We start from the raw sequence: 56972 nt of genomic DNA, 5'->3' as shown, positions 1-56972 counted from the left end.
CGAACGCGGCGGGCTTCGCGCAGATATTCGGCGACGACGTCGCGATCCGCGCCGCAATGCTCGCGAGCCAGCCCGGCATGGCAGAAGCGATCGGCGGCGCGGGTGCCGCGCTGATCCCGCTCGCGCAAATCCATTGCGAAGTCTCGGGCGAAGTTGCTCGAATACTCGGTCTGTCCCGCGCGACGGAAACCGCGCTACGGCACATTTTCGAAACCTGGGACGGCAACGGGCTGCCTGCGCGGCTCGTGCGCGAACAGGTGCCGCCCGCCGTGTCGATCGTCGCGCTGGCGGGCGACCTCGACGTGTTCAGCCGCACGTACGGTATCGAACGGGCCGTCGAATTGATCGGCCAACGCGCGGAGTCGCGCTATCCGGCCGTGCTCGTCGAGATGGCTGCGCGCGACGCACCGCGCTGGCTCGCGGCGCTCGAGCACATGGCGCCCGCCGACGTGGACGCCGCATTGGCCACCCCGGACATGCAGGGCGCGACGTCCGCCGAATTGATTGCGGACGTCATCGATCTGAAATTGCCGTGGATGACGGGTTTTTCGCGTTCGGTCGCCGCGACGGCCGCCGCGTGTTACGGCCGTCTGTCGCCGGACGAGGCCGCGCGCGAACGCGTGTACCGCGCCGGGCTGATTCATGGCATCGGCAGGGCCGCGGTGCCGAACGACGTGTGGAATCTGCCGACGCGGCTGCCTGCGAGCGCGTGGGAGAAGGTGCGACTCGTGCCGTACTGGACCGAGCGCGCCGGCAGGCAGACCGGCGCGCTCGGCGAAGCCGCGGTGCTTGCGTCGTATGCGTACGAGCGGCAGGACGGCTCGGGCTACTTCCGCGGCGCGCGCGATGCGGCGCTGACGCTGGAAGCGCGCGTGCTGGCGGCGTCGCTGGCGTGGGTCGCGTTGCGCTCGGCGCGTCCGTGGCGCGCGGCGCTGAGCGATGCGGCCGCCGCCGGCCAGTTGCAGGAAGAAGCGGCGTGCGGCCGGCTATGCGGCGAAGTGGTGGCCGCGCTCGTGACGGGCGGAGCGCCGCCCGTGCTCCGGCGCATCGCAACCGGCGCGTCGGCCGCTGGCCCGCGCCTGTCCGCGCGGGAAATCGACGTCCTGCGGGCAATCTCACGCGGCGCGAGCAACAAGCAGGTCGCACAGGCGCTCGCGATGAGTCCGAGCACGGTGCGCACCCATGTCGAGAAAGCGTTCCGCAAGCTCGAATGTTCGACACGCGCTGCGGCGACCCTCAAGGCATCGACGCTCGGGCTGCTCTGATGCGCTCCGCGACGCGGATTCGCTTTCGTGTGTACGCGGACGCTCACGGCCGTTTGCGTTCCGGGCCGAAGCCCGGACGGCCGGCAGCCCGCATCGACGTGTGCGCGGCGGGCGCGCGTGCCAGCGAGATGCCCAGCGCGGCGCCGACAGCGAGGAACACCGAGATCGACAGCAGTGCGACGATGAACGCGTGCGCGATGGCCGCCGGCTCCTGGTGCGTGCCGAGCGTCGTATAGAAAATGCCGCCGATGATCGCCACGCTGAGCGACGTGCTGACCTGCAGCGTCGAGCTGGCAATGCCGGCGATCATGCCCGACAGCGCCGGTGCGACGCGCCCCGTCACCATGCGCATCAGCGTCGGCAGCGCGAGCCCTTGTCCGAAACCGATGACGAAGAGAGCGGCGGCGAGCGGCACGGCAGCGAGCGGCATCCCGACCGGCGTGGCAGCGATCAACCACGCGAGGCCGACGAGCCCGACGATCTCCAGCCCCATGCCGAACGGATTGACGTAAGCGCCGATGACACGCGAGCAGAGGGGAGTCGACAACGGGCCGAGCAGGAACCCGACGCCGAACGGCAAGAACACGAGGCCCGCGCTCAGCGCGTCGACGTGCAACGCATTCTGCAGATACACCGAGAACAGCAGGAAGAACGCGCCGATCGAGTACAGCAGCAGCGCGATCAGCAACGCGCGGCCCAGCCCCGGTGCGCGCAGCGCGGCCGGATCGAGCAGCGGTGCGCCGTCGCGGCGGCCGAGCCGGCGCTCGTAGCGCCAGAAGAACGCGGCGAGGGCCGGCACCGCGAGCAGCGACACCCATGCCCAGACGGGCCAGCCTGCTTCGCGCCCCTCGATCAGCGGCACGATCAGCGCGCCCAGCGTCAGCATCGACAGCGCGGTGCCGCCGAGGTCGAGTTTGCGCGCATGCTGCGCACGCGTTTCCTTCAACAGCGGAATCCCGAACAGCACGACCAGAATCGCCAGCGGCAAGTTGACGAGGAAGATCGTGCGCCAACCCAGGTTCAACAGGTTCAGCGAGATCAGGATCCCGCCCAGCGCCTGCCCGACCACGGCGGCGAGGCCGAATACCGCGCCGTACAAGCTGAGCGCGAGCGGCTTTTCCGCTTCGGGAAAGATTGCCTGGATCGAAGCGAGCGCCTGCGGCGCCATGATCGCGGCCGTCACGCCCTGCAACGCGCGACCGACGATGAGCGTCCACGGCGAACTCGCGAGGCCGCACAGCGTCGAGGCGATCGCAAAGCCGATCAACCCGAGGAAAAATACGCGGCCGCGGCCGAACAGGTCGCCCAATCGCCCGCCGGTGATCAGCGTCACCGCGTACAGCCCCGCATACGATGAAATGACGAGTTGCTCGGCGGATGACGACGCGCCCAGTTCCGCGCGGATCGACGGCAGCGCGACATTGACGATGAAGAAATCCAGCGGCGGCAGAAACGCGCCGACGAGCAGGACCGCAAACATCGCCCAGCGGCGCGGGTCGGGTGAGACGGGGTCATTCCGTGACATGGACGGCTCTCCATACGGAACCATTCGGTTCCAAATTGGGTAAAAAAATATCAGTCGAGGATGCGCATCGTGCGGTCGACCAGCGCGAGCATGTCGTGCTCGGACACACCGGTTTTCCCCAGCACGCGCATGCCCTCGATCTGGCAGACGAGCAAACGCGCCAGCACCTGTTCGTCCTGCTCAGGGATCTCGCCGCTCGCCTGGCCGCGGACGATCGCACCGGCATAGAGCTGTTGCAGGCGTCGGAACAGGCGCCCGGTGCGTTCCGCGACGTCCGCGTCGCGCGCGGCCAGTTCGGTGGTCATCGCGACCGCGAGACATCCGCGCCGGCCCGCGTCGCCGACGGACAGGCGCGCGTAGCGCAGCAGCGAATCGCGAATCGCATCCTTCACGGCACCGGGTTGCGACAGGATGTCGGCGGTCGCCTTGAGCCCGTCGGCCATGTACAGGTCGAGCGCCGCCAGCAGCAGCGCCTTCTTGTCGCCGAACGCCTTGTACAGGCTGCCGCGCGACAGGCCGGTGCCGGCCATCAGGTCGGGCAGGGACGCGCCCTCGTATCCGCGGTCCCAGAAAACGTCCATCGCGTCGCGCGCGGCATCGCCAAGTTCGAATTCGCGCGGACGGCCCACGCCAGCCGGATGTGCCATTGATCGGTTTCGCAAACGATGCGGTGCCTGAAGTTGGATTCATTATATGGACCGATCGGTTCCGATGTCAACGCGTGGATGTCGACGGGCGGGGCGATGGCCGCCCCCGGGTGCCGCGCACCCGTCGCCGGCCACCGGACCGTTCACGCGCCCGACAGCCCGACGCACACCGGCGGCGCACGATCGGCCCACGGCGCGGCGCGTTCGAGCTGGGCGGCGAGCGAGAACAGCAGCGATTCCGCGCCGAATGCCGCCGCGAACTGGCTGCCGATCGGCAAACCTTGTTCGTCCCAATAAAGCGGCACCGACATCGCGGGCTGGCCGGTCGCGTTGAACCACGCGGTGAACGGCGAAAACCGATGCGACCGATCGATGACGTCGCTCAACGATTGCGCGTCGTCCACCGTCGCGAGTGCGGCCGGTGCGAGCGGCGGCATCGCGAGCGTCGGCGTCAGCAACACGTCGTAGCGCTCCATCAACCTGCCGAACGTCCTGCCCAACGCATGGATCCAGTCGACCGCGCCCGCGTACTCGGCGCCGCTCACGTTGCCTTTTTCGCGCACGATGATGCGGGTACGCGCCTCGATTTCGTCATCGCGTACCGGCGCGTGTCGCTGAGCGCCGATCGTGTCGAGCAGCGCGCGCGTTTGCGCGCCGATGATCGTGAACACGTGGCCATAGAAAGCGGCCGAATCGACGGGACTGTCGAGCGGCTCGACGTCATGTCCGAGCGAGCGCAGCAACGCGACCGTATGGTCCAGTGAGGCCCGGCATGCCGGATGAAGCGGCCAGGGCGGCGCGTGCTCGATCACCGCGATTCTCAGCGGCCCGGGATCGCGCTGCGTGGCCGCGAGAAACGTGTCGGCCTGGTGCGGCGACGCATAGGGCGCGCCGATATCGGCGCCGGCGGTCAGGTCCAGCAGCGCGGCGCTGTCGCGCACCGAGCGCGTGATCGCGTGGTTGATGCCCATGCCGGCCCATCCCTCGCCGATCATCGGGCCATTCGGCGTTCGGCCGCGCGTCGGCTTCAACCCGAATACGCCGCAACAGGAAGCGGGCACCCGCAACGAGCCGCCGCCGTCGTTGCCGTGCGCGAACGGCAGCACGCGGGCGGCGACGAGCGCCGCCGCGGCGCCGCTCGAACCGCCGGCGCTCACGTGCGGATGCCACGGATTGCGCGTGACGCCGAAACGCGCGGACGACGTGCAATAAGACGTGCCCAGTTCCGGCGACAACGAGGTTCCCGCGATCGGTATGCCGGCCCGCCGCAGCCGCGCCACGAGTTCGCCGTCGAAGTCCGGCCGGTAGTCGCCGAACAAAAACGATCCGTTCGACATCCGCGCGCCGCGCACGGGCATGAACAGGTCCTTGATCAGCGTCGGGACGCCGGCGAGTATGCTTTCGCGCCCGGTCACGGACGACGCGGCCTGTCTCGCCGAGTCGTCGAGTCGTTCCGCCACGGCATTCAGCGCGGGGTTGAGCGTATCGAGACTGGCGAGCACGGCGTCCAGCAATTCGGTCGGCCGGACTTCTTTTGCACGGACGAGCGCTGCGAGCGCGATGCCGTCGTGCGTGGCGATGAGCGTCTGAAAATCTTTCATGGGTCTAGGGTTCGGGAACGGGAAAACGTGAATGGGTCATGCGTCGTCGCGACGGCGAAGCGCCGGCAACAACCACGACAACGCGGTGACGGCCGTGCCCGCCGCAATCGCGAACACCGCTGCGCGCAATCCGCCGAATGCCTGCGCACAGCCGAGCACGACGAGCGGGCTGACGAACTGGCCCAGATAGAGCGCGGCCGTGAAACCGCCGAGGCCGCGGCCGCGCATCGCGAGCGACAGCGTGCGCATCAGCGGCAGGATCGCATTGGGCACCAGCATGCCGCCGCCGAAGCCGTGAATCACGACCGCCACGACGATGGCCGGCACCGTATGCGCGCGGGCCAGCGAGAACAGGCCCGCCGCGAGCAGCGCCAGGAGCACGACGTTGACGAAGCGGCGGCCGAGCGCGTCGCGCAACCATGGCCACGCGATCGAACCGGCCAGCGTCGACAGCAGGCCGACGCCCGCGACCGCACCGATCATCGTCGACGAGCGCTGGCCGATGTCGACCATCAGCTGCGGCATCTGCACCGGCACCACGAACGAACTGACCATGCCGATGCAGATCAACCCGTAGCCGACCGCGAGCGTCGGCGCGAGCCGGTTGCCGGCCGGCGGCGTGTCGCTGTCGGCCGGCCCGGCGGGCTGACCGTCGCGCAGCGGTTCCCATAGCACGGTCGCAATCGCCGGCACGAGCAGGATCGGCAACAGGTAGAGATAGAACGGGTAGCGCCACGCGTGCTCGCCGGCCGCACCGCCGAGCACGAAAAACACCGTGCCGACGATACCTATCGTGACGACCTGCCGGTTCACGTAGCGCACCCGTTGTTCACCATGCCAGTAATCGCCGATCAGCGTCGTGCAGCAGGTCATCACGCACGCTTCCGCCGCGCCGAGCGCGAGCCGGCACACGAGGATCGCGGCGAGGCTGTCGAGCCACGCCGGCGCCGCGCCGACGAGCCCGTACACGAGCGTCGCGAGCAACAGCAACATCTTGCGTCCGACGCGATCGGCCAGCCAGCCGGCGAGCGGCGCGCACAGCGCGATCGCGAGCGCGGGGCCCGTCGCGACGAGCGGCACGAGCGCGGCCAGGCGCGGATCGGCCGGCACGAATTCGGCCGCGAGTTTCGGCAGGATCGGCGCGATCATGACCGCGCCCATCACGGTGAGACTGCTGCCGAGCAGCAGCACGGCGCCCTGGCTGGTACCGGCCTGCCGGGCGGCACGCGGGTAGGCGGGTGCGGATTGCGTTGAAGAAAGCGGATTCATCGACGGCTCCCGAATCGGAACATCAGAACGACAGCGCGGCGCGCAGCGCGACCTGGCACCCCTGCGCGCGGTTCTGCGCGCCGAATTCCTTGTACGCATGCAGCCAGACCGCGGGCTTGCCCGGCTCGACGTAACTGATCGCCGGGCCCAGCGCATTCACGCGCGCGCGGTTGCCGTCGATGGTCGGGCCGTGGTCGTTGCTCAACTGCCGCTCGATGTAGCCGCCCAGGCCCGCCGTGAACGGGCCGATGTGCTGGCCGAGCGCGAATTCCTGGCGGAACCCGGTGCCGCTGCGATAGTTCGTTGCGCGGTTCGTCGTGTTCTGATCGATCTCGATGCTGGTCGAGATTTCGAATCCGCTATCGGTGATGTACGTCGCGCCAATGATCGGCGAGAAGGTCCAGTGGTTGACGCCGGGATTGAAGAGGCGGGTGGCGCGATACGCGCCCGTCGGCGCCTGCACCTGCAGCGCGACGTTGACGAACAGGTTCGGCGAGGTCCATGCGAGGATCAGCGGCTGGAAGTCCGCATCGCCGATGTTGGTCGGATCGGCCGACATCGCGAGCGTGCCGGCCGGCGTCGGCACGTTCACGTGGCCGTTCAGGTTGAGGAACGGCACGACCGCGCCGAAGCCGACGTTCGCGCCGAACAGTTTCGCGTTCGTCATCCGGATGTACGCGAGGCTCCAGGACGCGACCGTCAGCGAGAAGTCGACGTTGCCGCCGTTGCGGATCGTGCGGGTCGAGTAGTACGCGAAGCGCGTGGCGAGCGTGCCGTTCGGCGTGGGCGGCGGCGTGATGCCCGCGCCGAAATCGAATACGCCGAACGGCGTGATCGGACCGTCGTTCTCGAGCGCGTGGGCGTGCTGGCACGCGAGCGTGGCCGCCAAGGTGCCGATCGCGACGGCGGTGGTGCGTGTGCGGCAGCGCCGCACGCCGTGCGGACGTCTGAGGATTTCCATCGTGCCGTTCCCCGTACAGTTGAAATGTGTACGGAGTCTAGGAACGTCAAAATCGCGGCGTTATCCGCTTTTGGTAATTATCGCGGCGGGCGTTTGAGCGTGTCGGACGGCAGTTCGCCGAACAGTTCCCGGTAGTGCGACGCGAACCGGCTCAGGTGCCAGAAACCCCAGCGGCACGCGACGTCGCTGACCGACGCGCTCGCCGGGGAATGTTCGCGCAGTTCGCGGCGCACCGCATTCAACCGCAGCACGCGCAGGTACCACGCGGGGTGCGTGCCGAGGATTTCCTCGAAGCAATACTGCAATTTGCGCCGGCTCGCGCCGACTTCGCGGCATACGTCGAGTACCGTCAACGCCACATCGGGCCGCGCCGCGACGAGTTCGCGCACGCGATCGACGACGCGGTGCCGCGCGGATGGATCGAGCCGCACGGGGCGGCCGGCCGCCTCCGTCGCGTGCACGAGTTCGACCAGAATGGCGTCGCGCAGCGACTTGCGCGTTTGCGGCCGCGTGAGCGGGCGCTCCGGCGTATCGGCCGCGTCGAAGCCGGCCGTCAGCAACGAGGTCAATGCGTGATGGCGCGCGGCGGGCACCCGCAGGATGCGGGTATCGTTTGACGATACGCGGTCGCCGTCTTCGTCCCGATCGCCGAGCCATGCCAGCTGGCGCAGCGTGTCGCTGGGCACCGTCAACAGTACGACGTCCTGATGGTCGGGCGTGCGCAGTTCCGGCAGCGAGGTGCCGCTAGAGACGAGCAAGGCCTTGTCGCGCAGCGGCGCGCCGCCGCAGAAGCCTGCGCCGGCGGTTTCCAGCGGGATGCTGAACGACGTGCTGCCTGCGCATTGGTCGCCGCGCTTGAGCAGCGCGCGGTTCACGCGTTCGCGCAGCAACTGCATGCCGTCGAAGCGGATTTCATGCAGCGTGCCACGGAACGGCCCGGGCGACAGCTGATCGAGCCGGATCGACCAGCCGTGCGTGCATTCCGCGTGGGTATCGACATCCTCGCTGGCGAAGCGCCGGATCAACGGCAGCGCGTCAGGCGCGGTGTCGGCAAGGCTTGCGGCGGACGACAGCGGAGCGGAATGCATGGCGAGTGGGGCGGTGGACGAGGCGTCCGCCGACAATGCGCACACAAATTCCGGTTGGCAATGCGTTTTTACCCGGGGCCGCGCATCGGGCGCGGATGATTCGTCATGACGCCCGCACCGGCCGCCTCGTTGCGCCCGTACCCGCAAGGAAACGCCAGCGGGAGCGGAACGCGCAACGAAAAATCAGACTCGCGGCGTCACCGGTCAGTCAAGCCCGCCCTGGCACAGATACTTGATCGACAGATAATCGTCGAGCCCATAACGCGAGCCTTCGCGACCATAGCCCGATTCCTTCACGCCGCCGAACGGCGCGGCCTCGCTCGCGAGCGCGCCTTCGTTGATCCCGACGATGCCCGTTTCGAGCCGCGCCGACACGCGCGCGATGCGCCGCACGTCCTGCGTGTAGAAATACGCGGCGAGCCCGAACGGTGTGTCGTTCGCGGCATCGACCGCTTCATCCTCGGACGCGAAGCGAAACAGCGCGGCGACGGGGCCGAAGGTTTCCTCGCAGGTGAGCTGCATGTCGGCGGTGGCATCGGCGAGCACCGTCGGCGCGTAGTAGTTCGCGCCGAGTTCGGTCAAGCGCTTGCCGCCCGTCAGCACGCGGGCGCCGCGTTCGACGGCATCGCCGACGTGCCGCGCGATCTTGTCGACCGCGCGCGCGTTGATCATCGGGCCGATCTGCGCGGCCGGGTCGGTCGCCGGCGCGACCTTCAGCGCGGCGACGCGCGCGGCGAGCTTCGCGGCGAATGCGTCGTAGACGCCAGCCTGCACGTACACGCGATTCGGCGACACGCAGGTCTGCCCGCCGTTGCGGAACTTGGCGGCCATCAGCCCGTCGACCGCGGCATCGAGCTCCGCATCGTCGAACACGATGAACGGCGCATTGCCGCCCAACTCCAGCGACAGCTTCTTCAACGTCGCCGCCGATTCGCGCGCGAGCAGCTTGCCGACCGGTGTCGAGCCGGTGAACGTGATCTTGCGCACGCGGCCGTCGGCGAGCCAGTCGGCCGCGGCCTCGACGCCGCGTTCGCGCGACGCGGTAATCAGGTTCAGCACGCCGGCCGGCACGCCGGCTTCCTGCGCGAGAAACGCGAGCGCGAGCGCGGTCAGCGGCGTGTCCTCGGCCGGCTTCGCGACGACCGTGCAACCGGCCGCGAGGGCAGGCGCGATCTTGCGCGCGATCATCGCGAGCGGGAAATTCCACGGCGTGATCGCGGCGACGATGCCGATCGGCTCCTTCACCGCGCTGAGCCGCTTGCCGCGCTGCTGCTGCGGGATCAGGTCGCCGTACGTGCGCGTCGCTTCCTCGGCGAACCACAGCACGTACGACGCACCGTACGCGACTTCGCCGCGCGCTTCGGCCAGCGGCTTGCCCTGTTCGCGCGACATCAGCTTCGCGAGATCGTCGGTGTGCGCGACGATCGCCGCATGCCAGGCACGCAGGATCGCGGCGCGTTCGCGCGCGGGCGTCGCGCGCCACGCGGGCAGCGCGCGGGCCGCCGCGTTGGTCGCCGCGCGGGCGTCGGCGGCGCCGCTATCGGGTGCGTGGGCAACGGTCTCGAGCGTGGCCGGATCGGTGACGGCGAAGCGGCGGCCGTCGAGCGCATCGCGCCAGGCGCCGTCGATCAGGTTGGCGGTGCGAACGAGTTCGGTACGGGACAGCGTAAGCGGCATGACAGTTCCTTGAATGAAGCGGTTCGACGGCAACGACAGCGACAACGACGGCGGAGCGGGCGCGCGACGACCCCACGCGGACAGCGGGCTGCCGCGTTCAGGGGTGTCGCGCGTACGTCAGTGACGTTCGCCGAACAGCGATTCGAGCGGGTAGTGCCGTTTGACGAACGGCGATTTGATGATCACGTAACTGAAATACTTCTCGATGCCGATGTTCTGCTCGAGCAGCCCTTCGACGATCGTCTGGTAATGGCTCACGCTGCGCGTGATGAACTTCAGCAGATAGTCGTAGCCGCCGCTCGCGAGGTGGCATTCGACGATCTCGTCGACGTTGCGGATCGCCGCGACGAAGCGGTCGAAATCCTCGCGCCGGTGGTCGGCCAGCGTGACCTCGGTAAACACGACCTGCACGTCGCCGAGTTTTTCGAGCTGGATGTGCGCGCCGTAGCCGCCGATGTAGCCGGCCTTCTCGAGCCGCTTCACGCGGATCAGGCATGGACTGGGCGACAGCCCGACCGCATCGGCCAGCTCGACGTTGGTCATGCGGCCGCGCTTCTGCAACTGGGAGAGGATGCGCAGGTCGATGCGATCCAGCTTGCTGTCCGTCATGTTCACGTGAGAAGGCAAAAATGGAATGTCCGGTTACTTTAGAGTCGAACGATGGCGGCCACAAGCCCGGCTTTCCCTTGTCCGGTCAGGCCGGCTGCGCGTGCGCGGCGTCGAGCGCGCGCTGCACGCCCGCATCGGCCAGCACGTCGTCGAGCGTCTTGCGCACGCGTTCGAACAGCAGGTCGAACTCGCCGGCGGTGAAACTCAGCGCCGGCGCGAAGCCGAGCACGCCGTCGCCGAACGCACGGAACACCACGCCGTTCGCGTACGCGGCGGCCGCGATCTTGTCCGGCACGTTCAGCGCCGCGTCGAAACGCGTCTTGTGCGCCTTGTCGGCGACCAGTTCGAGCGCGCCGAGCAGGCCGACCGAACGCGCGTCGCCGACGAGCGGATGCGCGCGCAGCGCGTCGAGCCCCGCGGCGAAGCGCGGCGCCAGCGCCTGGCCGTTCGCGAGCAGCCCGCCTTCGTGATAGAGCTTCAGCACCTCGAGGCCGATCGCGGCGCTCACCGGGTGCGCGGAATACGTATGGCCATGGCCGACCACCGGCGCATCGGCGCGGTCGCCCGCGATCCCTTCGTAGATTTCGTCGGACATCAGCACGGCGCCCATCGGCGCATAGCCGGCGGTCAGGCCCTTCGCGACCGTCATCAGGTCCGGATCGACCTGTTCGGCCTCGCAGGCGAACAGCGGGCCCGTGCGGCCGAAGCCGGTGATCACCTCGTCGGCGACGAACAGGATGCCGAGGCGCCGGCACGCGTCGCGCATCGCCTTCAGCCAGCCGGCCGGCGGCACGATCACTCCGCCGGAACCCTGCACGGGCTCGCAGAAGAACGCGGCGACGTTGTCCGCGCCGAGTTCGGCGACCTTCGCTTCGAGCGCGGCGACCGACGCGGCGATCAGCGCCTGCGGATCGTCGCCGAGCGGATGGCGGTACGGGTAGGGCGACGGAATATGGTGCTGGTCCGCGCGCGGCAGGTCGAAATGACGGTGGAACGCCGGCAGCGCGGTGAGGCCGGCGCCGACCGACGACGAACCGTGATAGCCGCGTTCCAGCGCGATCATCTGCTTCTTCGACGGGCGGCCGGTCGCGTTGAAATAATGCGTGATGAAGCGGATCGCGGAATCGACCGCGTCCGAGCCGCCGAGCGTGAAGTACACGCGGTTCAGCGACGGCGGCGCGAGCGCGGCGAGCCGTTCGGCGAGTTCGATCGCCGGCTGCGAGCCGAAGTGGAAATAACCGGTCGCGTAGGGCAGCTTCGCCATCTGGTCGGCGGCGGCTTTCACGATGCTGTCGCGGCCGTAGCCGACGTTCACGCACCACAGGCCCGAGAACGCGTCGAGCAGCGTGTGGCCCGCGGCGTCGCGCAGGAACACGCCGTCCGCGGATTCCAGCACGGTGACGCCGCGCGCCTCGTGCGCACGGTAGTTGACGACGGGGTGGATCAGATGTTGACGATCGGCTTCGATCAGCGCGGCTTGGTTCATGGGAAGGCGGGACTCTCGTCAGGTGTCAGCGGTGAGTTCATGCTAACGGGCGAGAATTCCGCATGCGTCTTCAATTTGCGGCCTGAAACGTATGCGCGCGGCGTTTGTGCGGGGCGCTTCGGCATTTTCTGCTGCGCGCCCGGCGGGCCGGGCGCGCGTCAGGTCAGTAGCCGCGCGTGCGATCGACGACGCCGATCATCGGCTGCCCCGCGCGATGGCGCGCGAGGTTCGCGAGCACCGCGTCGACCGCGGTGTCGGGCCGCGTCGCGCTGGCGATGTGCGGCGTGATGCGAATGCGCGGATGCGTCCAGAACGGATGGCCGGCCGGCAGCGGTTCGGGGTCCGTCACGTCGAGGATCGCGCTGTCGACGCGGCCGCTCGCGAGCGCCGCGAGCAGCGCGGCTTCATCGAGCTGCGGGCCGCGCCCGACCTGCACGAGCGACGCGCCGGCCGGCAGCGCGTCGAACACGCGTGCGCCGAGCAGCCCGCGCGTGCTGTCGGTGAGCGGCAGCAGGCAGATCAGGATGTCGGTGCGGGCGAGGAACGCGTCGAGCGCCGCATCGCCCGCGTAGCAGTCGACGCCGTCGAGCGTGCGCGGCGTGCGGCTCCAGCCGGCGCACGGGAAACCGAAGCGCCGCAGCGTGTCGAGCACGGCCTGGCCGAGCGTGCCGAGCCCGAGTACGCCGACGCGCCGCGACGCGGCTGCGCGCACCGGATGCTCGCGCCACACCTGGTCGCGCTGCTGCGCTGCATAGTCGAACAGGTCGCGATGGATCGTCAGCACGGCCTGCGTCACGTATTCGACCATTCCTTCGACGATGCCCGGCTCGATCATCCGCACGACGGGGATGTGCGAAGGCACGCGCGACAGGTCGAACTGGTCGATGCCGGCGCCGACCGAGAACACGACTTCGAGATTCGGCAGCAGCGCGACCGGATCATCCGGCGGCTGCCACGCGGCGAGATAGCGGACGGCTTCGGCGTCGCCGAGGTCCGGCCAGATCCGGAACGGCAGATCGGGCGCCTGTTGCGCGAAGCGCGCCGCCCACTGCGCGCCGCGCACCGGGTCGGCCTTGTAGAGAAAGCTCATCGTGCGCTCCGGCTCAACCGAGCGCCTGGTTCACGATCGCGAACGCGCGCAGCACCGGGTCGCGTTCGGGCGTCGCGCCGCGCGCCATCGCGACGACGGTGTCGACGCGCGGCAGCCCGAGCCCCTGCAGCCAGTCGGACAGCCCGCTGTCGCCCGGCACGTCGAGCCGCACGAACATGCCCTCGTGCAGCGCGAGCCAGTGACTGATCAGCGCCTGCGCGCGCAGCGCATCCGGCGCGACCACCGGGCCGATCACGTGGCCGCGGCCGAACCGGCGGAACAGCGCGAAACCGAGCAGTTCGCCGTCGCGGTCGAGCGCGATCCCGTTCGCGACGTCGAGCAGCGCTTCGATCACCGCACCGCGTTCGTAGCCGGCCGCGCGCGACGCGAGCGCCGCGAGGCGCGGCCCGTCGTTGGTGCCGAGCGGGCGCAGGCGCTCGCCCGGCGGCAGCGAGATCAGCGGAGGCTGGAACGCGGCGCCCTGGTGCTGATCGATCGTATCGATCACGTCGAAACCGAATTTCGCGTACAGCGGCTCGCCTGCCGGCGTCGCATGCAGAAAAATGGTCCGCGCGCCGAGGCTGTCGACCACGCGGGTCATCAGCTCGCGCCCGATGCCGCAGCCCTGGCGCTCGGGCGAGACGATGACCATGCCGAGCGACGCGTGCGATTCGTCGAAGCGCCAGCCGAACGCGGTACCGACGACGCCGGTTTCGTCTTCGGCGACGAAGCCGCCGCCGAGCTGGAACGCGAAGCGCCAGTCGTCGAGCCGGTGCGGCCACTTGACCGCCTCCGACAGTCGATGGGCGGCGGGCAGGTCGGTTTCGGCGAACGGGCGATAGATGAGCGTGCGGGAAGGATTGAGGTCGGACACGCCGGACTCCGGATCGGTGGGAATGATCCGTTCACTCTGCCAGCGCGGTGGCGGCACGGATAGGACGATTCGCCTGTTTTCCGGCGGCGGCGGGCGCTGGCGCACGATCGACGCAAACCCGCGCGATCGGCGCGCACGAACGCTCGGATCGTGCCGGCGCGGCCGGTCAATCCGACAACGTCTGCTGTGGGAATGCCACTAGGATGAATGCACGGCGGCGCTGCCTGCCGGAGGGCCGCACCGGCAGGCGAGCCCGCTGGGGTGGCGCCGCACCCCGCCCGATCGCGCCGCAGATCGTGCTGCATGCGGCGGGCAACACGCGGCGATTCTGCGTTTTGAGCGGCGCCGAACGATGCGCGAACGACTTTTTGCCCTGATTCAATTTCGTTAAACCCAGCCCATCCCCGGCCCTGCCGGGGCTTCACACCGACAGGACGTCACCATGATCCAGTTTGAACCGAAGTACATCACCTTCGACTGCTACGGCACGCTGACCCATTTCCGGATGGCCGAGACGGCGCGCGAAATCTATGCGGACCGGCTGTCGCCGGCCACGATGGAGGCCTTCGTGCGCGCGTTCGCCGCCTATCGGCTCGACGAGGTGCTCGGTGCGTGGAAGCCGTACCGCGACGTCGTCGTCAACTCGGTCCGCCGCACCTGCGCGCGGCTCGGCGTGAAGTTCGACGAAGCCGAGGCCGAGCTTTTCTATCATGCGGTGCCGACGTGGGGCCCGCACCCGGACGTGCCGGCCGGGCTGTCGCGGCTGGCGTCGAAATACAAGCTCGTGATCCTGTCGAACGCGATGGACGAGCAGATCATGAGCAACGTCGACAAGCTCGGCGCGCCGTTCCACGCGGTGTTCACCGCGCAGCAGGCGCAATCGTACAAGCCGCGGATGCAGGGCTTCGAATACATGTTCGACAAGCTCGGCTGCAAGCCCGAGGACGTGCTGCACGTGTCGTCGAGCCTGCGCTACGACCTGATGACGGCCGAGGATCTCGGGATCAAGCACAAGGCGTTCGTAAACCGCGGCCACGAGCCGGGCACGCCGTTCTACAACTATTACGAAGTGTCGGACATCGGCCAGCTCGCGACGCAGCTCGGGCTGTAAGCCGGCTGCGCCGGCAGATCCATCGAACGCGTGACGGGACGCGGCCGCGATGCCGGCGCGTCCCGTCACGCGTTCGTTCAGCGCACGAAACGAGGGTAATTACCGATATTGAGTTATTCAAGGCGGGGCCGCCCGGGCCGATATATGTACCGAACGGTTAATATTTCGAGGCCCCCGCATGAAGTTGTCCACCAAACTGCTGATGCTCGTCGCCGCGGCGCTGCTCGGCGTCGTCCTGCTCGCCGCGTTGTCGCTGCACACGCTGCGCGACGCGCTGATCGACAGTCGCCGCGAAGAGATCGTCATTCTGCTGACCAAGGCCGAGCATCTGGTCGATTCGTATCGCGCGCTGCAGACGAGCGGCACGCTCACGCAGGAGCAGGCGCAGCAGCAGGCCAAGGCCGCGCTGTCGGCGCTCAACGCGAATTCGAAGAGCTACTTCTGGGTCACGACCTCCGACGGCGTCAACCTCGTGCACCCGAACGCAAAGTTCATCGGCACGCGCGCGAAAGGCAACCGCACGACCAGCGGCATGACCGACAGCGAGGCGTACCGCGCGGGGATGGCGCAGGCGCACTTCGCGCTCGTCGACGTGCTGATCAAGCGCAGCCCCGACGCGGACCTGGAGCCGAAGCTGCAGGGCGTGGTCGCGATTCCGGACTGGAACTGGTGGATCGGCACCGGATTTTTCTACGATGACATCAACGCGGCGTTTGCGCGGCTCGCGATGGTGCTCGGCGCCGTCGCGCTCGTCATCGCCGCGGCGCTGGCGGCGATTGCATGGGGCGTGCTGCGCAGCGTCAGGCGCACGCTGGGCGGCGAACCCGCGCATGCGACGCAGATCGCCGCGCGCATCGCCGCCGGCGAACTGGACGTGCAGTTCGATACGGCGCACGCCGCGCCCGGCAGCCTGCTCGTCGCGCTGGGCGACATGAAGGCGCGGCTGACCGACACCATCGCCGAGATCCAGACCACGACCCACTCGATCGCCACCGGCACCGGCGAGATCGCGCAAGGCAACCTGGATCTGTCGCAGCGCACCGAGCAGCAGGCCGCGTCGCTGCAGGAAACGGCCGCGAGCATGGAGCAGATCACGTCCACGGTCAAACAGAACGCCGACAACGCGCGCCAGGCGAATGCGCTCGTGGCCCAGGCGAAGGATGCGACCGAACTCGGCGGCGCCGCCGTGCAGGCCGTCGTCGAAACGATGCGGCAGATTTCGGATGGATCGGTGCGGATCGCGGACATTACCGTCGTGATCGAAAGCATCGCATTCCAGACCAACATTCTCGCGCTCAACGCCGCGGTGGAAGCCGCGCGGGCCGGCGAGGAGGGGCGCGGGTTCGCCGTCGTCGCGTCGGAAGTCCGTTCGCTCGCGCAACGCAGCGCCGCCGCCGCGAAGGACATCAAGGGATTGATCGACGCGTCGGTCGAGCGGGCCGGCAGCGGCAGCCGGCTGGTGGAGACGGCCGGCGAGCGGATGACGGAGATCGTCCGGTCGATCGACCGGGTGGCCGACATCATGGGCGAGATTTCGGCGGCATCGGCCGAGCAAAGCACCGGCATCGAACAGATCGGGCTGGCGGTCGCGCAAATGGACGAAGTCACCCAGCAGAACGCCGCGCTCGTCGAGCAGGCGGCTGCGGCCGCCTCGTCGCTGGACGAGCAGGCGGCGCGCCTGCGGGCCGCCGTATCTGTGTTCCGGCTCGCTGCGTGACGGCTTCGCGCCGTCCGCCCGCGGCCGGCGCATCATCCTGCCTCTCGGGCGCCGCGCTGGCGGCTGCCCGGCGTGCGCGCCGACATGCCGGTGATGCACGCGTCGCCGCACGCAGGCGCGGCGCCTGACGGCTGCACGGGCCCGGTTGCTGGGCAATCCCGTCCCCTTCCCGTCTTCCCGCCAAGCCGTTCCGATCGAGCGGCATTCCTCTGAACTTTCCTGTGCGACGTCCCGTCGCGATCCCCACCGTCGACGCCCGTGCATGCGGCGATCTGCCGCACTGCGCCGCTCGTTTCGGCCGTCGTCGGCGGTCGCACATGCATTCGACACAAACGTGCGGTTTGCGTGAGCCAAACGCGCGCCGGATGCCGAACGGGCAATTTTGTCGGCGCAATCTGCGGCGGCTGCGGCCTTACGATTTCCTGCATCGACACGGATTCGGCAACCACCGCGACACGCCGCCGGGCCAACGGCGACACGTGCGCGCACGCAGCAATTCATGCTGCGCGGGCGGCCCAAAACGGTCGATTCGTATCGTGCGGGGCGCCCGAATCGCGACAAACCGCATTTTGGCGATGCTTAAATGAATTGCATGTGTACGACGTCGCGCCCGCCACCAGCAAGCGGGCGCGGCGCGATTGAACAACCACGCTGGACCCTTGGACCCACTTCCCACAGTCAGGAGCAGTTCGGATGAGCGACGATATCGACAACGGCGGCAAGGGCGGCTTCACGCGCCGCGACATGATGAAGGTCATGGCGGCGGGCGGCATGATGGCCGCCGGCGCCGGCGGACTGCTGATGACCCCCGATTCGGCATTCGCCGCGCCCGCGCCGAAGCGCGGCGGCAAGATCCGGGTTGCGAACGAATCCGGCTCGACGGCCGATACGCTCGACCCGGCCAAGGGCTCGACGGGCGCGGACTACACGCGCTTCTTCATGTTCTACAGCGGCCTCACGCAGCTCGATGCGAGCCTGACGCCGCAGATGAACCTCGCCGAGTCGCTGCAGACGACCGATGCGAAGACCTGGATCATCAAGCTGCGCAAGGGCGTCACGTTCCACGACGGCAAGCCCGTCGGCCCGGCCGACGTGGTGTATTCGCTGATGCGCCACAAGAACCCGGCCACCGCGTCGAAGGTGAAGCCGCTCGCCGAACAGTTCGCCGACGCGAAGGCGACCGGCCCGGACGAAGTCACGCTGACGCTCGCGAGCGCGAACGCCGATCTGCCGGTGATCCTCGCGACGCCGCAGCTCGTGATCGTCAAGGACGGCACGACCGACTTCTCGACCGGTATCGGCTGTGGCCCGTACAAGCTGAAGTCGTTCAAGCCGGGCGTGTCGACCGTCGGCGTGCGCAACGACAGCTACTTCAAGCCGGGCAAGCCGTATCTCGACGAGATCGAGCTGATCGGCATCAGCGACAGCGCCGCGCGCCTGAACGCGCTGCTGTCGGGCGACGTGCACCTGATCAACGCGATCGATCCGCGCTCGACGCAGCGGGTCTCGTCGACGCCGGGCTACGCGCTGAAGGAAACCAAGTCGGGCCTCTATACCGACCTGATCATGCGCAGCGACAACCCGATCGTCTCGAGTCCCGATTTCGTCGAAGGGATGAAGTACCTGTTCGATCGCGAGCAGCTCCGCACGGCGGTGTTCCGCGGCTACTCGGTGATCGGCAACGACCAGCCGATTCCGCCGGGGCATCGCTACTTCAACGCGTCGCTGCCGCAACGGGCGCACGATCCGGACAAGGCGAAGTTCCTGTTCCAGAAGGCGGGGGCGCTCGGCGCCACGTTGCCGCCGATCTATGCGACGTCCGACGCGAACGGGTCGATCGAAATGGCCGTGCTGCTGCAGCAGGCCGGCCAGAAGATCGGGCTGAACCTGCAGGTCAACCGCGCGTCGCCCGACGGCTACTGGTCGAACCACTGGATGAAGCATCCGCTCACGTTCGGCAACATCAACCCGCGTTCGAGCGCCGACGTGCTGTTCACGCAGTTCTTCAAGTCGGATGCGCCGTGGAACGAGTCGGGCTGGAAGAACGCGAAGTTCGACCAGTTGCTGCTCGCCGCGCGCTCGGAAACCGACGACGCGAAGCGCAAGCAGATGTACGGCGACATGCAGGTGATCGTCGCGCAGCAGGGCCGGGTCGGCATTCCGGCGTTCATCAGCTTCCTCGACGGATACGACAAGCGGCTCGCGGGCCTCGGTTCGATCCCGACCGGCGGGATGATGGGCTTCATGTTCGCCGAGAACGTGTGGTGGAACGCATGACGTCGTGGCTGGCCGCCGTCGCGCGGCCGGTGCGGACTTCCGCGCCGGCCACGCGCGGTTTTTTCGGGAGTGCTGCTCCATGAACCGAATTCTCATCGGGCTGATCGGCCGGCGCATCGCGGTCACCGCGCTGACGCTGCTGATCGTGTCCGCGATCATCTTCACGATCACGAACCTGCTGCCGGGCGACGCCGCGCAGGCCGCGCTCGGCCAGTCGGCGACGCCGGAGACGGTCGCCGCGCTGCGCCAGCAGTTCGGTCTCGACATGCCGGCGCACGAGCGCTACCTGCACTGGCTCGGCGGGCTGCTGCACGGCGACTTCGGCCGATCGTTTTCCGGCGACATGCCGGTGTCGGAACTGATCGGCGGGCGCCTGCCGAAGTCGCTCGCGCTGGCGGCGATCACGACTGCCGTATCGGTGCCGATCGCGCTGTTGCTCGGGATCCTCGCGGCGGTCAAGCGCGAGTCGGTGATCGACCGCGTGATCAGCCTCGGCACCCTGTCGCTCGTCGCGACGCCGGAATTCCTGATCGCGACGGTCGCCGTACTCGTGTTCGCGGTGAAGCTGCACTGGCTGTCCGCGCTGTCGTACAGCGGCCCGATCGAAAGCCTGCACGATTTCCTACGTGCGTATGCGATGCCGGTCCTGACGCTGTGCGCGGTCGTGATTGCGCAGATGGCACGCATGACGCGCGCCGCGGTGATCGAGCAGTTGAGCGCGTCGTACGTCGAGATGGCCGTGCTCAAGGGCGCGAGCCCCGCGCGCGTCGTGCTGCGCCATGCGTTGCCGAACGCGATCGGCCCGATCGCCAATGCGATCGCGTTGAGCCTGTCGTATCTGCTCGGCGGCGTGATCGTCGTCGAGACGATCTTCAACTATCCGGGCCTCGCGAGCCTGATGGTCGACGCCGTCAGCAACCGCGATTTCCCGCTGGTCCAGGCGTGCACGCTGATCTTCTGCGTCGCTTACCTGACGCTCGTGCTGTTCGCCGACCTGTGCTCGATCGTGTCGAACCCGCGACTGCGCACCTGAGTGTTTCGTCTTTCTTCCGAGATGCCGCCCATGCAACCGATCGAACCCGTACAACGCAGCAGCGCGCTGCCGCCCTCCGGCGACCCGCCCCTCGGGCGGGGCAGCATGCCGCCTGCCGCGCCTGCCCCCGACCAGCCGCGCAAGCGCCGCACCGCGCGCATCGCGTTGACGACCGGCGGCCGCGTCGGCCTGTCGATGGCCGGCCTGATGCTGTTCGTCGCGGTGTTCGGGCCACTGATCGCGCCGCACGACGTCGGCGCGATCGTCACGCCCGACGTGTTCGCGTCGTTCAGCGCGAAGCTGCCGTTCGGCTCCGACTTCCTCGGCCGCGACATGCTGAGCCGGATCCTGTACGGCACGCGGCTGACCGTGCTGCTCGCGCTGGCCGCGGTGCTGCTCGCCGCGGTGACCGGCACGACGCTCGGGCTGCTCGCGACCGTGTCGGGCCGCGCGGTCGACGAGACGATGAGCCGGCTGCTCGACGCGCTCACGTCGATTCCGTCGAAGATGTTCGCGCTGATGTTCGTCGCCGCGTTCGGCTCGTCGCTGCCGCTGCTGGTCCTCACCGCCGCGGTTAGCTACATGCCCGGCTCGTACCGGATCGCGCGCGCGCTCGCCGTCAACATCAGCACGCTCGAATTCGTGCAGGTCGCCAAGGCGCGCGGCGAAAGCGCGCTGTACATCGCGTGCGTCGAGATGCTGCCGAACATGATCCACCCGATGCTGGCGGACACCGGGCTGCGCTTCACGTTCGTCGTGCTGCTGCTGAGCGGCCTGAGCTTTCTCGGGCTCGGCGTGCAGCCGCCGTACGCGGACCTCGGCTCGCTCGTGCGCGAGAACATCGCGAGCCTCGGCGACGGCTCGGCCGTCGCGATCATGCCCGCGGTCGCGATCGCGATCCTGACGGTGGGCGTCAACCTGTTGATCGACGGTCTGCCGCATCGCGGCCGCCGCAAGGGCGCGGCCGGCGCCGCCGGAGGACACTGATGCGACACGAATCGAATCCGCTCGTCGAGGTGCGCGGGCTGCGCGTGGTCGGCGGCCGGCCGGGCGGCGACGAAACGACGATCGTCCACGGCGTCGACTTCGACATCGGGCGCGGCGAGGTGCTCGCGCTGATCGGCGAATCGGGCTCCGGCAAGACGACGATCGCGCTGTCGCTAATGGGCCATGCGCGCGCCGGATGCCGGATCGCCGGGGGCTCGGTGAAGCTCGACGGCACCGACGTGTGCACGCTTTCCGCGGCGGCGCTGACCGCGCTGCGCGGCCGCAAGGTCGCGTATATCGCGCAGAGCGCGGCCGCCTCGTTCAACCCGTCGCGTACGATTCTCGACCAGGTGATCGAGAGCGCGCTGATCCACAAGACGATGACGAAGCGCGATGCGCAGGCGAAGGCGATCGAGCTGTTTCGCGCGCTCGCGCTGCCGGAGCCGGACACGATCGGCAAGCGCTATCCGCACCAGGTATCGGGCGGCCAGTTGCAGCGGCTGATGGCCGCGATGGCGCTGATCACCGATCCGGAACTGGTGATCCTCGACGAGCCGACCACCGCGCTCGACGTGACCACGCAGATCGACGTGCTGCAGGCGTTCAAGAGCGTGATCAAGCGCTACGGGATGAGCGCCGTGTACGTGTCGCACGACCTGGCCGTGGTCGCGCAGATGGCCGACCGGATCGTCGTGCTGAGCGACGGCGTGATCCGCGAGGCGGGCGATACCGAACAGATCCTGCATGCGCCGACGCACCCGTACACGCAGAGCCTGATCGCGGCGGTCACGCCGAACGACGCGGAGCGCGACGCGCAGGCGCAAGCACAGGAGCCGGCCGCGCCGGCGCCGCTGCTCGACGTGCGCGGCGCGATCGCGGGCTACGGCGGCCGCGCCGCGAACGGCTGGCCCGCGAAGGTGATCCTGCATGAAGTCGACCTGCGCATCGGGCGCGGGCAGACGGTCGGCGTGATCGGCGAATCGGGCTCCGGCAAGACGACGCTCGCGAAGGTGATCGCGGGCCTCGTGCCGGCGACCGGTGGCGAGATCCTGCTCGACGGCGTGCCGCTCGCACGCGATATCGTCAAGCGCACCAAGGAGCAGCATCGCCGCGTGCAGATCGTGTTCCAGAACGCCGATACCGCGCTCAACCCCGTGCATACCGTCGAGCGCACGCTCGCACGACCGCTCGCGTTCTACCACGGGATCAAGGGCGCACGAGCCCGCCAGCGCGTCGCGGAGCTGCTCGAACTCGTGCGGCTGCCGCCGGCGGTGGCCTCGCGGCGTACCGGCGAGCTGTCGGGCGGGCAGAAGCAGCGCGTGAACCTCGCGCGCGCGCTCGCGGCCGAGCCCGACCTGATCCTGTGCGACGAGGTCACGTCGGCGCTCGACACCGTGGTCGGCGCCGCGATCATCGAGTTGCTGCGCGACCTGCAGGCGAAGCTCGGCGTGTCGTACGTGTTCATCACACACGACATCGCGAAGGTGCGCGCGATCAGCGACGACATCGTCGTGCTGTATGCGGGCCGCCGCGTGGAGACGGGCAGTCGCGACGCGCTGTGCGCGCCGCCTTATCACCCGTATTCGCACTTGCTGGTGTCGTCCGCGCCGGAGTTGCGCGCGGGCTGGCTCGACGATGCGGTCGAGCGTTGCCACCGGCCGCTGGTGCCGATCGGCGAGCGCGAGAACGAGGACGAGCTGTGTCCGTTCCTGTCGCGCTGCGCGATGCGCGTGGACGGCGTGTGCAACCGGACGGCCCCGTCGCTGCGCACGCTCGGCAACGGCGCGCAGGTGCTGTGCCATCGCAGCGAGGAGGATCTCGCGCGCTTCCAGGCGGAGCCGATTCCCGCCGGTGTCACGCCGGTGCAGCTGTAGTACGTGGCGCGCGAACCGTTCATCGCGCGGTGCGGTGGACGGCCCACCGCATAGTCTGCCGCGGCGGTCGCGCAAAACGGCAATTTGCACGCGTGCCGCGCGCGAATACGCGGCAACTGCGGTTTTTGACGGTGATTAAATGATTCTCATTGAACGGTCGCCGATCGTCGTTGCCGGCATGCACAAGAAGGATCCGATGAAACTGGAATCGTACTGGCTGGATACCCGCCCCGCGTTTAGCGCCGGCAGCGAAGGCCCCGTCGAAGGGCGGGCCGACGTCGTCGTGATCGGCGGCGGGTTCACCGGTTTGTCGGCGGCGCTCGCGCTCGCGCAGCGCGGCGTTTCGGTGGTCGTGCTCGAAGCCGCGCAGGTCGCGGGCGAAGCGTCTGGCCGCAACGGCGGCCAGTGCAATACGGGCGTCGCGCAGGACTACGCGTCGCTGGCCGCCCGCATCGGCGCCGCGCAGGCGAAGCAGTTTTATCTCGCATACGAAAGCGCGGTGAAGAGCGTCGAGACGATCGTGACCGAACAGGCGATCGATTGCGATTTCCGGCGCGCCGGCAAGCTGAAGCTCGCCGCGAAGCCGCAGCATTTCGCGGGGCTCGAAAAGACCTTCAACGCATTGCGGCGCGACGTCGATCCGGATATCGAATTGATCGAGCCGTCGCGGATCCGCGACGAAATCGCCTCCGACGGTTTCTACGGCGGGCTCCTGCAGCGCAACGGCGCGCAGATGCACATGGGCAAGTTCGGCGTCGGCCTCGCGCAAGCGGCCGTGCGGGCCGGCGCACGCGTGGTCGAGCACGCGGCCGTCACGCAGCTCGACCGGCTCGACGGCGAGCGCCACCGCGTCACCTGCACCCGCGGCACGATCGTTGCCGACCGCGTGCTGGTCGCGACCGGCGCATCGCAGCACGGGCCGTTTGCGTGGTTCCGGCGACGCATCGCGCCGGTCGGCAGCTTCATCGTCGTGACCGAGCCGCTGCCGGATGCGCAGCTGAACCGGCTGTTTCCGCATCGCCGTGCGTACGTTACGTCGCGCCAGATCGGCAACTACTTCCGCGTGACGCCCGACAACCGGCTGCTGTTCGGCGGCCGCGCGCGCTTCGCGATGTCGAGCCCGCGTTCCGACGCGAAGAGCGGCGACGTCCTGCGCGCCGGCATGGCCGGCTACTTCCCGGAACTGGCCGGCGTGCGGCTCGACTACTGCTGGGGCGGGCTGGTGGACATCACCGCCGACCGGCTGCCGCGCGCGGGCCAGCACGACGGGCTCTATTACTCGATGGGCTACAGCGGCCACGGCGTGCAGATGTCGGTGCACATGGGCCGCGTGATGGCCGACGTGCTGTATGGCGCGGCCGCGTCGAACCCGTGGCGCGAGCTCGACTGGCCGGCGATACCCGGCCATTTCGGGCACGCGTGGTTCCTGCCGCTCGTCGGCGCGTATTACCGGATGCAGGATTTCCTGCATTGAAGCGCGCGCCGGGAGAATTCGACATGACAGTGCAATTCGTTGGCTCGCCGCGTGTCGCGCGGCCCGTGTCGCCGGCGATCGGCGACGTGCTGCGCACGATCGACGCGTCGTTCGCGCAGCCGCTGAACCTCGACACGCTCGCGGCGGTGGCCGGGTTGAGCGTGTCGCGCTTCACCGCGCGCTTTCGCAGCGAAACCGGGCTGTCGCCGCATCGGTATCTGTGTCTCGTGCGGATACGGCGGGCGCAGGACCTGTTGCGCGCCGGTCTCGCGCCGTCGGTCGTCGCGACCGACGTCGGCTTCTTCGATCAGAGCCATCTGTGCCGGCATTTCCGGCGCGTGCTCGGGATCACGCCGCGCGATTACGTGGTTGCCCGCACGGGCGGCGCACCGGTGCGAACGCCATCGACACGCGTGCGCGCCGAACGCCGCGATGCGTCGTGTCACGCGGCGTAAGCACACGCATGGACGACATGCCCCGCTGAGGATTTTCCGGCAGGCGAGCCGGCGAACGACGATTTCCGATATCGCGTGACCGCTTTCGAACGAATCCGTCACGCACTGTACAGGAGCAGAAATGACCGCAGTTTTCGTGTTGCACCGGGCCGACGGCGCACCGTCTTCCACCGCGTTCCGCAAGCAGGCGCTCGGCGCGGGCGATCCGTTCGCGTCGCATCGCGAGATCGCGTGGGAAGGCCCCGACGCGATGGCCGCGGGGCGCATCGGCTTCGTGGGCGAACTGGACGTACCGAGCTTTCCGCACATCGAAACCCTCGTCGTCGTCCAGGGCGAGTTGACGCTCGAAGCGGCCGGGGCCGCACCGCTGGTGGTCGGCCCTGGGCAAGGCGCCGTGATCGGCCGCGGCACCGCGCTGCGCATCGTCGCGCCATCGCCGGTGCTGCTGACGTTCTGCTCGGCAGCGTGCGAGACGCCGACGAAACAAGGCGTCTTTGCGCTGCACGCCGACGCGGACTTCAAACCGTCCGCCACGCTGCCGGCCGAGGTACTGCTCGGCCCCGCGCCGCAATGCCGCAGCGACAACGTGTTCACCGACGACGGCGCCGGGTACTGCGCGGGCACCTGGGATTCGACGCCGTATCACCGGATCGTGCGGCCGCATCGCGCGAACGAGTTCATGTTCCTGCTGGACGGCGGCGTCCGGTTCGCGGCGCCCGACGGCAGCGTGCAGTCGCTCGGCACCGGCGACGCGCTGTTCGTGCCGCGCGGTGCGTCGATCGGGTGGGAAAGCAGCGAACGCGTCGCGAAGTTCTACGTGATGCAGAACGTCAAACCTTCCACCGAACGAGACTGAGCATGTCCCCTCCGCTGCGCCATATCGAAACCTTGTCCACGCCGCCGGCCGCGGCCGACGTCGTCGTGATCGGCGGCGGCATCATCGGCGTCTTCACCGCCTACTATCTGGCCCGCCGCGGCATCTCGGTCGCGCTCGTCGAGAAAGGGCGCATCGGCGCCGAACAGTCGAGCCGCAACTGGGGCTGGTGCCGCCAGCAGAACCGCGACGCGCGCGAGTTGCCGATGGCGAGCAAGAGCATCGATCTGTGGGAACGCTTCGCCGCCGAATCCGGAGAAGACACCGGCTTTCATCGCTGCGGGCTGCTGTATCTGAGCAATGACGAGGCCGAGCTGTCGCGCTGGGCCAGCTGGGGCGAATTCGCGAAGACCGCGGGCGTGACCACATACATGCTCGACAGCAAGCAAGCCGCCGAACGCGGGCGGGCAACCGGGCGGCAGTGGAAGGGCGGCGTGTTCTCGCCGACCGACGGCACGGCCGATCCGGGCAAGGCCGCGCCGGCCGTGGCCGCCGCAGTGATGAAGTTGGGCGGCAGTGTTCACCAGCATTGCGCGGCGCGCGGCATCGAGCTCGAAGGCGGCCGCGTCGCGGGCGTCGTCACCGAGGCCGGCGTCATCAAGACCCGGACGGTCGTGATGGCCGGCGGCGCATGGGCGTCGTCGTTCTGCCGCCAGCTCGGCATTCGCTTTCCGCAGGCGTCGATCCGTCAGTCGATCCTGAGCGTGTCGCCCGTCGACACGCCGCTGCCGGGTGCGATGTACACGTCCGGCGTGTCCATCACGCGCCGCTGCGACGGACGCTACGCATTGGCGATCAGCGGCCGCGCGCGCGTGGACCTGACGCCGCAGTTCCTGCGCTTCGCGCCGCAATTCGTGCCGATGTTCGCGAAACGCTGGCGCAACCTGCTGCCGGGCGGCCTCGAAGGCGTGCGCAGCGGCCATGAAACGTTGAAGCGCTGGCGCCTCGATGCGCCGACGCCGATGGAAGCGGTGCGCATTCTCGATCCGAAGCCCGACATGCCGACGGTCGCCGAAACGTACCGCCGCGCGTCCGACCTGTTGCCCGAACTGCGCGAAGCGAAGATCACGCACGCGTGGGCCGGGTACGTCGACAGCACGCCGGACGGCGTGCCGGGTATCGGCGAAGTGCCGGGCGTGCCGGGGCTGATCCTCGCGGCGGGGTTTTCGGGGCACGGCTTCGGGATCGGCCCGGGTGCCGGGCACCTGATCGCCGATCTCGCGTCGGGTGCGGAGCCGTTCGTGGACCCGGCGCCGTACCGGCCCGGCCGGTTCAGCGAGTCCGCATGGGGCAAGGTCGCGGATTTCTAGTGCAGGGCCGTCGCGCTGATGCGGGGGAAGTCTCCGGACGACGCGCTTCGGTCCGGACCGGCGCGGCGAACGGGCCGCAGCCTCGGCGCGGTGCGATGGACAGCTTGGGAGTGCCTGATGCGTTTCAGTTCCTACTGGCTCGATACGTCGGAGCCATTCGCGAGCAGTTCGCCGACGTTGCATGAAGGAAGTTGCGACGTGGTGGTGGTGGGCGGCGGGATCACCGGTTCGGCCGCCGCACTCGCGCTGGCGAAGAAAGGTGCGCGCGTGATCGTCTGCGAGGCGGGCACCGTCGGGCAGGCGGCATCGGGACGCAACGGCGGCATGTGCAACAACGGCTTCGCGCAAGATTACGCGTCGCTGTCGCAGCGCATCGGCACGGAACTGGCCAACCGGCTCTATCTCGCGTTCGACGCGGGCGTCGACACGGTCGAGCGGCTGGTCCGGGAAGAGTCGATCGATTGCGATTTCGTGCGCCGCGGCAAGCTGAAGCTCGCGGCGAAGCCCGAGCACTACGACAAGCTCGTGCGCAGTCAGGCGCTGCTCGCGGCGAGCGTGGATCCCGACACGCGCGTGGTCACGAAGGCGGAACTGCGCGACGAGATCGGCTCGAACCGGTATCACGGCGGGCTGCTGTTCGGCAAGAGCGCCGGGATGCACGTCGGCCGTTATGTGCGCGGCCTCGCGCGCGCCGCGCAAGCCCGTGGCGCGCATATTCTCGAGCATGCGCCGGTGCTCGGCCTGAAGCGGCAAGCGGGCGGCGCGTACGCGGTGCAAACACCGGTCGGCGACATCCGCGCGCGCCAGGTGCTGCTCGCGAGCGGTATTTCGCAGGTCGGGCCGTTCGGCTGGGTGCGCCGACGGATCGTGCCGGTCGGCGCGTTCATCATCGTCACCGAGCCGTTGCCGAACGACCTGCTCGACCGCTTGCTGCCGACGCGGCGGATGGTCACCGACACGAGGAACTTCGTGAATTTCTTTCGCGTCACGCCCGACAACCGGATGCTGTTCGGCGGGCGTGCGCGTTTTGCCGCGTCGAATCCGCGTTCGGACGAAAAGAGCGGCGCAATCCTGCGGCAGCAGATGGCCGCCGTGTTTCCCGAGCTGGCCGACGTACGCATCGACTACTGCTGGGGCGGGATGGTCGACATGACGGCCAACCGGCTGCCGCGCGCGGGCGAACGCGACGGCGTTTACTACTCGATGGGCTATAGCGGCCACGGCACGCACATGGCCACGCTGATGGGCACGTTGATGGCCGAGATCATGGATGGACGCGCCGACCTGAACCCGTGGAACGGTTTCGACTGGCCCGCGATTCCGGGCCACTTCGGCAAACCCTGGTTTTTGCCGTTCGTCGGCGCCTGGTATCGACTCAAGGACACTCTTCAATGAATTCCCCTGTTGTTCACCTGATGCAAGCCGGAAGGCTCGATCGCTTCTTCATCGACGGCGACTGGGTGCTGCCCGAAGGCGGCGACCGGTTCGCGGTCGTCAGCCCGTCCACGGAAGACACGCTGTGCGAGATTCCGCTGGGCAGCGCGCGCGACGCCGACCGCGCGGTGCAGGCCGCGCGTAATGCGTTTGCACGCTGGTCCGCGACATCACCGCAGGAACGCGCGGCGGTGCTCGACCGCATCCATGCGCTGATGCGCGAGCGCGCCGAGTTGTTCGCCACCGCGCTCGCGCTGGAAATGGGCGCGCCGATCGGCTATGCACGCGGCGCGCACGTGCCGCTCGCGGCCGAACATATCCGCGTCGCACGCGACAACCTTGCGCGCTACCCGTTCATCGAGCGGCGCGGAACGACCGCGGTCGCGCGCGAGCCGATCGGCGTGTGTGCGCTGATCACGCCATGGAACTGGCCGATCTATCAGATCACCGCGAAGGTCGGCCCGGCGCTCGCGGCCGGCTGCACGGTCGTGTTGAAGCCGAGCGAGCTGTCGCCGCTCAGCGCGCTGCTGTTCGCGGAAGTGGTCGCCGACGCGGGCGTGCCCGCCGGCGTATTCAATCTCGTGAGCGGCAGCGGCGAGACGGTGGGCGCGGCGCTTTCGTCGCACCCGGAGGTCGACATGGTGTCGATCACCGGCTCGACGCGCGCCGGCGTGCTCGTGGCGCAGGCGGCCGCGACGACCGTCAAGCGCGTCGCGCAGGAACTGGGCGGCAAGTCGCCGAACATCGTGTTGCCGGATGCGGACCTGTCGCGTGCGATTCCGCCCGGCGTGGCCGCCGCGTTCCGCAACATGGGGCAATCGTGCAGCGCGCCGACCCGCATGATCGTGCCGCGCGCGGTGCTCGGCGAGGTCGAGGCGCTGGCCGTCGCGGCGATGCAAACGCTCGTCGTCGGCGATCCGTTCGACGAGGCCACGACGCACGGGCCGCTGGCCAATCGCGCGCAGTTCGGGCGGGTTGCGCAGATGATCGACGTGGGCATCGACGAACGCGCAAAGCTGATTGCCGGCGGCCCCGGCCGGCCCGCGGGGCTCGACCGCGGCTTTTATGCGCGGCCGACGATTTTCTCCGACGTGCGCACCGACATGGCGATCGCGCAGCAGGAGATCTTCGGCCCGGTGCTCGCGATCCTGCCTTACGACACCGTCGACGAAGCGGTCGCGATCGCGAACGATACGGTCTACGGGCTCGGCGCGCACGTGCAGGGCGCCGACAAGGAACGCGCACGCGCGGTGGCCGCTCGCATCCGCGCGGGGCAGGTGCATCTGAACTATCCGGCATGGGACCCGCAGGCGCCGTTCGGCGGGTACAAGCAGTCGGGCAACGGCCGCGAGTACGGGATCGAAGGGATGGAGGAATACATGGAGATCAAGTCGATCGTCGGCTATTACGACTGACGCAGCCGCAGCGCGCGATTCGCGCAGGCAGTACAGTTGGAAGCCCGCTACATTCCGAAGGTACCGAAATTGGACAACCCCGTGATTCCCGACACATCGTTGCAAACGCATCACGCGCACTGGGCGAAGCTGCGCCGCGACCTGCATGCGCATCCCGAGTTGCGATTCGAAGAACACCGGACGGCCAACGTCGTCGCCCGCGAGCTCGAGGCGCTCGGCTATGCGGTGTCGCGCGGGCTCGGCGGCACGGGCGTCGTCGCGAGCCTGCCCGGCGCGGATCCGCGCCGCGGCATCGTGCTGCGCGCCGACCTGGACGCATTGCCGATCCACGAAGCGAACGATTTCGCTCACGCGTCCTGCACGCACGGGATCATGCATGCGTGCGGCCATGACGGCCATACCGTGATGTTGCTCGGCGCCGCGCGCGTGCTGAAGGAACTGCCGCAGTTGCCGGGCACCATCCATTTCGTGTTTCAGCCGGGCGAAGAGGGCGGCGCGGGCGCGCGCAAGATGATCGACGACGGGCTGTTCGAGCAATACCCGACGGAAGCGGTATTCGGCATGCACAACTGGCCCGGTCTGCCGGCCGGGCATTTCGGGTTGCGTACGGGCCCGATCATGGCCGCGGGCTCGCGCTTCAGGATCACGGTGACGGGCAAGGGCGCGCACGCGGCACAGCCGCATCTGGGCATTGATCCGGTGCCGCTCGCGTGCTCGATGGTGCTGCAGTGTCAGACGATCGCCGCACGGCACAAGGACCCCGTCGACCCGGCGGTCATTTCCGTCTGCATGTTCCATGCGGGCACGACGGACAACGTGATTCCCGACACCGCCGAGCTGCGCGGCACGATCCGCACGCTGTCGTCGGCGTTGCAGCAGAAGCTGCAGCACGACGTGCGGCTCGCGTGCGAAGGCCTCGCGGGGGCCTATGGCGCGCAGGTCGACGTGGAGTTTTTTCAGTACTACCCGGCGACGGTCAACACGCCGGCCGAGACGGCGCTATGCGAAGCGGTGATTCGTGACACGTTCGGCGACGAACGCCTGTCTCCCAACGTGCCGCCGAACATGACGTCCGAAGACTTCGGTTTCATGCTGGAGGAACGGCCGGGCGCGTACGTGCTGATCGGCAATGCGCAGGACGGTGCGAGCGCACCGTCGCTGCATCACCCGAAGTACGACTTCAACGATGACATCATTCCGGCCGGCGTCCGCTATTGGGTCGCGCTGGCGCAGCATTACTTCGCGCGATCGCCGTGATGTGTCGCAGCGGCGTTGAGACCGGCTGACGCCTGGTTGATCGGGCGTCAGGTCTGGGGAACGCGAGCTCCCGGATCGTCGGGCGTCCACGCCAGCCGGCGAGAACCGTGCAATTCATCGCCGCTTCGATGTGATCGCCGCCTATTTTTCTGACGTGCCGTGTCGCACGCCCCACCAATCAAGAGGACTGCTTGATGAACCAGGAACCTGAAGTGAAGGAGCAACGCGCAACGTCGGCACTTCACTACCGGAGATTCACCGCGGCGGATGTCCCCGCCGCCCACGCCCTTTCCATCGCACTTCGCTGGCCGTTCCGGGCGGAAGACTGGCAGTTTTCCGCGGAAACGTCGACCGCGTTCGCGGCCGAGGAAAACGGCGTGGTCATCGGCACGGCGATGTGCTGGAAGTACGGTGCGGATCGCGCGGCGATCGGGCATGTGATCGTGTCCGACGCGCATCAGGGCCGCGGAATCGGCCGCAAACTGATGGAGACGCTCCTGGACGAACTCGGCCCTCGCATCACGTTTCTGCACGCGACGCCGGCCGGTCGGCCGCTCTACGAGAAACTGGGATTCGCCGTGTGCGGCTCGCTGGGCCAATATCAGGGGAACGTGGAGCGGCCCGCCGCCGTTGCCGTGCCCGAAGGCGAGCGGCTGCGTGCGGGTTCGCCGGCCGACTGGCCGCGCCTGGTCGAACTCGACGCGCGTGCGTCCGGCCTCGAACGCGAAGCGCTGTTGTCCGCGTTGCAGAAGCGGGGCGAAAGCGTCGTGCTCGAACGCGACGGCGAGATCGTCGGGTTTTCGGTGCTGCGGCGCTTCGGTCGCGGTGACGTGGTCGGTCCGGTGGTCGCGCCGCGTTCGAGCGACGATGCGCACGCGAAGGCGCTGATCGGCTACTGGCTGACGAAACGCGACGGCGAATTCGTGCGTATCGATGTGCCTGACGGCAGCAGTTTGCCGGACTGGTTGAGCGAACAGGGACTGAAGCAGGTGGATGCCTGTTCGAAGATGGTTCGCAACGCGCCGGCCGCCGCGCACGACGGTGCGGCCGACCCGACATTCGGGCTGTACGGGCTGGTCAGTCAGGCGATGTTGTAGCCGTCGGCCGCCGCGCACGTCGCTCCGCCACGTGATCGCGTCGCCGGCGACAGCATGGCGATCGCGACGAACCGGCCGCGCGCGCGGCCGGTTCAACCGCTTGGCGACTGCCTGCACTGCCGCCTGACGCATGAACGTTCGGCATCGCACTCAACGCGCGAGCGCGGCCACGAAGTCGCGATACGTCCGCAGCGGCCGGCCGAGGATCGCGGTCAGCCGCTCGACGTCGCCGGCTTCCGGCACCATCCCGTCGCTGACGTAGCGCTCGGCCATCAGCCGCATTTCGTACGCCATCCATTTCGGCATGAACGTCGCCAGATTGTCTTGGAACGGCGTCGGATCGTCGCCGCCATACGCAACCGGACGGCCAAGCGTGTCCGACCAGATCGACGCCAGTTGCGTGCCGGTCAGCGTGTCGGGGCCCACCAGGTTGATGGTGTCGACCGGCAGCTTGCCCGGCGCATCGTTGCGGCGGATCAGCTCGATCGCCGCGACTTCCGCGATGTCGCGCACGTCGACCATCGCGACGCCCTTGCCGCCGATCGGCATCGGATACACGCCGTGCCCGACGATCACGTCCTTGACCATCGATTCGTTGTCCATGAAATACGCGGGCCGCAGGATCGTCGCGCTGAAGCCCATTTGCTCGATCATCCGCTCGGCGCCGAATTTCACCGCGAAGTGCGGCACGTTCACGAAGCGGTCGGCGTGCAGGACCGACAGATAGACGACGCGCTCGATGCCCGCTTCGCGGGCCAGGTTCAGCGCGATCAGCGCCTGCGTGAATTCGTCGCCCGCCACGCCGTTGAGCAGGAACAGCGTGCGCACGCCGGAGAAGGCTGCCCGCAGCGCGTCGACGTCGAGCATGTCGCCCTGCGCGACGGTCACCGCCGCCGGAAAATCGGCCTTGGCCGGATCGCGCACCAGCACGCGCACGTCGGCGCCGCGATCGACGAGTTGACGGACGACCTGGCGGCCAATACGGCCGGTGGCGCCGGTAACGAGAATGGTCATGATGTTCACTCCTGAGATAACGATGGGATTGACTGCCCACGTAAGTTAGGTGATCCACCGATGATCCGGAAGATGTGATAAATAGACATATCGTCTCACTGGTGGAACACATGGACCTGCTCGCTCTCGCCGATTTCAATCTCGTCGCCCGCCATGGCAGCTTCGGGGAGGCCGCGCGGGTCGCGGATCGCCCGAAGGCGACGCTGTCGCGCCGCGTCGCGGAACTGGAGAACAGCCTGTCGCTGCGTCTGTTCGAGCGCGGCTCGCGCGGCGTGAAGCTCACGCAAGAAGGGCGCGCGCTCTACGAGCGGACGGGCGCGCTGCTCGCGGAGCTGGCCGACAGCGCGTCGGCGATCGCAGCGGGGAGCGAGCGGCCGCGCGGCCGGCTACGCATCAGCGCGCCGATGCTGTTTTCCCAGTTCGCGATGGGGAAACTGGTGGCGACGTTCGCGCTGAGATACCCGGACGTCCGGCTGGAGGTGACGACCGAAGACCGGCCCGTCGACATGATCGAGGAAGGGTACGACCTCGTGATCCGCGTGAACCCGGACCCCGACGAGAGCCTGATCGGGCGCGTGTTCCTGCGCGACCGGCTGGTCGTCGTCGCGCGGCCCGAGCTGGCGCGGCCGGGCGGCGATGCGCCCGCACCGGCCGTGGTGCGCGGCTCGAACGACACGCGCGCTGCCTGGGAGGTCATCGGGCCGGCCGGGACGGCGCGCATCCCGATCGACCCGGTGGCACGGCTGTCGTCGCTGAGCATGGTGCGCGATACGGTCCGCCTCGGCCTGGGCGCCGCGTGCCTGCCGGCGTCGCTCGTGAGCCGCGACCTGGCCGCCGGCACGCTCGTCAGTTGGGGCGACGTGCCGGCGTCCGATATCGCGCTGTGGGCGCTGTATCCGTCCAGGCGGTTATTGAGCACGCGCGTGTCCGCGTTTCTCGATCACCTGAAGGACGAGTTTCCGTCAGGTGAGCCGGAAGAACTGGCCGCGTATATCGAACCCGGGCAGTGAAACGGCCACGGTCGCGGCAGCGTACGCGCGTCGCCGCGATGTCCTGAGCGGAATGCCGTCGCGATCGGCAGCGCGCGTGCCGCCGTCCGTCCCGATTCGAACCGCCGCGTTCACGCCGGCTCGGGCTGCGCGCAACACACGCGATTCCGGCCTTCGCGCTTCGCGCGGTAGAGCGCCATGTCCGCCTGGTGCGTCAGCGCGAGCATGGACGCATGTCGCGCGCGCCGGCCGGTCGCACAGCCGATGCTGACGGTGAAAGCCGGCACGGTTTCCGCAAACCCGTCGAGCCGGTTGCGTTCGACTTCGCGGCGAATCGCTTCGGCGACCCGCGCGGCGCCGCTTTCATCCGTATCGGGCAATACCGCGACGAATTCCTCGCCGCCGTAGCGCGCGGCGAGGTCGCCGCGCCGCCGCGTATGCGCGCGGATGCATTCGGCGAGAAAGCGCAGCGCGGTGTCGCCTTGCGCGTGCCCGTGGCGGTCGTTGTACTGCTTGAAGTGATCGGCGTCGATGAACAGCACCGACAGGGTGCCGCCGCTGCCGCGCTGCAGCCGCTCCCATTCGTCGACCAGCGCGGTATCGAGCGCGCGACGATTGCGCAGGCCGGTCAACGGATCGGTACGCGTGAGATCGGTCAGCAGCGTCTGCTTGCGGAAATTGTCGCGCAACGCGAAGGCCAGCAGCCAGACCACCGCACCGAACAATGCGCAGATCACGGATGCCGACACGCCGACCGTCCACGACAGGCGCCGGATGCCGGCCAGCACGTCGTTTTCGGCCGGCGCGACGACCGCGATCAACGGGGTGCCCGGTATCCGCTGGTAGGTATACAAGCGCACGATGCCGTCGATGCTCGAACGCGCGGGATAGAAGCCGGATTCGCTGTTTACCATCCGCTTGAAGGATGTCGAGCGACGCAGGAGGTTCATCTGGCCTTCGTTCAACGACGGGTTTCTCGCGAGGATCGTGCCGTCCGCCCGCACGATCGCGCTGACCCCGTTCGGCCCGACATCGAGGCGGGACAGCAACTGCTCGAAGTAGGTGAGATCGACGGCGACGACCGCGATCCCGTCGAATGCATGATCCGGCCGCTCGATGCGTCGCGACAGCGCGATGGATTCCTTGCCGCCGCGCGAGCGTGCGCGATAGGGCTGGGAGACGTAGAGTCCGACGTTGTCCGCATCGCGATGGACCTTGAAGTAGTCGCGATCGGCGAAGTCCCAGCGGTGGGTCGTGCTGCAGCACCCGTCGGTCAGCCGGCCGCTACTGTCGGTCACGCCCATGCCGGTCACGTATTGCGCGGCGGTGCGCTCGAACAGCAGGTCGTGCCGCAATCCGGCGTCCATGCGCTGCACGGCCGGCTTGCCGAGGTCGGCCGCCAGCGCGATCAGCGCGTTGTTCGACGTTTCGACCGTCCTCGCGATCTGGCTCGCGAGCACGGCCGCGACGTTGCGCGACGTCTCGTGCGCATGCTCGACGACTTCGCTGCGCGCGACCCACAGCGTCACCGCGCTGATCGCGAGCGCCGCGAGCGACATCAGCGTGCCCAACGCGCCGACGACGAACGGGTGGCGTCCGGCCCAGTCGGCGATTTTCTCGATCGAAGTGAATGCGGGCATGCTCGCGCTCGTTTTCAGATGCCGGCTGCAACTGCGCCGGCGCGGATCCAATCCCTGTTAACGGCACGGTTAATGAAAAATCGAGGCCGGCATGGCCGCCCGTCGACAGCCCATCCACGCCCTCGGACCGACGCGACGACGCAAACGTGTGCGGCCATGCGGTCATGCGGTCATGCGGCGATACGGCCCGGGCGCGGCCGGCTCCTCGCAGATCGCGTCGATTGATAACTATCCTGCATCAATCGTTCCAAAGATTGCACTTATCGTTTGATCGATACCGCGCCAACATGCCGGAAAACGACAATCGATCAGCCCCTCCCGCGTATTCCAGGATTTTCAGGAGACACCCAGATGCACCCCTCGTCCAGCCTTCCGGCCGAACGCTCGAAGGCCGCCGCGATCTTTCGCGTCACGGCCGGCAATTTTCTCGAGCAGTTCGACTTCTTCCTGTTCGGCTTCTACGCCACGCAGATCGCCAACGTCTTCTTCCCCACGCAAAGCGAATTCGCATCGTTGATGATGACCTTCGCCGTGTTCGGCGCCGGCTTCCTGATGCGCCCGCTGGGCGCGATCGTGCTGGGCGCGTACATCGACGAGGTCGGCCGCCGCAAGGGCCTGATCGTCACGCTGTCGATCATGGCGAGCGGCACCATCCTGATCGCGTTCGTGCCCGGCTACGCGACGATCGGGCTGCTCGCGCCCGTGCTCGTGCTGATCGGCCGGCTGCTGCAGGGCTTCTCCGCGGGCGCGGAACTGGGCGGCGTGTCGGTCTATCTGGCCGAACTCGCGACGCCGGGCCGCAAGGGCTTCTTCACGAGCTGGCAATCGGCGAGCCAGCAGGTGGCGATCGTCATCGCGGCGGGCCTCGGCTTCGCGCTCAATCAGTGGCTGAGCGCATCGCAGATCGGCGCTTGGGGATGGCGCGTGCCGTTCTTCGTCGGCTGCATGATCGTGCCGTTCATCTTCATGCTGCGCCGCAACCTGGAGGAAACCCAGGAGTTCAAGGCCCGCAAGCATCGTCCGGGCATGAAGGAAGTGTTCGGTACGCTGGTCCAGAACTGGGGCGTCGTGATCGCCGGCATGATGCTGGTCGCGATGACCACCACGAGCTTCTATCTGATCACCGTCTACGCGCCGACCTTCGGCAAGACCGTGCTGCATCTGAGCACCGCCGACAGTCTGCTCGTGACGCTGTGCGTCGGCGTGTCGAACTTCGTGTGGCTGCCGATCGGCGGGGCGCTGTCCGACCGGATCGGCCGCCGGCCGCTGCTGGTCGGCATGACGATGCTCACCGTCGTGACCGCCTATCCGGCGCTGTCGTTCCTCGCTCACGCGCCGTCGTTCGTCAACATGCTGCTCGTCCTGCTCTGGCTGTCGTTCATGTACGGGATCTACAACGGCGCGATGATCGTCGCGCTCACCGAAGTGATGCCGGTGCAGGTGCGCGTCGCGGGCTTCTCGCTCGCGTACAGCCTCGCGACGGCCGTGTTCGGCGGCTTCACGCCGGCCATCTCGACCGCGCTCATTCACGCGACGGGCGACAAGGCCGCACCGGGCTACTGGATGAGCTTCGCCGCGGTGTGCGCGCTGCTCGCGACGTTCGCGCTGTATCGTCACCGCACGGCGACGTTGACGCCCGCGCATTGATGTCCGGCCGATCCGCAACGTTCATTCACACCCACGCATCCGCACGACCCCGACCATGAGAAACCTGCTCCTGAAATACTGCGCGACCGCGCTCGTCGCCACCGCGGCCGTCGCGGCCAACGTCCAGGCCGCCGAACTGCACGTGATGAGCTCGGGCGGCTTCACCGCCGCGTACAAGGTGCTCGGCCCGCGGTTCGCGTCCACGACGGGCAATACGCTCGCGACCGCGCTCGGCCCGTCGATGGGCAAGTCGCCCGAAGCGATTCCGAACCGGCTCGCGCGCGGCGAGCCCGCCGACGCCGTGATCATGGTCGGCTACGCGCTGGACGATCTGATCAAGCAGGGCAAGGTCATCCCCGAATCCCGCGTCGATCTGGCCGACTCGCGCATCGGCATGGTCGTGCGCGACGGGGCGGCCAAGCCCGACATCAGCACCGCCGACGGCCTCAAGCAGGTGCTGCTGCACGCGAAATCGATTGCCTATTCGGACAGCGCGAGCGGCGTGTACATCGAACGCGAACTGTTCAAGAAGCTCGGGATCGAGGAACAGGTGAAGTCGAAGGCGAAGATGATCCCGCGGATTCCGGTGGCGTCGGTCGTCGCGAACGGCGACTACGAAATCGGCTTCCAGCAGGTCAGCGAGCTGCTGCCCGTCAAGGGCGCAACCTTCGTCGGCAAGATCCCCGAATCGCTGCAGTCCGTCACGCGCTTCGCCGCCGGCATCCCGGTCGGCGCGCAGCATCCGCAGGAAGCGAAGGCGCTGCTCGACTATCTTGCGTCGCCCGACGTGCAGGCCGACGTGAAGTCGACCGGCCTGGATTCCGTGTCCGCGCACTGAATCCGATCGACGGGAAGGCGCGCATCAGATCGTCTTCCCGTCACGCCCGCCGCCGCCGTCTGCCGCGGCACTGCCTTCATCGGCCGCGTCCGGCAAGGCCGGCCCGGCCGCCGCGAGCCGCTGCACCAGACGCGCCCGGTCGCACGCACCTTCCCACACCGACACGAAAATCACCGCGCACGCGTTGCTGATCACGCTGGTCAGCGCGCGCGCCTCCGACATGAAGCGGTCGATGCCGACCAGCAGCGCGACCCCGGCGACCGGCAGGTCGGGCATCACGGCGAGCGTCGCGACCAGCGCGACGAGCCCGCTGCCGGACACGCCGGCCGCCCCTTTCGACGTGACCAGCATGATCGCGAGCATCGTCGCGACCTGCGGCGCGGAAAGCGGGACGTCGCAGGCCTGCGCGATGAACAACGCGGCGAGCGTCAGATAGATCGCGGTGCCGTCCAGATTGAACGAATAGCCGGCCGGCAGCACGAGCCCCACGACGCCCTTGTCGCAGCCGAGCGCTTCCAGCTTGACGATCAGGCGCGGCAGCACCGGCTCCGTGGACGAGGTCGCGAGCACGATCAGCAACTCCTCGCGCAGGTAGCGCAGAAGCCGCCACAGCGCGAAGCCGTGCAGTCGCGCGAGCGGGGCGAGCACCAGCGCGACGAACAGCGCGCAGGCTACGTAGAAGCACACCATCAGCTTCGCAAGCGAGCCGACCGAGCCGATCCCGAAGCGGCCCACCGTGAACGCCATCGCACCGAATGCGCCGAGCGGCGCGAGCCGCATGATCATCGCGAGCACGCGAAAGACGACCTGGGCGATGCCGTCGATCAGCGCCAGCACAGGCCGGGCGGCGCGCGGATGCGCATTCAGCGAGAAGCCGAACAACAGCGACAGCAGCAGCACCGGCAACACTTCGCCGGTCGCGAACGCGCCGAGCATCGTGTCCGGGATCACGCCGAGCGCGAACGCCACCAGGCTGCGCGGCTCCGCATGCTTCGCATACGGCGCGAGGATGCTCGCATCCAGATGACGGACGTCGATGTGCATGCCGGCGCCCGGTTGCAGCACGTAGGCGGCGACGAGCCCGAACGCGAGCGCGGCGGCCGTCAACAGATAGAAAAGCGCCAGTGCGCGCACGATCGTGCGGCCGATGGCCCGCCCGTTCGACAGCGACGTGATGCCCGACACGATCGTGCAAAAGACGATCGGCGCGATGGTCATCTTCACGAGCGCGACGAACGCGTCGCTGAGCGGCTTGAGCATCGCGCCCGCCGCCGGCCACACGTGACCGATGCCGATGCCGAGCATCATCGCGAGCAGGACCTGCACGTAAAGCGATTTGAACAGCCGGGTCCACCTCACGATGCAGCCTTCCTTCGTTTCCGTTCCGTCGTCGTCATGCCGATGTGCCGCTGGCGGCGTCGCCGCGCTTCGCGTCGACGATCATCCGGTGAAACGCCTCGGCGGCCGGCGTCAGCGAGCGGCCGCGCCGCTTGACGATGCCCACGCGCCGCTTCACGGCCGGCTCGACGAGCGGCACGCTCGTGAGGACAGGATGGTCATGCCCCGGCATCGCCATCGACGGCACCGCGGCGACGCCGAGCCCGGCCTCGATCAGCCCGAGCAGGGTCGTGACGTGGCGCGCCTCGCAGACGCTCGGCTTGCGCGGCGCGACGGCCGCCAGGGCCTGGTCGAGCAGCAGGCGATTACCGGACGTCTTGTCCACCGACACGTAATCGTGCTCGTAAAGCTCGTTCCAGGTCACGCGCTTCTTGCGCGCGAGCGGGTGGTCGCGGCGACAGGCGGCGACGAACCGCTCCTGGAGCAGCACCTTGAACTCGACCTCCGCCTCCTGGCTGCCGATGAAGCTCACGCCGAAATCCGCCTCGCCGCTGATGACGGCGCCCAGCACTTCGTTGGCGCTGGCGTCGAGCAGCTTCACCCGGATGCGCGGAAAGCGCTGATGATAGCGGGCGATGATGGGCGGCAGGAAATAGTAGGCGACCGACGGCACGCACGCGATCGTCACATGGCCCAGGCGGCTCGACGACACGTCGCGGATGCCAAGCAGCGCGGCGTCGAGATCGTCGAGCAGCTGTTCGGCACTCTGCGCGAACACGCGGCCGACGGTGGTGAGCGCGACACGGCGCGTGGTGCGCTCGAAGAGCCGCACGCCGAGCGCGTCTTCGAGCTTGTCGATCCGGCGGCTCAACGCAGGCTGGGAGAGGCTGACCGCTTCGGCCGCTTTGCGGAAACTGCCGGTTTCCACGACCGCGCGAAACGCCTGCAAGTCCGTCAAATCGAAATTGATGCCCACCGGTCAAACTCCGCCATTCAGATGCGCAGCATTTTGCATGATTCCGTGGGCGTCATGCGTGTCGCGTCGTCGATGCCGCCGCGTTGGCGCGGCGCGGTGTGCGGCACGGCCGGCCGGAATCGCGCGGGCCGAGCCGCGAATCGGGCCGCCCGACGCCGCTTCCTGATGTACCGTATCGCTTTTGGGCGGGTAATGCGCCAGCGCTGGCGCAGCGCCGGGCCGCTCTCTTCAACGGATTCCAGCATGCGCATTCCGCCGCTCAAGGCCATCATCGCGTTCGAAAGCGTCGCCCGGACCAAAAGCGTGAACCGCGCGGCGGAAGAGCTCGGCCTGACTGCATCCGCCGTCAGTCATCAGCTCAGCAATCTCGAATCGCAGATCGGGCAGCCGCTGTTTCAGCGTTCGGGGCGCGGCCTCGTCCTCACGCCGACCGGCGAACGCTACCTGGCCGACGTCACCGGCTCGCTCGCCGACCTGAGCCGCGCGACCGAGCGCGCGTCGAGCCGAACCGAGGTCGATATCCTGCGCGTGCATTCGAGCCCGAGCTTCGGGCTGATGTGGCTGCTGCCGCGGCTGTCGTCGTTTCAGGAGGCGAACGGCGATATTCAGCTGAACCTCGCGTGCTCGTACGAAAACGTGTCGTTCTCGAACGGTTTCTACGATATCGACGTCCGGCACGGCTACGGCAACTGGGACAACCTCGAGGTCCGGACCGTGCGCGGCGAGTTCATCGCGCCGCTCGCGTCGCCGCGCTATCTCGAACGGCATCCGGTGAACGCGCCGGACGACCTGCTCGCGCACCGGCTGATCTATTCCGAAACGCCGCTGGTCCAGTGGAAGCAGTGGTTCGGCCGGACCGGCGTGCCGCTGGCGGCGCAGAAGACCTTCGATTTTTCGTTCGACCGTTCGTACATGTCGCTCGAAACCGCCGCGCTCGGCCTCGGCATCGCGCTCGAAAGCCTGATGCTCGCGTCGGTGAAGATCCGCGAAGGGCTGCTGGTGCCGGTGTTCGGCGACGCCCATGCGGTCGAAGTCGGCGCGCATCATCTCGTTTACCCGCGGCAGAACGCGGAACTGCCGCGCGTGAAGCGCTTCCTTGCGTGGATCGAGCGGGAGGTCGCGGCGCACGGCGGGGCGAACTGAGCGGCGCGTCCGCCGGCGCATACGGGATTTTGCGTCGCAGCATCGGCGGCCCGCGCGCCGTCATCTGAAATTTTCTCAACTATGGCTGAGCGTTTCCGCGTTGATGCGGGTGTCCAGTAAGCCGACACTCGGTACACAACACATCAACACAGGAGACAAGCGATGTTGCTCGACAACAGGACCATCATCGTCACCGGCGCCGCATCGCCGCGCGGAATCGGCAAGGCCACGGCCCGCGCGCTGGCCGCGCACGGCGCACGCGTGGCGATCCTCGACCTGCGCCGCGAAGACGCGGAAGCGGCCGCCGCCGAACTCGGCGCCGGCCATCTCGGCCTCGCCTGCGACGTGACCGACCGCGACGCGTGCGCGGCCGCAGCCCGCGCGGTGCTTGAGCACTTCGGCCGCATCGACGGCCTCGTGAACAACGCCGGCATCACGCAGCCCGTGCGCACGCTCGATATCTCGGCGCGTGATTTCGATGCGATCGTCGACGTGAACCTGCGCGGCACGCTGTACATGTCGCAAGCGGTGCTGCCCGCGATGCAGGCGCAGCGCGGCGGCAGCATCGTCTGCATGTCGTCGGTGTCCGCACAACGCGGCGGCGGCATCTTCGGCGGCCCGCACTACAGCGCCGCCAAGGCCGGCGTGCTCGGCCTCGCGAAGGCGATGGCGCGCGAATTCGGCGCCGACCGGGTCCGCGTCAATTCGATCACGCCGGGCCTGATCCAGACCGACATCACCGGCGACAAGCTGACGCCCGACATGCGCGAGGACATCATCAAGGGCATTCCGCTCGGCCGGCTCGGCGAGGCCGCCGACGTCGCGCATGCGTGCCTGTTCCTGCTGAGCGACCTGTCGAGCTACCTGACGGGCATCACGCTCGACGTCAACGGCGGGATGCTGATTCACTGAGAACGGCGCCGCCCGATACGCGGCGCCGACCATCATGCACCCGGGACAACCCGGGGCCATGGCAGGAGACAAGGATGAGAGCAAAGTACCCCGCATCGCCAGTCCAGGGCGAGCCTCTGCAACGGAACGACGCGCAGACGTTCGAAGCGGCCACCTACGCGAAGGTCGCGCGACGGCTGATCCCGTTCCTGATGTTGTGCTACCTCGGCGCGTATCTCGACCGCGTCAACGTCGGCTTCGCGAAACTGCAGATGCTCAACGACCTGCGCTTCAGCGAGACGGTCTACGGGATGGGCGCCGGCATCTTCTTCCTCGGCTATTTCCTGTTCGAGGTGCCGAGCAACCTGATCCTGCATCGCGTCGGCGCGCGCCGCTGGCTCGCGCGCATCATGCTGACGTGGGCGGTGATCTCGGCGAGCTTCGTGTTCGTCAAGTCGCCCGCTGCGTTCTACGCGCTGCGGTTCTTGCTCGGCGTCGCCGAAGCCGGCTTCGCGCCGGGCGTGATCCTGTATCTCACGTACTGGTTCCCGTCGGCGCGGCGCGCGAAGGCGCTGTCGCTGTTCTTCATGGCGATTCCGCTCGCCGGGATCATCGGCGGGCCGCTGTCGGGCGCGATCATGCATGCGCTGCACGGCGCGATGTCGATGGCCGGCTGGAAGTGGCTGTTCCTGCTCGAGGCGCTGCCTTCGTTCGTGCTGGGCTTCGCGATCCTGCTGTATCTCGACGATGGCATTGCCGGCGCGAAATGGCTGACCGACGCCGAAAAAGCCTTGCTCGCACGCAACGTGTTGGCCGATGCCGCGCACACCACCGCCCATGTGTCGATTCGGACGTTCGTCGCGGATCGCCGGCTGTGGCTGATGGCCGCGATCTACTTCTGCGTGGTGCTCGGGCAGTACGGCCTCACGTTCTGGCTGCCGACGATCATTCGCAAGGCCGGCGTGGCCGATCCGCTGTGGGTCGGCCTGTTCACCGCGATTCCGTATGCGTGCGCGATCGTCGCGCTGCCGCTGATCGGCATCAGCGCGGATCGTCGCCGCGAGCGCCGCTTCCATCTCGCCGTGCCGATGCTGGTCGCGGCGGCGGGCTTCGCCACGTTGCCGATGCTCGGCAGCGTCGGCGCGTCGATCGTGTGCCTGAGCATCGCGTCCGCCGGCATCCTCGCGTCGTCGTCGCAGTTCTGGTCGCTGCCGACCGCGTTGCTGGGCGGGATGTCGGCAGCGGCGGGCATCGCCGCGGTCAACTGCTTCGCGAACCTGGCGGGCTTCTTCTCGCCGGCGATCGTTGGCTGGCTGAACGACCTGACCGGCAAATCCACCGCGGGGCTCGTGTTCATCTCCGTCGCGATCACGGCCGGTGCGCTGCTCGTGTTCCTCGTGCCCCGATCCGTGAACCGCTGACAACCGCCGATTCATTTGCATTCCTTCCGACCTGATACTGGAGCAATCGATGGCTACCGAAACCATCCATGACGCGGTCCCGCTCGCCGAGCGCGCGTACCGCATCCGACGAAACGCCGTGCTGATGGGCGAAGTGCAGGGGCAGGGCTATGTCGGCCAGGCGCTCGACATCGCCGACGTGCTGGCCGTCGCGTATTTCGGCGCGATGCGCTATCGCGCCGACGATCCCGACTGGGAAGGGCGCGACCGCTTCCTGCTGTCGAACGGGCACTACGCGATCGCGCTGTACGCGGCGCTGTTCGAAGCCGGCATCCTGCCGGCCGCGGAACTCGAAACCTATGGCAGCGACGACAGCCGCTTGCCGATGTCCGGCATGGCGAGCTACACGCCCGGCATGGAAATGTCCGGCGGCTCGCTCGGGCAGGGGCTGACGATCGCGGTCGGCCGGTGTCTGGGGCTGAAGCGCAAGGGCTCGGATGCGTTCGTCTATACGCTTTTTTCCGACGGCGAGCTCGACGAAGGCGCGATCTGGGAAGGGCTGATGTCGGCCGCACACTGGAAGCTCGACAACCTGATCGCGGTCGTCGACGTGAACAACCAGCAGGCCGACGGCCCGTCGACGCAGGTCATGGCGTTCGAGCCGCTGGTCGACAAGCTCGAAGCATTCGGCTGGTACGTGCAGCGCGTGGACGGCAACGACATCGACGCGGTGAAACACGCGTTCGACAGCGCGCGCCGACATGACGCGCCGCAGCCGCGGATCATCGTCTGCGACACGAAGATGGGGTGCGGCGTGCCGTTCCTCGAAGCACGCGAGAAAAACCATTTCATCCGGGTCGATGCGCACGAGTGGCAACTCGCGCTCGACGCACTCGAAGCAGGGAGACACGCATGAGCACCGTCGATAAAAAGCCGCGCCTGAAGACCTCGGCGATGATCGCGTCCATCGCCGCGGAAGGGCAGGTGACCCGCTCCGCACCGTTCGGCCATGCGCTGACCGAACTCGCACGCACGAACGGCAGCGTGATCGGGATGACGGCCGATCTCGGCAAGTACACCGACCTGCATATCTTCGCGAAGGCCTTCCCCGAGCGTTACTACCAGATGGGCATGGCCGAGCAGTTGCTGATGGGGGCCGCCGCCGGGTTCGCGCACGAAGGCGCGCAGCCGTTCGTCACGACCTATGCGGTGTTTGCGACGCGCCGCGCGTACGACTTCATTCATCAGGCGATCGCCGAGGACAATCTCGACGTGAAGCTGATCTGCGCGTTGCCGGGGCTCACGACCGGCTACGGGCCGAGCCATCAGGCCGCCGAGGATCTGGCGCTGATGCGCGCGATGCCGAACATGACCGTGATCGATCCGTGCGACGCGCTCGACATCGAACAGATGGTGCCGGCCATCGCCGCGCACAAGGGGCCGGTGTATGCGCGTCTGCTGCGCGGCAACGTGCCGGCCGTGCTCGACGAATACGATTACCGCTTCGAACTCGGCAAGGCCAAGCTGCTGCGCGACGGCAACGACGTGCTGCTGATCTCGTCCGGGATCATGACGATGCGTGCGCTCGAGGTGGCGAAGGCGCTCGAAGCCGATCGCGTCGACGTCGCCGTGCTGCACGTGCCGACGATCAAGCCGCTCGACACGGCGACCATCGTCCGCGAGGCCGCGCGCAAAGGGCGCATGGTCGTCGTCGCGGAGAACCATACGACGATCGGCGGACTCGGCGAAGCGGTCGCGACCACATTGCTCGCGGCCGGCGTGGCGGTGCCGTTCCGGCAGATCGCGCTGCCGGATGCGTACCTCGCCGCGGGTGCGCTGCCGACGTTGCACGAGCGCTACGGGATCTCGGCTGGCGCGATGCGCGCGAATATCCGGTCGTGGGTCGGGTGATCGGTCGGCGGTCGACAGCCGTCGCGAGCGCAATCTGCGTCACGCTTTTCGTCATGCGCGAGGTACGCGATCCGAATTGCGGCTCGACCCGGTTCGATTTCGTCTCACATACCGGTCAGACACTACCGACCGCCGCTGAATCCATGCGAGCGCGAGTTCGAGCGCCTGGTCGCTTGCTTCGCGGCTATCGGCGAAGTCGCCGTCGACGCCGAGCGTCCGGGTTTCACCGTCGCGATCCGTGAGGATCGCCGCCGCCGAGTAGCGGCCAGTCTCCGTGTCGGTCACCACGGCCCGGACCGTATATCCGCCATGTTCGATCGTCCTGTCGGTATGCATCAGGTGCCTCCTGCAGGGAAATGCGACATGTGTGACGACGCGCTGGCGCCGCGCCGGAAGCGAGGCGCCAGCCCTTCGCGCCGGGTCGATGAAGCGCGCCGGCGCATCTACTCACCCCGCCGTCACCTGGATCCGCCGCGGCTTCGCTTCTTCACGACGCGGGATGCTCAGTTTCAGCACGCCGTCGCGCAGTTGCGCGTCGATGCGCGACACGTCGAAATCCGGGCTGAGCGTGAATGCGCGCGAGAAGTGCGGATGCTGCACTTCACCGTGCTGCAGACGAAGCCCCGGTGGCGTCGGAACGACGGCCTCCGCCTCGATGGCAAGGCTGCCGTCGTGCACCCGCACGTCGAGCTTGTCGCGCGGCACGCCCGGCAGGTCCGCGTACAACGTGATGCCGTGCGCATCCTCGACGATGTCGACGGCCGGCGCAGTCCGCGTGCGCGGCGTGTCGGGCCGAGCCGCTTCACGGTTCGTCACGGCCGTTCGCGTATCGGCCGAACGGGTCGTCAGTTCAGTGGTGTTCGTGTCACTCATGATGTCCTCCGTCATGCGTTCGTGACGTCGTGCTGTTTACTGGACGGTAATCGCCCGCGGCTTCGAGGCTTCCGACTTGCCGACGCTGATCGTCAGGCAGCCGTTCGTATAGCGGGCGTCGATCTTGTCGGGGTCCGCGTGCTGCGGCAGTTCGACCACGCGGCGGAATGCGCCCATGAAGCGCTCGTTCGCGTAGATGCGCCGCTCGTCGTCGCTCGCGGCGTCATCCGGCGGCGTGCGCTCGCCGCTGATCGTCAGCAGCCGGCGGTCGACGGAGATGTCGATCTTCGCGGGGTCGAGACCCGGCGCGAACGCGACGATCTCGATCGTGTCGTCGGTGCTGCCGATGTTGACCGGTGGAAACGCACCGGGCCGCGGCGCGCGCAGACTGGCCGGAAAACCCGTGAACACGCTGGCCATCTGCCGTTGCAGGCGGTCGAATTCCGCCAGCAGATCGGTAGGGAAGAAGATATCGCTCATGATTGGCTCCTGTTGCCCCTATGCGAAGGGACGAACCGGACCACGCGCTCCAGTTCGTCCATCCGCGACAGGGTCGCTGACTAACAAATCGAAACACGCAGCGCGTCAACCGCGACTGCCTCGAGCGATACCTAAAATAGGATACGTCGAGTGAATTTCAAGGGGGAGGGCGACGGCATTCTGTCGCTACGTGCGTGTGCCCTGCAGGAGACTCATCGCCGGGGCACCGGCATGATCGGCGTCGCGATGACGGGGTCCGACATGTCCGACGTTGCGCGGATCGGGGCACGGCGATAGAGGGCGGAATTTGCAACGGCACGCTGGAAAAGACGCGGCGGCGTACCTGCGCCGTCGCGTCGCGTCCACCTGTTCAGCGCGACGGCCCGGACGGCGGCTTCACTTCGGACAGGTCGTCCTCGCGAACCTCGGCCTGACGCACCGTGGTGCCGTCCTCGCCGGTTTCCGAAATATCGGTTTCGAAGGTCTGCTGCCCATCGTCGCGTTTCTCCGCGGGCTTCTCGTTACCTGTCTGCTTGTCTGCCTGTGGCTGTTGACGTGTCATCTTGCTCTCCTGGTCGCAACCTGGGATGTTGCGCACGTTGCAGGTGAGCAAGGCGCGGGCCGCGCAAAGCTTTCAAATAGAAAGGTTTGATGCCATCAGCAACCACGGCTTGGCGATTGACGTCGACCCTCGGCACGGCGCGACATCGACGTGCCGAGCGCCACCGCCTCTATACATACCAATCCAGCGTCTTCACGATCCCCGTTTCGAAGCTCTCCGCCGGCCGCCATTGCAGCTCGCGGGCGAGCTTCCCCGCATCGATCGCATAGCGCCGGTCGTGACCGGCGCGATCGGTGACGAACCGGACGAGGCGCGCATGCGGCGCGTGTTCGGGCCGTCGCGCGTCGAGCAGCGTACAGATCAGCGCGACGATGTCGACGTTGCGCCATTCGTTGCAGCCGCCGACGGTGTACGTCTCGCCGACCGTCCCGCGCCGGATGACCGCGTCGATCGCACGGCAATGGTCGTCGACATACAGCCAGTCGCGCACGTTCGCGCCGTCGCCGTACACGGGGATGTCGGTGCCTTCGATGCAATGACGGATCACGGTCGGAATGAACTTCTCGCCGTGCTGGCGCGGCCCGTAATTGTTCGAGCAGTTCGTCGTGGTGACGGGCAATCCGTACGTATGGAAATAGGCGCGCACGAGATGGTCCGAGCTTGCCTTGGTGGCGGAGTACGGAGAGTTCGGCGCATACGGCGTCGTTTCGGAAAACGGCGGGTCGTCGGGGCCCAGCGAGCCGTAGACCTCGTCGGTGCCGATATGGTGAAAGCGGCGGCGCGCGAGGGCGTCGGCCCGGCCGAGTTTCTGATCGTTCAGCCACAGCTGGCGGCACGCATCGAGGAGCGTCCAGGTGCCGAGCACATTCGTGCGGACGAATTCGCCAGGGCCGTCGATCGAGCGGTCGACGTGGCTTTCGGCCGCGAAGTGGACGACGGTGTCGATCGCATGGTCGCGCAGCAGCGACTCGACGAGCGGTCGGTCGCAGATGTCGCCGAGTACGAACCGATGCCGATCGGCGCCCGGCAGGTCGTCGCCGAGATTGTCGAGGCTGCCCGCATAGGTCAGCAGATCCAGCGTGACGACGCTGACCTGCGGATCGCTTTCGAGCAGATGACGCACGAAATTGGCGCCGATGAAACCGGCCCCGCCCGTCACGAGAACATGTTTCGGTCGATAGCTCATGAGGTTGGCTTCCAGGTGGCAAACACGTCGGTGAGACCCGCGATCCACGAAGGCGATTCGACCCCGAAGTGTTCTCGCAGGAGGCTGCAGTCGAGCGCGGAATTCGCCGGTCTCGGCGCAGGCAACGGATAGGCGTCGGTCCGGATCGGCCGGACCAGCGGCACGCGGTCGATGAGGCCGGTGCGCCGCGCCTCGGTGAAGATCGTTTCGGCGAAGCCGTGCCACGTCGTCACGGGCGTGCCGCACAGGTGATAGGTGCCCCAGCGCAGCGTTTCGCCGGCCCGGTATCGCGCCGCGATCGTCAGCAGCGCGTCGGCGATCGCACCGGCATGCGTCGGGCCGCCGTACTGATCGGCGACGACGCCGACGACCTCGCGCTCGCGCGCCAGGCGCAGCATCGTGCGCACGAAATTGCCGCCGTGCGCGCCGAACACCCATGCGACGCGCAGAATCAGGTGACGGTCGGGCAGTCGCTCGCGCACTGCTTCCTCGCCCGCGAGCTTGCTCCGGCCGTACACGCCGAGCGGCGCGACGGCGGCGGTTTCCGCGTACGGGCCGGGCATGCGGCCGTCGAATACGTAGTCGGTCGACAGGTGGATCAACGGAATCCCGAGCGCGGCGCAGGCGTCGGCCAGCACGGCGGGCCCGTCGCGGTTCGCCCGCCACGCGGCATCGGGTTCGGCCTCCGCGCGGTCGACGGCGGTCCATCCGGCGGCATTGATCACGAGCGCGGCCCGGTGTTCGTCGAGCGCGCGGCGCACCGCGCCTGCATCGGCAATGTCGAGCGCGGCGCGCGATAGCCCGACGAGCGGCTGCTCGCCCGCGCGCAACACCAGTTCGCGGCCGACCTGGCCGAGCGCGCCGGTCACGACGATCGTCATCGCGCACTCCCGTATGCGGGCAGCATCGCCGGGACGCCTGCTGCCAGTTCGGCGAGCGGAGGCTGCCGCCGATCCTTGTCCGACAACTGATACGGCGCGCCGGAATCCGGCCAGTCGATGCCGATATCCGGATCGTCCCAACGCACGCCGGCGTCCGAATCGGGATCGTAGTACTGCGTGCACTTGTACGCGAAGTCGGCCTCGTCGGACAACACGCAAAAGCCGTGCGCGAAGCCGGGCGGAATCCACAGCATCCGGTGCGATACGTCGTCGAGCTGCGCACCGAACCAGCAGCCGAAGAACGGCGAGCCGCGCCGGATGTCGACGGCGACGTCGTAGACCGCGCCGCGCGCCGCGTGCACCAGCTTGCCTTGCGGATTCACCCGCTGGTAGTGCAGCCCGCGCAGCACGCCGCGACGCGAGCGCGACTGGTTGTCCTGGACGAAGGTCGCGTCGACGCCTGCGTCGCGCAGCCAGCTTGCCCGGAAGCTTTCGACGAAAAAGCCGCGCGCATCGCCGAACACGCGGGGTTCGATCAGCAGCACGCCGGGCAACGGCGTTTCGATGACCCGTGTCATGCGGCGACCTCCTTGCTCAGCAGATCGAGCAGATAGCGGCCGTAACCGCTTTTCGCGAGCTTGTGGGCGAGCGTTTCGAGCTGCTCCGCATCGATCCAGCCGAGCCTGTACGCGATTTCCTCGGGACACGCGATCTGCAGGCCCTGCCGCGCCTGCATCACCTGGATGAAATTGGCGGCGTCGAGCAGCGATTCGTGCGTGCCGGTGTCGAGCCATGCGTAGCCGCGCCCGAGTATCTCGACGTTCAGTGCGCCGCGCGCGAGATACGCGAGATTCAGGTCGGTGATCTCCAGTTCGCCGCGCGCGGACGGGCGCACCGCCTTCGCCAGTTCGACGACGTCGTTGTCGTAGAAATAGAGACCGGTGACCGCGTAGTTCGACTTCGGCTCGCGCGGTTTCTCCTCGAGGTCGATCGCGCGGCCGTCCGCGTCGAACGACACGACGCCGTAGCGCTCCGGATCGCGCACGTAATAGCCGAACACGGTCGCGCCGGCAGTCCGTGCGGCGGCCTGTTGCAGCAGCGACGACAGCGCGGGCCCGTGATAGATGTTGTCGCCGAGCACGAGCGTCGCCGCGTCGCGACCGATGAACGGCGCGCCGATCACGAACGCCTGCGCTAGACCGTCGGGGCTCGGCTGCGCCGCATACGAAAAGCTCATGCCCCACTGGCTGCCGTCGCCGAGCAGTTGCTGGAACGCGTCGAGATCGCGCGGCGTCGAGATGATCAGCACGTCGCGGATGCCGGACAGCATGATCGTGCTGAGCGGGTAATAGATCATCGGCTTGTCGTACACCGGCATCAATTGCTTCGATACCGAATGCGTGAGCGGGTGGAGCCGGGTGCCCGAGCCGCCCGCCAGAATCAGTCCTTTACGGCCAATCGCTGTTTGCATGAGGTCCCTCGCTGCAAGAGGAAAAGTGCGTGCGTGATACGCGGAATACACCGAATGCGTCGACGAACGTCGATACCCGTGCGCGCCTCGCTACGGCTGCTCGGCACCGCCAACGTGAATCGCACGGAATACGATCGCGAAGCCGAGCGCGTACAGCGCGGCGATCACCGCGAAGCCGACGGCCGTCGCGCGGTCCGGATCGTCGATCACGTGCAGGATCACCGATGCGATCGCGATGCCGACGAGCGAACCGATCTGCCGGCTCGCGTTTAGCGACGCGGCGGCAAGGTTCGCGTCCGCCGCATCGGCCGACTGCATCACGACGAGATTCATCGCCGGAATGGCCTGACCGGCGCCGAAGTTGGCCAAGCCGATCGCGACGGCCAGCACCGGATACGGCATCGCCGCGACGCCGACGAGCGCCACGCTGCCGAGCGCGGCGAGCGCGAGCCCGGAGAGCAGCGTGCGGCGCGCGCCGAACCGGGCGCTGACCTTCGCGGACGCGAGATTGCCGATGCCGAACATCGCCATCAGCGGAAACAATTCGAACCCGGCCACGAGCGCGCTCGCGCCGCGGACGTTCTGCAAATAGAGGCTCAACAGAAAGATCTCGGCGAGAATGCCGAAGTTGATCGCGAGACCCAGCGTGCTGCCCGCGACGAAACGCCGGTTCGCGAGCAGCGCCGGCGACAGGATGCGCGAGTGTGCGTAGCGCTCGCGTAACGCGAATGCCGCGGTGGCGGCCAACGTCGTGGCCACGCCGGCGAGGATCGACGGCGAGCGCCAGCCGGCGCTCGGCCCTTCGATCAGCGTGAAGCTCAGCGCGGCGAGCGCGAGCGCGCCGAACAGATGGCCGAGCGCATTCAACGGGCCGGGATGACGCGGCGCCCGCGCGATATGCCGGTACGTGAGCCACAGGCCGGCCGCACCGACCGGCAAATTCACCCAGAAGATGCCGCGCCAGCCGATCGCGTCGACCAGCACACCGCCGACGCAGGGCCCGAGCGCCATTGCGGCCGACACCAGCGCGCCCCAGATGCCGATCATCCGCGTGCGCATCGGCCCTGGCGGGAACGCGAGCGTGAGCAGGCTCAGCGAACTCGGCATGAACAGCGCCGCGCCGACACCTTGTGCAAGGCGCGCCGCGACCAGTGCGCCGCTGGACTGCGCGGCCGCGCACAGCACCGACGCGCCGACGAACAGCGCGAGCCCGGCGACGTAGACGGCTTTCGATCCGTAGCGGTTCGCGAGCGCGCCGCCGAGCAGCAGCAGCGCGGCGAAGCTGAGCGTGTACGCGTCGACGACCCACACCAACGCGGTCAGCGACATCGACAGGCTGGTTTCCATCGCCTTCAGCGCGACGTTGACGATCGTCACGTCGAGCATGGCCATCACGAAACCGCACGCGAGCGCGACCATCACGAGGACGGGGCGCGCGGCCGCGGCGGCGTACGCGCCGGCGACCGGCGTGGCGCGCCCGCCGTTCATGCGGCCCTCCCGCCGAGGTACAGGCGTCGCATCTCGTCGCTGTCGAGCAGCTCGGCCGCGGGGCCTTCGAGCGCGACGCGCCCCATCGTCAGCACGATGCCGCGATCGGCGATGCGCAGCGCCTCGATCGCATTCTGCTCGACCATCAGCACGCCGATATGCTCGGTGTCGCGCATCTGGACGATCGCGTCGAACACCTCGTCGACCATCTTCGGCGACAGGCCCGCCGACGGCTCGTCGAGCAGCAGCAACACCGGGCGCGGCATCAGCGCGCGCGCGAGCGACACGATTTGCCGCTCGCCGCCGGACAATGCGCCCGCCAGCGACCGGTGGCGGCGCCGCAGCACCGGATACTGCTCGCACAGCTCGTCGATCCGCGCCTCGCGCGGAAACGCCGACATCGACTGGCCGCCGAGCATCAGGTTTTCGCGCACGGTCAGCGACGCGAACACGTTGTCGGTCTGCGGCACGAAGCCGATCCCGTACTCGCGGATCTTTCGGTGGACCGGCACGCGCGCCACGTCCGTGCCCTGGATCGTCACGCTGCCCGCACGAGGCAGCACGAAACCTGCGATCGCCTTCAGCAGCGTCGATTTTCCGCAGGCGTTCGGGCCGAGGATCGTCACGATGTCGATGGCCCCGACCGTGAGCGACACGCCATGCAGGATGTCGACTTCGGGCGTGTAGCCGGCGACGAGTTCGCGCACGTCGATCATGACGCCTCCAGTGGACGAGGGGCGGCATGGGCGCGCCCGAGATACGCGTCGAGTACGCGACGGTTGCGCTCCAGCTCGGCCGGGCGGCAGTTCGCGATCGTCACGCCGCGGTCCAGCACGACGCAGCGGTCGCACAGCTCGCGGATGAAATGCATGTCGTGCTCGATGACGACCAGCGTGACGCCTTGCTTGCGAATCCGTCGCAGTTCGTCGATCAGCTCGCCGCGCAGGTTCGGGTGCACGCCGGCGGTCGGCTCGTCGAGCAGCAGCAGCTTGGGCTCGGTCATCATCGCGCACGCGATGCCCAGCAGCTTCTTCTGGCCGCCGGAGATCGACGCGGCGGACAGGTGCGCGACGCCGGACAGTTTCAGTTCGTCCAGCAGCGCGGCGGCGCGTGCACGCGTATCGGCATCGAGCGCGCACGTCGCACGGCCGGGCCAGAGGGCGGCGGCGATGCCGTGGCGCGCGCACGAAGCCGCCATCGCGAGTTCGAGCACCGACATGCGCGCGGGCATCGACGGCAACTGGAACGTGCGGCGCACGCCCAGCCGCGCAATCTTGTGCGGCGACAGCGCGTCGATCCGCCGACCGTCGAAGCGGATCGCGCCCGCCGCGAGCGGCGCGAAGCCGGTGATCGCGTTGAGCGCGGTGCTCTTGCCGGAGCCGTTCGGGCCGAGCAGTCCGACGATCTCGCCGCCGTCGACCGACAGCGTGACCCCGGACAAGACGACGTTCTCGCCGTAGCGGATCGTCACGCCGTCGAGATCGAGCAGCGTGCTCATGGCCGCACCTCCAGGCGCTCGGGTACGAGCCCGTGCGGACGCCAGAGCACGCACGCGAGCAGCATCAGGCCGACCAGGCCCAGCCGCACCGCGCCGGTCAGGTCGCTGCCGACATCGAGCCAGTCCTTGAGAAACGGCGCCAGCGCGTAGACGGCCTGCACGATCAGCGTGCCGACCAGCACACCCAGGTGGCTGCCGAGGCCGCCGACCATCACGACGGTCCACAGCGCGAAGGTCTCGGACGCGATCATCGCGTCCGGCCCGACATAGCCGATGTACCACGCGGCGAGTGCCCCGGCGAGCGCGGCGGGCAGCGCGCCCGCGATGCACGCACGCGTTTTCAGCGCGAGCGGATCGTAGCCGAAGCAGACCGCGAGCGCGGGTTCTTCGCGCATCACCTTAAGCGCCCGGCCGAAGCGGCTCGCGGTCAGGCGCCGGTAGGTCGCGTAGGTGAGCGCGAGGCAACCGGCCGTGACCGCGAGGAACGCGAGTTCGGCCCACGGCGCCCGCAGCCCGGGGAACAGCGGCGCGATGCCGCCGATGCCTTGCGCGCCACCGGTCAACCCGCTTTCGTTGAGCGCGATCGTGCGCAGGATCTCGGCGATCGCGAGCGTCGCGATCCCCCAGTAGTCGGCGGAGAGCTGCCGCCCGAGCCGCGCGACGACGATCGCCAGCGCACCCGCGGCGGCCAGCGCGAGCGCCAGCGCCGAAGGCAACGGCCAGTCGAGCTGAGACGCGATCCCGGCCGCATACGCGCCGAGCCCGCTGAACGCAATGAAGCCGAAATTGACGAGGCCCGCATAGCCGGCCTGCAGGTTCAACCCGAGCGCCATCGTCGCGTACAGGCAGCCGACGGTCAGCAGATGGATGACGAAGCTAGACACGCCGTACCTCCCGATCGAAGATGCCGTAAGGCCGGAAGATCAGTGCGACGAGCAGGATCGCGAACGACACCGCGCCGACGTACTCGACCGGAAAGAATTGCATCGGCCGATCGACGAGCCCGCCGAAATCGACGTTCAACGCGACGGTTTCGGCCACCGCGATCAGCAGCGCGCCGGCCGCGGCGCCGAGCGGATTGCCGAGACCGCCCAGGATCGCCGCGGAAAACACCGGGATCAGCAGTCCGTAGCCGAGATTGACGTGCACGCTCTCGGTGGCGCCGAGCATCGTGCCGCCGAGCGCCGCCAGCACGCCGCTCGCGAACGTGATCACGTTGGTCACGCGCGTCGCGTCGATGCCGGTCGCGAGCGCCAGCGCGCGATTCGACGCGAGCGCACGCATCGCCCGCCCGAGGCCGGTGCGGTACAGCAGCGCCGCGAATATCGCGAGCGCGCCGGCGCCGCATGCGATCGAGCCCAGTTGCGGCACGGACAGCGCGACGCCGGCGATCACCATCGGCGGATGCACGTCCTGCGCATACTGCTGCGGCCGCGAGCCGGCGACGCCGAGCACCAGCGCGACCGCGAGCATCGAGATCGCAAGCGAGCCGATCATCGCCACCGCGCTGCCGGAGCGCAGCAGTCTCGCGAACACGAACAGGTTCAGCAGCGTCGCGGCGGTGCCGACCAGCGCGCAGGACACGGCCGTCGCGAGCGCGAACGGCAGCCCCGCGCGTTCCAGCCAGAGCGTCGCGAATGCGCCCAGCATCGCGTACTGGACATGCGCGATGTTGGGAAAGCGGATCAGCGAATAGAGCGTCGACAGGCCGACCGACACCAGCAGCAGATCGGCGGTGCGGATCAATACGTCGACAATGAATGACAGCATGGCGAGGTCCTCTCGTTCATCCAGGCAGGCGGCCGCTTACTGCTGCGCGACGACCGATTGGCGGTAGACCACCTTCTCGTAGGGCTGGACTTCCCGCTGGCCGTCGGCATCGAACGCGATCGCGCCGGTCACGCCGGTATACGACTTGCCCAATGCCGCGAGCGCCGTGCGAATCTTCTCCGGGTCGATGGATTGCGCGCGGCCGATCGCTGCTGCGGACAACAGCGTCGCGTCGTACGCATAGCTGCCGAACGCCGAGCGTGGCGCCTCGTTGTATGCGGCCTGATAGGCGCTCGCATACGCTTTCGCGCCTGCGCCGAGCGCGGCGACTTCGAGGCCGATCTGGCCTTGCGCGATCTGCGCAGGCGTGTCGCTCGTGCACATCGTCAGGTAGATGCCGTACCACGGATGCTGGTTGAGCCGCATCTCGAATGCCTGCCGGTTCAGCGTCGCGGCCTCCTGGCCATAGCAGGCTGTTGAAATTGGATACGGTGTAAACGGGCGTTGCGAGCGGTGCGTTAGAGATATCGTGTTCATGATCTTGGGCAGACGAGAGCGATGCGCGGAAT

The 56972-nt window shown here is 68.2% G+C and carries 53 protein-coding genes (1 of these 53 running past the window's edge); 23 read left to right on the top strand and 30 right to left on the bottom strand.

Annotated elements, in window-relative coordinates; translation table 11 throughout:
- Positions 1-1265: the 3' portion of an HD domain-containing phosphohydrolase gene (locus HWX55_RS32385; RefSeq protein ID WP_175978681.1), read on the top strand. The gene continues 214 nt to the left of window position 1, outside the view; only the last 1265 of its 1479 coding nucleotides appear in the window; its start codon lies off the left edge, out of view; it ends in the stop codon at positions 1263-1265.
- Between the two features lie 43 nt (positions 1266-1308).
- Here the strand turns inward: HWX55_RS32385 and HWX55_RS32380 are convergent, their stop codons facing one another.
- From HWX55_RS32380 to HWX55_RS32330, 11 genes are all read right to left on the bottom strand, one after another.
- Positions 1309-2790 carry an MFS transporter gene (locus HWX55_RS32380; RefSeq protein ID WP_175978680.1) on the bottom strand — a complete coding sequence of 494 codons (1482 nt, stop codon included), beginning with the start codon at positions 2788-2790 and terminating at the stop codon, positions 1309-1311.
- Positions 2791-2840: 50 nt separating this feature from the next.
- Positions 2841-3437, bottom strand: a complete 597-nt coding sequence (locus tag HWX55_RS32375) for a TetR family transcriptional regulator (RefSeq protein ID WP_175978679.1) — start codon at positions 3435-3437, stop codon at positions 2841-2843.
- Positions 3438-3580: 143 nt separating this feature from the next.
- A complete protein-coding gene (locus HWX55_RS32370; protein WP_175978678.1) occupies positions 3581-5038 on the bottom strand; it encodes an amidase in 1458 nt (485 codons plus the stop codon).
- A gap of 36 nt (positions 5039-5074) precedes the next feature.
- Positions 5075-6307 (bottom strand): MFS transporter, encoded by a 1233-nt coding sequence (locus tag HWX55_RS32365; protein ID WP_175978677.1) that lies wholly within the window; start codon positions 6305-6307, stop codon positions 5075-5077.
- A 22-nt stretch (positions 6308-6329) separates the two neighbouring features.
- Positions 6330-7268: a transporter gene (locus HWX55_RS32360; RefSeq protein ID WP_175978676.1), complete on the bottom strand. Its 939-nt coding sequence runs from the start codon at positions 7266-7268 to the stop codon at positions 6330-6332.
- A gap of 77 nt (positions 7269-7345) precedes the next feature.
- Entirely contained in the window at positions 7346-8356 is a 1011-nt protein-coding gene (locus HWX55_RS32355) for a helix-turn-helix domain-containing protein (RefSeq protein ID WP_175978675.1), read from the bottom strand.
- Between the two features lie 204 nt (positions 8357-8560).
- Positions 8561-10033 (bottom strand): NAD-dependent succinate-semialdehyde dehydrogenase, encoded by a 1473-nt coding sequence (locus HWX55_RS32350; RefSeq protein ID WP_175978674.1) that lies wholly within the window; start codon positions 10031-10033, stop codon positions 8561-8563.
- A gap of 117 nt (positions 10034-10150) precedes the next feature.
- Positions 10151-10642 (bottom strand): winged helix-turn-helix transcriptional regulator, encoded by a 492-nt coding sequence (locus HWX55_RS32345; protein ID WP_006749694.1) that lies wholly within the window; start codon positions 10640-10642, stop codon positions 10151-10153.
- 85 nt (positions 10643-10727) lie between these two features.
- On the bottom strand, positions 10728-12128 hold the full coding sequence (locus tag HWX55_RS32340; protein WP_175978673.1) for an aspartate aminotransferase family protein: 1401 nt from the start codon (positions 12126-12128) through the stop codon (positions 10728-10730).
- Between the two features lie 163 nt (positions 12129-12291).
- Positions 12292-13218: a glyoxylate/hydroxypyruvate reductase A gene (locus HWX55_RS32335; RefSeq protein ID WP_175978672.1), complete on the bottom strand. Its 927-nt coding sequence runs from the start codon at positions 13216-13218 to the stop codon at positions 12292-12294.
- Positions 13219-13231: 13 nt separating this feature from the next.
- A complete protein-coding gene (locus tag HWX55_RS32330; protein ID WP_175978671.1) occupies positions 13232-14092 on the bottom strand; it encodes a GNAT family N-acetyltransferase in 861 nt (286 codons plus the stop codon).
- Positions 14093-14534: 442 nt separating this feature from the next.
- On the opposite strand from HWX55_RS32330, the gene HWX55_RS32325 reads away from it, so the two are divergent.
- From HWX55_RS32325 to HWX55_RS32260, 14 genes are all read left to right on the top strand, one after another.
- Positions 14535-15203 (top strand): haloacid dehalogenase type II, encoded by a 669-nt coding sequence (locus HWX55_RS32325; protein ID WP_124637576.1) that lies wholly within the window; start codon positions 14535-14537, stop codon positions 15201-15203.
- Between the two features lie 178 nt (positions 15204-15381).
- On the top strand, positions 15382-16920 hold the full coding sequence (locus tag HWX55_RS32320) for a methyl-accepting chemotaxis protein (RefSeq protein ID WP_124592803.1): 1539 nt from the start codon (positions 15382-15384) through the stop codon (positions 16918-16920).
- A 693-nt stretch (positions 16921-17613) separates the two neighbouring features.
- Entirely contained in the window at positions 17614-19197 is a 1584-nt protein-coding gene (locus HWX55_RS32315) for an ABC transporter substrate-binding protein (protein WP_175978670.1), read from the top strand.
- Between the two features lie 79 nt (positions 19198-19276).
- Positions 19277-20230 carry an ABC transporter permease gene (locus HWX55_RS32310; protein WP_175978669.1) on the top strand — a complete coding sequence of 318 codons (954 nt, stop codon included), beginning with the start codon at positions 19277-19279 and terminating at the stop codon, positions 20228-20230.
- A gap of 30 nt (positions 20231-20260) precedes the next feature.
- The gene (locus HWX55_RS32305; protein ID WP_175978668.1) at positions 20261-21217 is read left to right on the top strand and encodes an ABC transporter permease; all 957 of its coding nucleotides are present in this window, start codon (positions 20261-20263) and stop codon (positions 21215-21217) included.
- Positions 21217-23091 carry an ABC transporter ATP-binding protein gene (locus tag HWX55_RS32300; RefSeq protein ID WP_175978667.1) on the top strand — a complete coding sequence of 625 codons (1875 nt, stop codon included), beginning with the start codon at positions 21217-21219 and terminating at the stop codon, positions 23089-23091. Before HWX55_RS32305 ends, HWX55_RS32300 begins: the two co-directional genes overlap by 1 nt.
- Before the next feature lie 139 nt (positions 23092-23230).
- Complete coding sequence (locus HWX55_RS32295) at positions 23231-24565, top strand: FAD-binding oxidoreductase (RefSeq protein WP_175978666.1); 1335 nt, start codon at positions 23231-23233, stop codon at positions 24563-24565.
- Positions 24566-24588: 23 nt separating this feature from the next.
- Complete coding sequence (locus HWX55_RS32290; RefSeq protein ID WP_175978665.1) at positions 24589-25020, top strand: AraC family transcriptional regulator; 432 nt, start codon at positions 24589-24591, stop codon at positions 25018-25020.
- Between the two features lie 121 nt (positions 25021-25141).
- Positions 25142-25876 (top strand): cupin domain-containing protein, encoded by a 735-nt coding sequence (locus HWX55_RS32285; protein WP_175978664.1) that lies wholly within the window; start codon positions 25142-25144, stop codon positions 25874-25876.
- A 2-nt stretch (positions 25877-25878) separates the two neighbouring features.
- Positions 25879-27204 (top strand): FAD-binding oxidoreductase, encoded by a 1326-nt coding sequence (locus HWX55_RS32280; protein ID WP_175978663.1) that lies wholly within the window; start codon positions 25879-25881, stop codon positions 27202-27204.
- A 117-nt stretch (positions 27205-27321) separates the two neighbouring features.
- The gene (locus tag HWX55_RS32275) at positions 27322-28599 is read left to right on the top strand and encodes an FAD-binding oxidoreductase (RefSeq protein ID WP_175978662.1); all 1278 of its coding nucleotides are present in this window, start codon (positions 27322-27324) and stop codon (positions 28597-28599) included.
- The gene (locus tag HWX55_RS32270) at positions 28596-30053 is read left to right on the top strand and encodes an aldehyde dehydrogenase family protein (RefSeq protein WP_175978661.1); all 1458 of its coding nucleotides are present in this window, start codon (positions 28596-28598) and stop codon (positions 30051-30053) included. The genes HWX55_RS32275 and HWX55_RS32270 overlap by 4 nt, the downstream gene beginning before the upstream one ends.
- 69 nt (positions 30054-30122) lie before the next feature.
- Positions 30123-31310 carry a M20 aminoacylase family protein gene (locus tag HWX55_RS32265; protein WP_175978660.1) on the top strand — a complete coding sequence of 396 codons (1188 nt, stop codon included), beginning with the start codon at positions 30123-30125 and terminating at the stop codon, positions 31308-31310.
- A gap of 194 nt (positions 31311-31504) precedes the next feature.
- Positions 31505-32407: a GNAT family N-acetyltransferase gene (locus tag HWX55_RS32260; protein WP_175978659.1), complete on the top strand. Its 903-nt coding sequence runs from the start codon at positions 31505-31507 to the stop codon at positions 32405-32407.
- Between the two features lie 150 nt (positions 32408-32557).
- On the opposite strand, the gene HWX55_RS32255 is transcribed toward HWX55_RS32260, so the two are convergent.
- Positions 32558-33421: an NmrA/HSCARG family protein gene (locus HWX55_RS32255; protein WP_175978658.1), complete on the bottom strand. Its 864-nt coding sequence runs from the start codon at positions 33419-33421 to the stop codon at positions 32558-32560.
- A gap of 110 nt (positions 33422-33531) precedes the next feature.
- On the opposite strand from HWX55_RS32255, the gene HWX55_RS32250 reads away from it, so the two are divergent.
- On the top strand, positions 33532-34431 hold the full coding sequence (locus HWX55_RS32250) for a LysR family transcriptional regulator (protein ID WP_175978657.1): 900 nt from the start codon (positions 33532-33534) through the stop codon (positions 34429-34431).
- A 110-nt stretch (positions 34432-34541) separates the two neighbouring features.
- Here the strand turns inward: HWX55_RS32250 and HWX55_RS32245 are convergent, their stop codons facing one another.
- On the bottom strand, positions 34542-36050 hold the full coding sequence (locus tag HWX55_RS32245) for a GGDEF domain-containing protein (RefSeq protein WP_175978656.1): 1509 nt from the start codon (positions 36048-36050) through the stop codon (positions 34542-34544).
- Between the two features lie 351 nt (positions 36051-36401).
- On the opposite strand from HWX55_RS32245, the gene HWX55_RS32240 reads away from it, so the two are divergent.
- Positions 36402-37697, top strand: coding sequence for an MFS transporter (locus HWX55_RS32240; protein WP_175978655.1), 1296 nt, complete (start codon positions 36402-36404; stop codon positions 37695-37697).
- A 55-nt stretch (positions 37698-37752) separates the two neighbouring features.
- On the top strand, positions 37753-38535 hold the full coding sequence (locus HWX55_RS32235; protein ID WP_175978654.1) for a substrate-binding domain-containing protein: 783 nt from the start codon (positions 37753-37755) through the stop codon (positions 38533-38535).
- A gap of 24 nt (positions 38536-38559) precedes the next feature.
- On the opposite strand, the gene dctA is transcribed toward HWX55_RS32235, so the two are convergent.
- The 3 genes from dctA to HWX55_RS32220 are packed head-to-tail and all read right to left on the bottom strand — an operon-like array spanning position 38560 to position 41094.
- Positions 38560-39894 (bottom strand): C4-dicarboxylate transporter DctA, encoded by a 1335-nt coding sequence (gene dctA / locus HWX55_RS32230; RefSeq protein WP_175978653.1) that lies wholly within the window; start codon positions 39892-39894, stop codon positions 38560-38562.
- Between the two features lie 34 nt (positions 39895-39928).
- Positions 39929-40849, bottom strand: coding sequence for a LysR family transcriptional regulator (locus tag HWX55_RS32225; RefSeq protein WP_175978652.1), 921 nt, complete (start codon positions 40847-40849; stop codon positions 39929-39931).
- Positions 40850-40866: 17 nt separating this feature from the next.
- On the bottom strand, positions 40867-41094 hold the full coding sequence (locus HWX55_RS32220) for a hypothetical protein (RefSeq protein ID WP_175978651.1): 228 nt from the start codon (positions 41092-41094) through the stop codon (positions 40867-40869).
- Between HWX55_RS32220 and HWX55_RS32215 the strand changes: the two genes are divergently transcribed.
- The 5 genes from HWX55_RS32215 to HWX55_RS32195 all read left to right on the top strand — a co-directional run bounded on the left by HWX55_RS32215 (position 41093) and on the right by HWX55_RS32195 (position 46194).
- Entirely contained in the window at positions 41093-41992 is a 900-nt protein-coding gene (locus HWX55_RS32215; RefSeq protein ID WP_175978650.1) for a LysR substrate-binding domain-containing protein, read from the top strand. The genes HWX55_RS32220 and HWX55_RS32215 overlap by 2 nt on opposite strands.
- 162 nt (positions 41993-42154) lie before the next feature.
- Positions 42155-42904, top strand: coding sequence for a glucose 1-dehydrogenase (locus HWX55_RS32210; RefSeq protein ID WP_175978649.1), 750 nt, complete (start codon positions 42155-42157; stop codon positions 42902-42904).
- Between the two features lie 74 nt (positions 42905-42978).
- Complete coding sequence (locus HWX55_RS32205) at positions 42979-44304, top strand: MFS transporter (RefSeq protein ID WP_175978648.1); 1326 nt, start codon at positions 42979-42981, stop codon at positions 44302-44304.
- Between the two features lie 49 nt (positions 44305-44353).
- Positions 44354-45199 carry a transketolase gene (locus HWX55_RS32200; protein WP_175978647.1) on the top strand — a complete coding sequence of 282 codons (846 nt, stop codon included), beginning with the start codon at positions 44354-44356 and terminating at the stop codon, positions 45197-45199.
- Positions 45196-46194: a transketolase family protein gene (locus HWX55_RS32195; RefSeq protein ID WP_175978646.1), complete on the top strand. Its 999-nt coding sequence runs from the start codon at positions 45196-45198 to the stop codon at positions 46192-46194. Before HWX55_RS32200 ends, HWX55_RS32195 begins: the two co-directional genes overlap by 4 nt.
- A gap of 51 nt (positions 46195-46245) precedes the next feature.
- Here the strand turns inward: HWX55_RS32195 and HWX55_RS32190 are convergent, their stop codons facing one another.
- From HWX55_RS32190 to HWX55_RS32125, 14 genes are all read right to left on the bottom strand, one after another.
- A complete protein-coding gene (locus tag HWX55_RS32190) occupies positions 46246-46530 on the bottom strand; it encodes a hypothetical protein (protein ID WP_175978645.1) in 285 nt (94 codons plus the stop codon).
- A gap of 111 nt (positions 46531-46641) precedes the next feature.
- Positions 46642-47067, bottom strand: a complete 426-nt coding sequence (locus tag HWX55_RS32185) for an Hsp20/alpha crystallin family protein (RefSeq protein WP_175978644.1) — start codon at positions 47065-47067, stop codon at positions 46642-46644.
- A gap of 36 nt (positions 47068-47103) precedes the next feature.
- Positions 47104-47547 carry an Hsp20/alpha crystallin family protein gene (locus HWX55_RS32180; protein WP_175978643.1) on the bottom strand — a complete coding sequence of 148 codons (444 nt, stop codon included), beginning with the start codon at positions 47545-47547 and terminating at the stop codon, positions 47104-47106.
- Positions 47548-47917: 370 nt separating this feature from the next.
- The gene (locus HWX55_RS32175) at positions 47918-48109 is read right to left on the bottom strand and encodes a hypothetical protein (RefSeq protein ID WP_124593629.1); all 192 of its coding nucleotides are present in this window, start codon (positions 48107-48109) and stop codon (positions 47918-47920) included.
- A gap of 169 nt (positions 48110-48278) precedes the next feature.
- Positions 48279-49295 carry a dTDP-glucose 4,6-dehydratase gene (gene rfbB / locus HWX55_RS32170; protein WP_175978642.1) on the bottom strand — a complete coding sequence of 339 codons (1017 nt, stop codon included), beginning with the start codon at positions 49293-49295 and terminating at the stop codon, positions 48279-48281.
- Positions 49292-50176, bottom strand: a complete 885-nt coding sequence (gene rfbD, locus HWX55_RS32165; RefSeq protein ID WP_175978641.1) for a dTDP-4-dehydrorhamnose reductase — start codon at positions 50174-50176, stop codon at positions 49292-49294. Before rfbD ends, rfbB begins: the two co-directional genes overlap by 4 nt.
- Entirely contained in the window at positions 50173-50754 is a 582-nt protein-coding gene (rfbC, locus tag HWX55_RS32160) for a dTDP-4-dehydrorhamnose 3,5-epimerase (RefSeq protein WP_175978640.1), read from the bottom strand. The genes rfbD and rfbC overlap by 4 nt, the downstream gene beginning before the upstream one ends.
- The gene (rfbA, locus tag HWX55_RS32155; RefSeq protein WP_175978639.1) at positions 50751-51647 is read right to left on the bottom strand and encodes a glucose-1-phosphate thymidylyltransferase RfbA; all 897 of its coding nucleotides are present in this window, start codon (positions 51645-51647) and stop codon (positions 50751-50753) included. The genes rfbC and rfbA overlap by 4 nt, the downstream gene beginning before the upstream one ends.
- A 90-nt stretch (positions 51648-51737) precedes the next feature.
- Positions 51738-53135, bottom strand: coding sequence for an MFS transporter (locus HWX55_RS32150; RefSeq protein ID WP_175978638.1), 1398 nt, complete (start codon positions 53133-53135; stop codon positions 51738-51740).
- The gene (locus HWX55_RS32145; protein WP_175978637.1) at positions 53132-53851 is read right to left on the bottom strand and encodes an ABC transporter ATP-binding protein; all 720 of its coding nucleotides are present in this window, start codon (positions 53849-53851) and stop codon (positions 53132-53134) included. Before HWX55_RS32145 ends, HWX55_RS32150 begins: the two co-directional genes overlap by 4 nt.
- A complete protein-coding gene (locus HWX55_RS32140) occupies positions 53848-54633 on the bottom strand; it encodes an ABC transporter ATP-binding protein (RefSeq protein ID WP_175978636.1) in 786 nt (261 codons plus the stop codon). Before HWX55_RS32140 ends, HWX55_RS32145 begins: the two co-directional genes overlap by 4 nt.
- Positions 54630-55517, bottom strand: a complete 888-nt coding sequence (locus HWX55_RS32135) for a branched-chain amino acid ABC transporter permease (RefSeq protein ID WP_175978635.1) — start codon at positions 55515-55517, stop codon at positions 54630-54632. Before HWX55_RS32135 ends, HWX55_RS32140 begins: the two co-directional genes overlap by 4 nt.
- Positions 55510-56403, bottom strand: a complete 894-nt coding sequence (locus tag HWX55_RS32130) for a branched-chain amino acid ABC transporter permease (RefSeq protein ID WP_050016938.1) — start codon at positions 56401-56403, stop codon at positions 55510-55512. Before HWX55_RS32130 ends, HWX55_RS32135 begins: the two co-directional genes overlap by 8 nt.
- 36 nt (positions 56404-56439) lie before the next feature.
- On the bottom strand, positions 56440-56972 hold a 533-nt coding region (locus tag HWX55_RS32125; RefSeq protein ID WP_244140688.1), incomplete at its 5' end, for an ABC transporter substrate-binding protein.

The organism is Burkholderia sp. BCC1047, from assembly GCF_902833155.1.
Lineage (GTDB): Bacteria > Pseudomonadota > Gammaproteobacteria > Burkholderiales > Burkholderiaceae > Burkholderia > Burkholderia sola.
This window is presented reverse-complemented; position numbering and strand designations above follow the sequence as displayed.

Coding starts and splice junctions, on each gene's coding strand:
- HWX55_RS32380 (WP_175978680.1), bottom strand. CDS start 2,790: ATGTCACGGAATGACCCCGTCTCACCCGACCCGCGCCGCTGGGCGATG.
- HWX55_RS32375 (WP_175978679.1), bottom strand. CDS start 3,437: ATGGCACATCCGGCTGGCGTGGGCCGTCCGCGCGAATTCGAACTTGGC.
- HWX55_RS32370 (WP_175978678.1), bottom strand. CDS start 5,038: ATGAAAGATTTTCAGACGCTCATCGCCACGCACGACGGCATCGCGCTC.
- HWX55_RS32365 (WP_175978677.1), bottom strand. CDS start 6,307: ATGAATCCGCTTTCTTCAACGCAATCCGCACCCGCCTACCCGCGTGCC.
- HWX55_RS32360 (WP_175978676.1), bottom strand. CDS start 7,268: ATGGAAATCCTCAGACGTCCGCACGGCGTGCGGCGCTGCCGCACACGC.
- HWX55_RS32355 (WP_175978675.1), bottom strand. CDS start 8,356: ATGCATTCCGCTCCGCTGTCGTCCGCCGCAAGCCTTGCCGACACCGCG.
- HWX55_RS32350 (WP_175978674.1), bottom strand. CDS start 10,033: ATGCCGCTTACGCTGTCCCGTACCGAACTCGTTCGCACCGCCAACCTG.
- HWX55_RS32345 (WP_006749694.1), bottom strand. CDS start 10,642: ATGACGGACAGCAAGCTGGATCGCATCGACCTGCGCATCCTCTCCCAG.
- HWX55_RS32340 (WP_175978673.1), bottom strand. CDS start 12,128: ATGAACCAAGCCGCGCTGATCGAAGCCGATCGTCAACATCTGATCCAC.
- HWX55_RS32335 (WP_175978672.1), bottom strand. CDS start 13,218: ATGAGCTTTCTCTACAAGGCCGACCCGGTGCGCGGCGCGCAGTGGGCG.
- HWX55_RS32325 (WP_124637576.1), top strand. CDS start 14,535: ATGATCCAGTTTGAACCGAAGTACATCACCTTCGACTGCTACGGCACG.
- HWX55_RS32320 (WP_124592803.1), top strand. CDS start 15,382: ATGAAGTTGTCCACCAAACTGCTGATGCTCGTCGCCGCGGCGCTGCTC.
- HWX55_RS32315 (WP_175978670.1), top strand. CDS start 17,614: ATGAGCGACGATATCGACAACGGCGGCAAGGGCGGCTTCACGCGCCGC.
- HWX55_RS32310 (WP_175978669.1), top strand. CDS start 19,277: ATGAACCGAATTCTCATCGGGCTGATCGGCCGGCGCATCGCGGTCACC.
- HWX55_RS32305 (WP_175978668.1), top strand. CDS start 20,261: ATGCAACCGATCGAACCCGTACAACGCAGCAGCGCGCTGCCGCCCTCC.
- HWX55_RS32300 (WP_175978667.1), top strand. CDS start 21,217: ATGCGACACGAATCGAATCCGCTCGTCGAGGTGCGCGGGCTGCGCGTG.
- HWX55_RS32295 (WP_175978666.1), top strand. CDS start 23,231: ATGATTCTCATTGAACGGTCGCCGATCGTCGTTGCCGGCATGCACAAG.
- HWX55_RS32290 (WP_175978665.1), top strand. CDS start 24,589: ATGACAGTGCAATTCGTTGGCTCGCCGCGTGTCGCGCGGCCCGTGTCG.
- HWX55_RS32285 (WP_175978664.1), top strand. CDS start 25,142: ATGACCGCAGTTTTCGTGTTGCACCGGGCCGACGGCGCACCGTCTTCC.
- HWX55_RS32280 (WP_175978663.1), top strand. CDS start 25,879: ATGTCCCCTCCGCTGCGCCATATCGAAACCTTGTCCACGCCGCCGGCC.
- HWX55_RS32275 (WP_175978662.1), top strand. CDS start 27,322: ATGCGTTTCAGTTCCTACTGGCTCGATACGTCGGAGCCATTCGCGAGC.
- HWX55_RS32270 (WP_175978661.1), top strand. CDS start 28,596: ATGAATTCCCCTGTTGTTCACCTGATGCAAGCCGGAAGGCTCGATCGC.
- HWX55_RS32260 (WP_175978659.1), top strand. CDS start 31,505: ATGAACCAGGAACCTGAAGTGAAGGAGCAACGCGCAACGTCGGCACTT.
- HWX55_RS32255 (WP_175978658.1), bottom strand. CDS start 33,421: ATGACCATTCTCGTTACCGGCGCCACCGGCCGTATTGGCCGCCAGGTC.
- HWX55_RS32250 (WP_175978657.1), top strand. CDS start 33,532: ATGGACCTGCTCGCTCTCGCCGATTTCAATCTCGTCGCCCGCCATGGC.
- HWX55_RS32245 (WP_175978656.1), bottom strand. CDS start 36,050: ATGCCCGCATTCACTTCGATCGAGAAAATCGCCGACTGGGCCGGACGC.
- HWX55_RS32240 (WP_175978655.1), top strand. CDS start 36,402: ATGCACCCCTCGTCCAGCCTTCCGGCCGAACGCTCGAAGGCCGCCGCG.
- HWX55_RS32235 (WP_175978654.1), top strand. CDS start 37,753: ATGAGAAACCTGCTCCTGAAATACTGCGCGACCGCGCTCGTCGCCACC.
- HWX55_RS32215 (WP_175978650.1), top strand. CDS start 41,093: ATGCGCATTCCGCCGCTCAAGGCCATCATCGCGTTCGAAAGCGTCGCC.
- HWX55_RS32220 (WP_175978651.1), bottom strand. CDS start 41,094: ATGCTGGAATCCGTTGAAGAGAGCGGCCCGGCGCTGCGCCAGCGCTGG.
- HWX55_RS32210 (WP_175978649.1), top strand. CDS start 42,155: ATGTTGCTCGACAACAGGACCATCATCGTCACCGGCGCCGCATCGCCG.
- HWX55_RS32205 (WP_175978648.1), top strand. CDS start 42,979: ATGAGAGCAAAGTACCCCGCATCGCCAGTCCAGGGCGAGCCTCTGCAA.
- HWX55_RS32200 (WP_175978647.1), top strand. CDS start 44,354: ATGGCTACCGAAACCATCCATGACGCGGTCCCGCTCGCCGAGCGCGCG.
- HWX55_RS32195 (WP_175978646.1), top strand. CDS start 45,196: ATGAGCACCGTCGATAAAAAGCCGCGCCTGAAGACCTCGGCGATGATC.
- HWX55_RS32190 (WP_175978645.1), bottom strand. CDS start 46,530: ATGCATACCGACAGGACGATCGAACATGGCGGATATACGGTCCGGGCC.
- HWX55_RS32185 (WP_175978644.1), bottom strand. CDS start 47,067: ATGAGTGACACGAACACCACTGAACTGACGACCCGTTCGGCCGATACG.
- HWX55_RS32180 (WP_175978643.1), bottom strand. CDS start 47,547: ATGAGCGATATCTTCTTCCCTACCGATCTGCTGGCGGAATTCGACCGC.
- HWX55_RS32175 (WP_124593629.1), bottom strand. CDS start 48,109: ATGACACGTCAACAGCCACAGGCAGACAAGCAGACAGGTAACGAGAAG.
- rfbB (WP_175978642.1), bottom strand. CDS start 49,295: ATGAGCTATCGACCGAAACATGTTCTCGTGACGGGCGGGGCCGGTTTC.
- rfbD (WP_175978641.1), bottom strand. CDS start 50,176: ATGACGATCGTCGTGACCGGCGCGCTCGGCCAGGTCGGCCGCGAACTG.
- rfbC (WP_175978640.1), bottom strand. CDS start 50,754: ATGACACGGGTCATCGAAACGCCGTTGCCCGGCGTGCTGCTGATCGAA.
- rfbA (WP_175978639.1), bottom strand. CDS start 51,647: ATGCAAACAGCGATTGGCCGTAAAGGACTGATTCTGGCGGGCGGCTCG.
- HWX55_RS32150 (WP_175978638.1), bottom strand. CDS start 53,135: ATGAACGGCGGGCGCGCCACGCCGGTCGCCGGCGCGTACGCCGCCGCG.
- HWX55_RS32145 (WP_175978637.1), bottom strand. CDS start 53,851: ATGATCGACGTGCGCGAACTCGTCGCCGGCTACACGCCCGAAGTCGAC.
- HWX55_RS32140 (WP_175978636.1), bottom strand. CDS start 54,633: ATGAGCACGCTGCTCGATCTCGACGGCGTGACGATCCGCTACGGCGAG.
- HWX55_RS32130 (WP_050016938.1), bottom strand. CDS start 56,403: ATGCTGTCATTCATTGTCGACGTATTGATCCGCACCGCCGATCTGCTG.